The organism is Thermocatellispora tengchongensis (assembly GCF_014202315.1).
GTDB classification, from domain to species: Bacteria; Actinomycetota; Actinomycetes; order Streptosporangiales; family Streptosporangiaceae; genus Thermocatellispora; species Thermocatellispora tengchongensis.
The window spans coordinates 57,547-114,102 of the sequence record NZ_JACHGN010000028.1 but is presented as its reverse complement, the minus strand read 5'-3'; the positions used below and the strand labels follow the sequence as shown (position 1 = coordinate 114,102).

Annotated in this window: 49 protein-coding genes and 1 pseudogene (2 of these 50 cut by a window edge); 21 read left to right on the top strand and 29 right to left on the bottom strand. The window is 73.9% G+C overall.

The features are described from left to right. Positions 1 to 783 carry the 5' portion of a hypothetical protein gene (locus HNP84_RS44255; protein ID WP_185056099.1) on the bottom strand. The gene continues 297 nt to the left of window position 1, outside the view, so 783 of the gene's 1,080 nt are visible here — the first part of the coding sequence; its start codon is at positions 781 to 783; its stop codon lies off the left edge, out of view. Next, a complete protein-coding gene (locus HNP84_RS44250; RefSeq protein ID WP_185056098.1) occupies positions 780 to 1,319 on the bottom strand; it encodes a UGSC family (seleno)protein in 540 nt (179 codons plus the stop codon). The genes HNP84_RS44255 and HNP84_RS44250 overlap by 4 nt, the downstream gene beginning before the upstream one ends. Positions 1,320 to 1,592: 273 nt before the next feature. On the opposite strand from HNP84_RS44250, the gene HNP84_RS44245 reads away from it, so the two are divergent. Beyond that, positions 1,593 to 2,444 (top strand): IclR family transcriptional regulator, encoded by an 852-nt coding sequence (locus HNP84_RS44245; protein ID WP_185056097.1) that lies wholly within the window; start codon positions 1,593 to 1,595, stop codon positions 2,442 to 2,444. Here the strand turns inward: HNP84_RS44245 and HNP84_RS44240 are convergent. Together HNP84_RS44240 and HNP84_RS56540 are read right to left on the bottom strand one after the other, a co-directional pair. Next, positions 2,419 to 3,258, bottom strand: coding sequence for an SDR family NAD(P)-dependent oxidoreductase (locus HNP84_RS44240; protein WP_221337529.1), 840 nt, complete (start codon positions 3,256 to 3,258; stop codon positions 2,419 to 2,421). The genes HNP84_RS44245 and HNP84_RS44240 overlap by 26 nt on opposite strands. Positions 3,259 to 3,280: 22 nt before the next feature. Further along, positions 3,281 to 4,570: a phenylacetate--CoA ligase family protein gene (locus HNP84_RS56540; protein ID WP_185056096.1), complete on the bottom strand. Its 1,290-nt coding sequence runs from the start codon at positions 4,568 to 4,570 to the stop codon at positions 3,281 to 3,283. A gap of 335 nt (positions 4,571 to 4,905) precedes the next feature. On the opposite strand from HNP84_RS56540, the gene HNP84_RS44230 reads away from it, so the two are divergent. Genes HNP84_RS44230 through HNP84_RS44220 form a run of 3 tightly spaced genes read left to right on the top strand, consistent with a single transcriptional unit; the run spans position 4,906 to position 7,707 of the window. Beyond that, entirely contained in the window at positions 4,906 to 6,021 is a 1,116-nt protein-coding gene (locus tag HNP84_RS44230; protein WP_185056095.1) for a zinc-dependent alcohol dehydrogenase, read from the top strand. Between the two features lie 18 nt (positions 6,022 to 6,039). After that, on the top strand, positions 6,040 to 7,056 hold the full coding sequence (locus tag HNP84_RS44225; protein WP_185056094.1) for an amidohydrolase family protein: 1,017 nt from the start codon (positions 6,040 to 6,042) through the stop codon (positions 7,054 to 7,056). Between the two features lie 54 nt (positions 7,057 to 7,110). After that, entirely contained in the window at positions 7,111 to 7,707 is a 597-nt protein-coding gene (locus tag HNP84_RS44220) for a helix-turn-helix domain-containing protein (RefSeq protein WP_185056093.1), read from the top strand. A gap of 19 nt (positions 7,708 to 7,726) precedes the next feature. Here the strand turns inward: HNP84_RS44220 and HNP84_RS44215 are convergent, their stop codons facing one another. The 3 genes from HNP84_RS44215 to pgi all read right to left on the bottom strand — a co-directional run bounded on the left by HNP84_RS44215 (position 7,727) and on the right by pgi (position 10,790). Next, positions 7,727 to 7,930, bottom strand: a complete 204-nt coding sequence (locus HNP84_RS44215; RefSeq protein WP_185056092.1) for a hypothetical protein — start codon at positions 7,928 to 7,930, stop codon at positions 7,727 to 7,729. 37 nt (positions 7,931 to 7,967) lie between these two features. Further along, a complete protein-coding gene (locus HNP84_RS44210) occupies positions 7,968 to 9,020 on the bottom strand; it encodes a class I SAM-dependent methyltransferase (RefSeq protein ID WP_185056091.1) in 1,053 nt (350 codons plus the stop codon). 117 nt (positions 9,021 to 9,137) lie between these two features. Continuing rightward, positions 9,138 to 10,790, bottom strand: a complete 1,653-nt coding sequence (pgi, locus tag HNP84_RS44205; protein WP_185056090.1) for a glucose-6-phosphate isomerase — start codon at positions 10,788 to 10,790, stop codon at positions 9,138 to 9,140. 166 nt (positions 10,791 to 10,956) lie between these two features. On the opposite strand from pgi, the gene HNP84_RS44200 reads away from it, so the two are divergent. Next, positions 10,957 to 12,927, top strand: coding sequence for a glycosyltransferase family 39 protein (locus tag HNP84_RS44200; protein WP_312927062.1), 1,971 nt, complete (start codon positions 10,957 to 10,959; stop codon positions 12,925 to 12,927). Positions 12,928 to 12,946: 19 nt separating this feature from the next. Here the strand turns inward: HNP84_RS44200 and HNP84_RS44195 are convergent, their stop codons facing one another. From HNP84_RS44195 to HNP84_RS44180, 4 genes are all read right to left on the bottom strand, one after another. Continuing rightward, positions 12,947 to 16,180: a penicillin acylase family protein gene (locus HNP84_RS44195; protein ID WP_185056088.1), complete on the bottom strand. Its 3,234-nt coding sequence runs from the start codon at positions 16,178 to 16,180 to the stop codon at positions 12,947 to 12,949. 91 nt (positions 16,181 to 16,271) lie between these two features. Then, positions 16,272 to 17,228: an ABC transporter permease gene (locus tag HNP84_RS44190; RefSeq protein ID WP_185056087.1), complete on the bottom strand. Its 957-nt coding sequence runs from the start codon at positions 17,226 to 17,228 to the stop codon at positions 16,272 to 16,274. Further along, positions 17,212 to 18,144, bottom strand: coding sequence for an ABC transporter ATP-binding protein (locus tag HNP84_RS44185; RefSeq protein WP_185056086.1), 933 nt, complete (start codon positions 18,142 to 18,144; stop codon positions 17,212 to 17,214). Before HNP84_RS44185 ends, HNP84_RS44190 begins: the two co-directional genes overlap by 17 nt. A 12-nt stretch (positions 18,145 to 18,156) precedes the next feature. After that, positions 18,157 to 19,350: a COG1470 family protein gene (locus tag HNP84_RS44180; protein ID WP_185056085.1), complete on the bottom strand. Its 1,194-nt coding sequence runs from the start codon at positions 19,348 to 19,350 to the stop codon at positions 18,157 to 18,159. 286 nt (positions 19,351 to 19,636) lie between these two features. Between HNP84_RS44180 and groL the strand changes: the two genes are divergently transcribed. The 7 genes from groL to menC all read left to right on the top strand — a co-directional run bounded on the left by groL (position 19,637) and on the right by menC (position 25,588). Continuing rightward, entirely contained in the window at positions 19,637 to 21,253 is a 1,617-nt protein-coding gene (groL, locus tag HNP84_RS44175) for a chaperonin GroEL (RefSeq protein ID WP_185056084.1), read from the top strand. 840 nt (positions 21,254 to 22,093) lie between these two features. Further along, positions 22,094 to 22,522 carry an Hsp20/alpha crystallin family protein gene (locus tag HNP84_RS44170; RefSeq protein WP_185056083.1) on the top strand — a complete coding sequence of 143 codons (429 nt, stop codon included), beginning with the start codon at positions 22,094 to 22,096 and terminating at the stop codon, positions 22,520 to 22,522. Positions 22,523 to 22,586: 64 nt separating this feature from the next. Further along, positions 22,587 to 22,925: a MerR family transcriptional regulator gene (locus tag HNP84_RS44165; protein WP_221337528.1), complete on the top strand. Its 339-nt coding sequence runs from the start codon at positions 22,587 to 22,589 to the stop codon at positions 22,923 to 22,925. Positions 22,926 to 23,012: 87 nt separating this feature from the next. Further along, the gene (locus tag HNP84_RS44160; protein ID WP_185056081.1) at positions 23,013 to 23,369 is read left to right on the top strand and encodes an SPW repeat protein; all 357 of its coding nucleotides are present in this window, start codon (positions 23,013 to 23,015) and stop codon (positions 23,367 to 23,369) included. Positions 23,370 to 23,383: 14 nt separating this feature from the next. Continuing rightward, complete coding sequence (locus HNP84_RS44155) at positions 23,384 to 23,530, top strand: hypothetical protein (protein WP_185056080.1); 147 nt, start codon at positions 23,384 to 23,386, stop codon at positions 23,528 to 23,530. A gap of 175 nt (positions 23,531 to 23,705) precedes the next feature. After that, positions 23,706 to 24,485 carry a GNAT family N-acetyltransferase gene (locus HNP84_RS44150; RefSeq protein WP_221337527.1) on the top strand — a complete coding sequence of 260 codons (780 nt, stop codon included), beginning with the start codon at positions 23,706 to 23,708 and terminating at the stop codon, positions 24,483 to 24,485. 38 nt (positions 24,486 to 24,523) lie between these two features. After that, positions 24,524 to 25,588 (top strand): o-succinylbenzoate synthase, encoded by a 1,065-nt coding sequence (gene menC, locus HNP84_RS44145; RefSeq protein WP_185056145.1) that lies wholly within the window; start codon positions 24,524 to 24,526, stop codon positions 25,586 to 25,588. Here the strand turns inward: menC and HNP84_RS44140 are convergent. The 8 genes from HNP84_RS44140 to HNP84_RS44110 all read right to left on the bottom strand — a co-directional run bounded on the left by HNP84_RS44140 (position 25,585) and on the right by HNP84_RS44110 (position 37,170). Further along, entirely contained in the window at positions 25,585 to 26,280 is a 696-nt protein-coding gene (locus tag HNP84_RS44140; protein WP_185056078.1) for an ABC transporter ATP-binding protein, read from the bottom strand. The two genes, menC and HNP84_RS44140, sit on opposite strands and share 4 nt — an antisense overlap. After that, complete coding sequence (locus HNP84_RS44135; RefSeq protein WP_185056077.1) at positions 26,277 to 28,103, bottom strand: dipeptide/oligopeptide/nickel ABC transporter permease/ATP-binding protein; 1,827 nt, start codon at positions 28,101 to 28,103, stop codon at positions 26,277 to 26,279. Before HNP84_RS44135 ends, HNP84_RS44140 begins: the two co-directional genes overlap by 4 nt. Before the next feature lie 148 nt (positions 28,104 to 28,251). Next, positions 28,252 to 29,199: an ABC transporter permease gene (locus HNP84_RS44130; protein ID WP_185056144.1), complete on the bottom strand. Its 948-nt coding sequence runs from the start codon at positions 29,197 to 29,199 to the stop codon at positions 28,252 to 28,254. Positions 29,200 to 29,208: 9 nt separating this feature from the next. Then, positions 29,209 to 30,777 carry an ABC transporter substrate-binding protein gene (locus tag HNP84_RS44125; RefSeq protein WP_246519419.1) on the bottom strand — a complete coding sequence of 523 codons (1,569 nt, stop codon included), beginning with the start codon at positions 30,775 to 30,777 and terminating at the stop codon, positions 29,209 to 29,211. 152 nt (positions 30,778 to 30,929) lie between these two features. Continuing rightward, on the bottom strand, positions 30,930 to 32,555 hold the full coding sequence (locus HNP84_RS44120; protein WP_312927056.1) for a PucR family transcriptional regulator: 1,626 nt from the start codon (positions 32,553 to 32,555) through the stop codon (positions 30,930 to 30,932). Between the two features lie 64 nt (positions 32,556 to 32,619). After that, positions 32,620 to 33,939: a serine hydrolase domain-containing protein gene (locus HNP84_RS52200; RefSeq protein ID WP_312927054.1), complete on the bottom strand. Its 1,320-nt coding sequence runs from the start codon at positions 33,937 to 33,939 to the stop codon at positions 32,620 to 32,622. Next, positions 33,888 to 35,771, bottom strand: coding sequence for a S9 family peptidase (locus HNP84_RS52195; protein WP_221337526.1), 1,884 nt, complete (start codon positions 35,769 to 35,771; stop codon positions 33,888 to 33,890). Before HNP84_RS52195 ends, HNP84_RS52200 begins: the two co-directional genes overlap by 52 nt. Before the next feature lie 106 nt (positions 35,772 to 35,877). Beyond that, positions 35,878 to 37,170 (bottom strand): ArsB/NhaD family transporter, encoded by a 1,293-nt coding sequence (locus HNP84_RS44110; protein WP_185056074.1) that lies wholly within the window; start codon positions 37,168 to 37,170, stop codon positions 35,878 to 35,880. Between the two features lie 282 nt (positions 37,171 to 37,452). Here HNP84_RS44110 and HNP84_RS44105 point away from each other — a divergent pair, with 282 nt between their 5' ends. Beyond that, positions 37,453 to 38,025 (top strand): dihydrofolate reductase family protein, encoded by a 573-nt coding sequence (locus HNP84_RS44105; RefSeq protein WP_185056073.1) that lies wholly within the window; start codon positions 37,453 to 37,455, stop codon positions 38,023 to 38,025. Here HNP84_RS44105 and HNP84_RS44100 read toward each other — a convergent pair. Further along, positions 38,004 to 38,441, bottom strand: coding sequence for an ArsR/SmtB family transcription factor (locus HNP84_RS44100; protein ID WP_185056072.1), 438 nt, complete (start codon positions 38,439 to 38,441; stop codon positions 38,004 to 38,006). The genes HNP84_RS44105 and HNP84_RS44100 overlap by 22 nt on opposite strands. Before the next feature lie 76 nt (positions 38,442 to 38,517). Here HNP84_RS44100 and HNP84_RS44095 point away from each other — a divergent pair, with 76 nt between their 5' ends. Together HNP84_RS44095 and HNP84_RS44090 are read left to right on the top strand one after the other, a co-directional pair. Further along, a complete protein-coding gene (locus HNP84_RS44095) occupies positions 38,518 to 40,521 on the top strand; it encodes a heavy metal translocating P-type ATPase (RefSeq protein ID WP_185056071.1) in 2,004 nt (667 codons plus the stop codon). Between the two features lie 58 nt (positions 40,522 to 40,579). Next, the gene (locus HNP84_RS44090) at positions 40,580 to 41,041 is read left to right on the top strand and encodes a hypothetical protein (RefSeq protein ID WP_185056070.1); all 462 of its coding nucleotides are present in this window, start codon (positions 40,580 to 40,582) and stop codon (positions 41,039 to 41,041) included. A 4-nt stretch (positions 41,042 to 41,045) separates the two neighbouring features. On the opposite strand, the gene HNP84_RS56965 is transcribed toward HNP84_RS44090, so the two are convergent. The 3 genes and pseudogenes from HNP84_RS56965 to HNP84_RS44075 all read right to left on the bottom strand — a co-directional run bounded on the left by HNP84_RS56965 (position 41,046) and on the right by HNP84_RS44075 (position 42,567). Then, positions 41,046 to 41,561 (bottom strand): DUF6817 domain-containing protein, encoded by a 516-nt coding sequence (locus HNP84_RS56965; protein ID WP_185056143.1) that lies wholly within the window; start codon positions 41,559 to 41,561, stop codon positions 41,046 to 41,048. Between the two features lie 33 nt (positions 41,562 to 41,594). Then, a pseudogene (locus HNP84_RS44080) lies at positions 41,595 to 42,011 on the bottom strand (PaaI family thioesterase); the annotation flags it as partial. 76 nt (positions 42,012 to 42,087) lie between these two features. Then, entirely contained in the window at positions 42,088 to 42,567 is a 480-nt protein-coding gene (locus HNP84_RS44075) for a MarR family winged helix-turn-helix transcriptional regulator (protein ID WP_185056069.1), read from the bottom strand. A gap of 46 nt (positions 42,568 to 42,613) precedes the next feature. Between HNP84_RS44075 and HNP84_RS44070 the strand changes: the two genes are divergently transcribed. Then, positions 42,614 to 43,021 (top strand): nuclear transport factor 2 family protein, encoded by a 408-nt coding sequence (locus HNP84_RS44070; protein WP_246519418.1) that lies wholly within the window; start codon positions 42,614 to 42,616, stop codon positions 43,019 to 43,021. A 23-nt stretch (positions 43,022 to 43,044) separates the two neighbouring features. On the opposite strand, the gene HNP84_RS44065 is transcribed toward HNP84_RS44070, so the two are convergent. From HNP84_RS44065 to HNP84_RS44055, 3 genes are read right to left on the bottom strand one after another with little or no spacing between them, the layout of a single operon-like run. Further along, positions 43,045 to 44,178, bottom strand: a complete 1,134-nt coding sequence (locus tag HNP84_RS44065) for a glycosyltransferase family 4 protein (protein ID WP_185056067.1) — start codon at positions 44,176 to 44,178, stop codon at positions 43,045 to 43,047. Further along, entirely contained in the window at positions 44,175 to 45,053 is an 879-nt protein-coding gene (locus HNP84_RS44060) for an SGNH/GDSL hydrolase family protein (RefSeq protein WP_185056066.1), read from the bottom strand. Before HNP84_RS44060 ends, HNP84_RS44065 begins: the two co-directional genes overlap by 4 nt. After that, complete coding sequence (locus tag HNP84_RS44055) at positions 45,050 to 46,162, bottom strand: glycosyltransferase (RefSeq protein WP_185056065.1); 1,113 nt, start codon at positions 46,160 to 46,162, stop codon at positions 45,050 to 45,052. The genes HNP84_RS44060 and HNP84_RS44055 overlap by 4 nt, the downstream gene beginning before the upstream one ends. Before the next feature lie 322 nt (positions 46,163 to 46,484). Between HNP84_RS44055 and HNP84_RS44050 the strand changes: the two genes are divergently transcribed. Further along, a complete protein-coding gene (locus HNP84_RS44050) occupies positions 46,485 to 46,823 on the top strand; it encodes a luciferase family protein (protein ID WP_185056064.1) in 339 nt (112 codons plus the stop codon). A 70-nt stretch (positions 46,824 to 46,893) separates the two neighbouring features. Beyond that, the gene (locus HNP84_RS44045) at positions 46,894 to 48,915 is read left to right on the top strand and encodes a serine/threonine-protein kinase (protein WP_185056063.1); all 2,022 of its coding nucleotides are present in this window, start codon (positions 46,894 to 46,896) and stop codon (positions 48,913 to 48,915) included. 799 nt (positions 48,916 to 49,714) lie between these two features. On the opposite strand, the gene HNP84_RS44040 is transcribed toward HNP84_RS44045, so the two are convergent. Then, positions 49,715 to 50,545, bottom strand: coding sequence for a PIG-L family deacetylase (locus tag HNP84_RS44040; protein WP_185056062.1), 831 nt, complete (start codon positions 50,543 to 50,545; stop codon positions 49,715 to 49,717). Positions 50,546 to 50,657: 112 nt separating this feature from the next. On the opposite strand from HNP84_RS44040, the gene HNP84_RS54325 reads away from it, so the two are divergent. The 3 genes from HNP84_RS54325 (at position 50,658) to HNP84_RS44025 (ending at position 54,345) form a co-directional block, all read left to right on the top strand. Continuing rightward, positions 50,658 to 50,999 (top strand): DUF8836 family protein, encoded by a 342-nt coding sequence (locus HNP84_RS54325; RefSeq protein ID WP_246519417.1) that lies wholly within the window; start codon positions 50,658 to 50,660, stop codon positions 50,997 to 50,999. A gap of 199 nt (positions 51,000 to 51,198) precedes the next feature. Further along, the gene (locus HNP84_RS44030; RefSeq protein WP_185056061.1) at positions 51,199 to 53,295 is read left to right on the top strand and encodes an AfsR/SARP family transcriptional regulator; all 2,097 of its coding nucleotides are present in this window, start codon (positions 51,199 to 51,201) and stop codon (positions 53,293 to 53,295) included. Positions 53,296 to 53,391: 96 nt separating this feature from the next. Continuing rightward, positions 53,392 to 54,345, top strand: a complete 954-nt coding sequence (locus tag HNP84_RS44025) for a hypothetical protein (RefSeq protein ID WP_185056060.1) — start codon at positions 53,392 to 53,394, stop codon at positions 54,343 to 54,345. 10 nt (positions 54,346 to 54,355) lie between these two features. Here HNP84_RS44025 and HNP84_RS44020 read toward each other — a convergent pair whose 3' ends face one another. Next, the gene (locus HNP84_RS44020) at positions 54,356 to 55,309 is read right to left on the bottom strand and encodes a PDR/VanB family oxidoreductase (protein ID WP_185056059.1); all 954 of its coding nucleotides are present in this window, start codon (positions 55,307 to 55,309) and stop codon (positions 54,356 to 54,358) included. Next, positions 55,306 to 56,556: the 3' portion of an acetyl-CoA carboxylase biotin carboxylase subunit gene (gene accC / locus HNP84_RS44015; protein ID WP_221337525.1), read on the bottom strand. It continues 105 nt past the right edge of the window; only the last 1,251 of its 1,356 coding nucleotides appear in the window; the start codon falls outside the window, past its right edge — the gene reads right to left on this strand; its stop codon occupies positions 55,306 to 55,308. The genes HNP84_RS44020 and accC overlap by 4 nt, the downstream gene beginning before the upstream one ends.

Below are 56,556 nucleotides of genomic sequence, written 5' to 3'. Positions count from 1 at the left end.
GTGCTCGGGGCAGAACACCACGCCCGCGCTGGCGTGCCGGAAGATCCAGCTACCGGTGCGCGCGATGGTGTCGGCGAAGTCGCCCAGCAGCAGCTCGGGGTCGCCGGTGTGCCGGTTGTCCACGAACTCGCTGGTCCTGACCAGGGTGGTGGACACCGCGTCCACGCCGGCGGCGACCCCGCCGTCCACGGAGAAGGGCTCCCACGGGCTCTCCTCCTCGTTCTCGGCGACGCACATCGCCCACCGCCCGGGGACGCCCTGGGTGGCCTGCTCCAGCACGTGCGGCACCACGCCGAGCGGGTTGCGTACGATCAGGCCGATGGTCCGGGCCACGGTGGCGTTGGCGCGGAAGCCGGGGCCGAACACCCCGCCGGTGCTGTTGAAGCCGAGGCGCGCCCGCACCGGGCCGTTGACCACGATCAGCGGCGCGGGGCCGCTGGTGCTCTGCCAGCCGCCGCCCACGGTGGACCGCTCGGCCATCAGCGCGTCCCATGCGGCCAGCACCACCGGGAAGTACTCCGGGCGGCAGCCGGCCATCACCGCGTTGATCGCGGCCACCTCGACCGTCACCTGCCGCTTGAGGTGGTCCAGCCGGCCGATGACCTCCTCCGGGGACCGGGAGGTGGTGGCGAGGAACGCGTCCACGAGCTCGCGCGTCGCCGGCACCACAGGGAGGCCGTCGGTCCAGCCGCGCTCGTACATGTACTCGATGGACCTGTGCGCGGCGTCGAGGGGGTCGGGGGCGTCATCGGCGCGCACGGGCTCGGCGGCGTCGAGGGTCATCGCCCGGCCTCGCTCACCCGGGCCGCCACGTCGGCGGCCAGTTCGGCGGCGCGCGCGGCGACCTGCGCCGGGTCGAGCACCGCCACCGGGTGCGGGGTCAGCAGGATCTCGAAGTCCGGGTCGCCGTGTACCTCGGCCATCGCCCGCGCCGTCACCTCGAAGGCGTCGCTGCAGATCACCGCGGCCGGGATGCCCGCACGCTCGAACAGGATGCCGTCGGCCGCTGCCGAGGCGCTGCACGAGCCGCAGTCGCCGACGCCGGTGACCACCACGTCGCTGACCGCGGCGATCTCCTTCAGCAGGGGCTCCTCCACGGGGAGCGCGACATGCCCCTTGGTGCGCTGGATCGTCACCACCGCGCCGTACCGCTCCGTGAGCCGCTTGCCGATCTCGGCGAGCAACTGGGCGGCGTTCTGCTTGGTGTTGTTCAGCAGGCCGACGCGAGCGCCCTTCAGGCTGGGCACCCGTCTCGCGGCGACCGCCGCGCCGGTCGGCCGCGCCGACAGCCCGGTCGGGTCGAGGATGCGGTCGAACATCCCTGCACGCACCTTCTCTCATCACTCGTGATCGTGCCGCTCACGCAATGTAAATCCGCGGCGCCCGCGGCGGAATCACCGCTTTCATGACACGGAAGAACTTCTCCGAAATGGCCCCTCTACCTCGCCGGCCTCGGCGGAGAAAGGCGAATTCCGCATAGCGGAATCATTTTTTCCCGCGAATTCTGCCGCTACCGGGAGACTGTCCGTTTGTGTAGCCTGGTTAACGCATGCGTAACTCAGGTCGAGAAATACGTGCAGGCAGGTGAGTCGATGACTGTCCTGGCGCCCAAGTCTCCGCAACCCGATCGCCCGACATCGGCCCAGCGTCTGCTCGCGATCCTCGGCGTCTTCGACACCGAGAACATGGCGCTGTCCCTGAGCGAGATCAGCCGCAGGTCCGGCCTCACGCTCAGCACCACCCACCGGCTCATCAACGAGCTGCGCTGCTGGGGCGCGCTGTCCCGGCACAGCGACGGCAAGTACAGCATCGGCCTGCGCATCCTCGAACTCGGCACCCTGGCCCCCCAGGGCGGCCAGCTCCGCGAGATCGCGCTGCCGTTCCTGCACGATCTGCAGCACGCCACACGGGGCAACATCCACCTCGGGGTCCCCGAAGGCCACGACGTCATCTACGTCGAGTCGCTGCGCGCCCGCGACACCGTCCCGGTGCCGAGCAGGCTCGGCGGGCGCTGGCCCATGCACGCGACCGGCACCGGCCTGGTGCTGCTGGCCCACTCCGCCCAGGAGTTCCAGGAGGAGGTGCTGGCGTCCAAGCTGCGCCGGTACACCGCCAACACGCTCACCGACCCCGACGCGCTGCGGCACTTCCTGGCCGGGGTGCGCAAGTCGGGGGTCGCCATCGTGGAGGGCCAGCTCACCCTCGGCGCGATGGCCGTCGCGGTGCCGATCCGCGGCCCGCACAACCGGGTCGTGGCCGCGGTCGGCATCACCGTGCCGAGCGGATCGACCTCCCCGCACTCCCTGGTGCCGGCGCTGGCCGCGGCCTCCCGCAGCATCTCCCGCGCCCTCGGCGCCCCGTCGGCCGAGGGCGGGACGGCGCGCCCGCCGCTGCGGTGGCGGGCGCGGGCCGGCCTGGCTACTCGCCCATCGGGACCGAGGTGACCGGCTGCACCGGGAACCGGTGCGGCGGGCCGCCGTCCACGGCGAGGATCTGCCCCGACACCCAGCGGGCGCGGTCGCTGAGCAGGAACAGCGCCGTGTGGGCGATGTCCCATGAGGTGCCCTCGGTCTTCAGCGAGGTGCCCTCGCGGCGCTGCTCCCGCATCGACTCCGGCATGGAGCCCCGCGCGGCGAACGCACCCCAGATCGCGCCGACCTCGATGCAGTTCACCCGGATGCCCTGCGGGCCGAGCGTGGTCGCCGCGCCCTCGGTCAGGTTCTCCAGCCCGGCCTTGGCCACGCAGTAGATCAGGCCCGGCCCGCGCCTGCGCACCCCGACCGAGGAGATGTTCACGATCGAGCCGCCGCGCGGCAGCACCGGGGCGGCGTGCCGGGTGATCGACCACGCCGACTTGAGGTTGACGGTCATCAGCCGGTCGTAGTGTTCCGGGGTCGTGTCGAACAGCCCGCTCCGGTCGCCGGCCGCGACGTTGTTGACCAGCCCGTCCAGTGCGCCCAGGCGGTCCACCGTCTCGGCGACGGCGTCGGCGCAGGCCCGGTCGGAGGTCACGTCGGCGATCACGGAGATCGCCTCGCCGCCGTCCCGCTCGATCAGCTTGACGGTACGCTCGGCGGCCTCCGCGTCGCGGTCGAGCACGGCGACCCGGCCGCCGTGCGAGGCCACCACCTTGCAGATGGCATAGCCGACACCGGGGTACGCGGTGCTCTGTCCGCCCCCGGTGACGAGCACGGTGCGCCCGGCCATCCACAGCGGGCCCGCGTCGGCGAAGGGATCGATCATCGGGTCGTCGGGCATTGCCTGCTCCTATCGTGGGGTGTCAGCCGGAGACCCGGGTCAGCCGGGACTTCATCTCCGTACGCTCGATCGAGCCGGGCGGGACCAGGGTGACCGCGGCCCGGACCGTCAGCCGGCTTCGGATCAGATCCTCGATCTCGTGCCGCAGCCGCTCCCGGTCGCCGGGCTCCTCGCCGTACTCGACCTCCACCCGCAGCGGCGGCTCCACCCGCGGGCCGGGGCTCGGCAGGACGATCTGCACCACGCCGTTGGTGCGCGGATGCAGGGTCTGCACCAGATCGCGCACCGCGGTGGGGAACACGTTCACCCCCAGCACGATCAGCATGTCGTCGGTGCGGCCCACGCACCGGATGAGCGGCGCGCCGTCCTCGGCCAGCCCGGTGACCAGCACCCGGTCCCGGGTGCGGAACCGGATTAGGGGGCAGCACTCGCGGTCCACCGAGGTGTACACCAGCTCGCCGGACACGCCCGGCTCGGGATCGACCGGCTCGCCGCCGTCCGGGTCGATCAGCTCCACCAGCACGTGCCGGCCGCCCGTGAAGCGCATGCCGCCCGCGCCCGGCGGCTCGGCGAACAGCACCGGCGCCATGTCGGCGTTGCCCAGCCCCTCGGTGACCCGCGCGCCCCACTCCTGCTCGATGTGCCGGCGGAACGCGGGCTCTCCCCCGCCGGGCTCGCCCCCGACGAAGATCTTGCTGATGCCGAACTCCCTGGGATCGCGGCCCAGCCTGCGCAGGTACTCGGCCAGGTAGCGCACGTACGAGGGCGTGGCGTGCAGCGCGGTGACGCCCAGCGAGTCCAGCGCCTGCACCGCCTTCTCCGACGCCCCGGTGCCGATCGGGATCATGGTGCAGCCGATGCGCTCCAGCGCGTCCCGGATCGGCAGCCCGCCCACGAACAGCGTCAGCCCGGCGCCGTGCAGCACCACGTCCTCGCGCCGCGCGCCCATGGTCATGAAGGCCCTGGCCACCATCTCGGTCCACGCCTCGGCGTCGCGCCGGGTGACGCCCACCCAGCTCGGTTTGCCGGTGGTGCCGGTCGAGGCGTGCACGCGGATCACCTCGGCCATGTCCACCCCCGCGTGCAGGCCGAGCGGCGGCGCGGCCGCCTGGGAGTCGCGCAGCATCTGCTTGTCGGTGAAGGGCAGCTTGCGCATGTCGTCCAGGGACACCAGCGCCGCCGGATCCACCCCGTGCACGGCGAACAGGCCGGCGTAGAACGGAGAGCGCGCGGGCAGCCCGGCGAGCTGTGCGCGGAGCATCGCGGTGACGGCGTCCCGGTCCTCAGCCGCGACGAATCCGGGTGTGATCACGTATCGTCCTTCCGGGCGATGGATGATGACGCCGCGAACGCCGCCGGAATGGCACATCCCGGCGGCCGTGCACGCGACACGGGCCTCGTACGCCCGCGCGCAAACGGCGGCTACCAGCGGTGATCTCACTATGCCCAGCGGGCGGCCCGGCGATCGAGACGTCTTTCGCGTCACGGAAACCAATTACGCGCGGGCAGGCGGGGTCGCGATCCGGGTTTCCGCGACGTGAAATCCGCGTCGCTTTCGCCCGGCCCCGCCGACATTCTGACAGCGAAGCGAGAGGCGGATCGGCGCGGAATTCAGCGGCCGGTCACCAGGAGAGAGGCCCGCCTTCCATGGCAGACACGGTACGTGCGGCCGTGCAGGTCGCCCCCCGCACGATCGAGGTGCGCGAGTTCCCCCGGCCGAAGACAGGCCCGGACGACGGCCTGCTGCGCGTCGAGGCCAACGGCGTCTGCGGCAGCGACGTCGAGATCTACAAGGGGCGTCTGGGCTCGATGGCGCGGGAGAACCCCAGACCGTTCGTGCCCGGCCACGAGCCCATGGGCGTCATCGAGGAGGTCGGCGAGCGGGCCGCGGCCCGGTGGGGCGTCAAGCCGGGCGACCGGGTGGCCGTGGAGGTCGTCGTCCCGTGCCGCTCCTGCCACAGGTGCCTGACCGGCCGCTACCAGTCCTGCCCCAACCGGAAGTACGGCCACGGGGTGACGCCGACCGACACGGAGCCGGCGGTGTGGGGCGGCTTCGCGGAGTACATGTACCTGTCCCCGGGCTCGATCCTGCACCCCATCGACCCCACCCTGCCGGCCGAGGTCGCCGCGATGTTCAACCCGCTGGGCGCGGGCGTGCGCTGGGCCTGCCACCTGGGCGGCGTACGGCTCGGCGACACCGTGCTGATCCTGGGCGCCGGGCAGCGCGGCCTGGCCGCGGTCATCGCGGCACGGGCGGCCGGCGCGGGGACGATCATCGTCACCGGCCTGGAGGCGGACGCGCACAAGCTCGCCCTGGCCCGCGAGTTCGGCGCCGGCCACACCATCGTCGTGGACGGCGAGCACGCCGCCGACACGGTCGAGCGGGTCCGCGAGATCACCTCCGGCGAGCTGGCCGATGTCGTGCTGGAGCTGACCCCGACGGCCGCCGCGCCGGTCACCGACGCCCTGCTCGCCGCCCGGCACGGCGGCCGGGTGGTGCTGGCCGGGCTCAAGGGTCACCGCGAGATACCACTGCGCACCGACCTGATCATCAACCGGGCGCTGACGGTGGTGGGCGCGTTCGGCGTGGACGCCCGCGCGTACGCCGAGGCGATCGGCATCATCGAGTCGCGCCGCTACCCCCTGGAGAAGATGCACACCCATTCCTTCGGGCTGGACGACACCGCCCTCGCCATCGAAACCCTCGGCGGCGAGGTGCCGGGCGAGGCCGCCGTGCACATCTCCGTCCACCCCCACGCCTGAGGTCTCCCGAGGTCCGACATGCTGGTCGACGCCCACGCCCACCTGCTGCCCCGCGACTACCCGGCCGGCTCCCCCGCGTGCTTCCCGCGCATGGAGCCGATCGACGGCGACACCGCCCGCCTGCTGTTGTTCGGCAACACGCGCTTCCGCGCCCGGGAGGTCTTCTTCGACGCCGAGCGCCGCGTCGAGGCCATGGACGCCTCCGGCGTCACCGCCGAGGTGCTCACGCCCATGCCGCCACTGCTGCGCTACGACTTGCCGCCCGCCGACGGGCTGTCGCTGGCCCGGCACGTCAACGACTTCACCGCGACGCTGTGCGCCACCGCGCCCGACCGGCTCATCGGCTTCGGCCTGGTGCCGATGCAGGACCCGGACGCCGCGACCGCCGAACTGAAGGCGATGCGCGAGATGGGACTGATCGGCGTGGAGATCGCCTCCAACATCCTGGGCGCCTCCATCGGCGAGGAGCGTTTCCTGCCGTTCTTCGCCGAGGCCGAACGCCTGAACATGCCGATCTTCGTGCACGCCCTCCCCGCCCCGACCGGCCGCCTGCCCCGCGCGGCCACGGGCACCTACGTCGTCGGCCTGGAGGGCACCATCGCCGCCGCCTCCCTGATCACCGGCGGCACCGCCGCCAAGTGCCCCGGCCTGCGCGTCTCCTTCAGCCACGCGGCCGGCGGCTTCCCGCTCATCGTCCCCCGCGCCCAGTACTTCTGGTCCGGCACCTGGAACGAGGAGCCCCCGATCCCCGACCGCGCCCTCGCCTGGCACGACGGCCCGTCGCCGCTGGAGTACGCCCGCCGCTTCTACTACGACTCGATGGTCTTCGACCGGCGCGCCCTGCGCTTCCTCATCGACCTGCTCGGCCACGACCGCCTCCTGGTCGGCTCCGACTTCCCCGCCATGGAGCGCGAGCACCCGGCCGACCGCACCCTGCGCTCCCTCGGCCTCCCCGCCCCCGTCCTGGCCGACATCACCTGGCACAACGCCTACCGCTACCTCGGCATCGACCCTCCCGCCGCGCTCGGACCCTGACGCCCGCTGCTTCCCGGTTTGACAAAACGGCTTGCCGTGACGGCAAATGGAGGCATGGCCGACGACGAGTTGGAACACGTGCTGACCGCGGTGGGGCCGCGGCTGCGGGAGTTGCGGCGGGCGCGGGGCACCACGCTGGCGGCGTTGAGCGAGAAGACCGGGATCTCGGTCAGCACGCTCTCGCGGCTGGAGTCGGGGCAGCGCAAGCCGACGCTGGAGCTGCTGCTCCCCCTGGCCAAGGCGTACGCGGTGCCGCTGGACGAGCTGGTCGGCGCGCCCGACACCGGCGATCCGCGGATCACGCCGCGGCCGATCACCCGCGACGGCCGGACGTACGTGCCGCTGACCCGGCATCTGGGCGGGCTGCTGGCGTACAAGCACATCCTCCCGGTGGGCGACGGGCAGGGCCGCAGGCCGCGGCAGGCCACCCACGAGGGCTACGAGTGGCTGTACGTGCTGTCGGGGAAGCTGCGCCTGGCCCTGGGCGAGCACGACCTGGTGCTCGTGCCGGGCGAGGCGGCCGAGTTCGACACCCGGGTGCCGCACGGCTTCGGCAACGCGGGCGACCAGCCGGTGGAGTTCCTCGTCCTGTTCGGGCCGCAGGGCGAGCGCATCCACGTACGGGCCAGGCCGAAGAAGGCCGCGAGCTGAGCCCCGGTCGCGCCCGTCGTCAGCAGTCCCGGCCGCCGGGGGACAGGGAGCGGGCCAGGGCGAGGGCGCCGTGGTCGCCGAGGGCCGTGCCGTGGTGGACGGCGGCGGTGTAGCGGTCCTCGCCCAGGGTGGCGCGTAGGCGCTCGCGGGCCCGGTCCAGCCGCGCCACGTCCTCGCCGTAGACCGGGCCCGCGGTCGTGGAGGCGTCGTGCGCGGCGAGCACGGCGGCGCCGGTCCAGGCCCGTGGGCAGCCGTACGCCTCAGGCCCGCGCCTCCAGCACCAGGTTGTACGGGGTCTCCAGCGCGGTCCTGACCCTGCCGAACCCGGCCTCGCGGAGCACCGCGTGCAGCCGTTCCGGCCCGGCCTGCGCCCCCAGGGCGGCGCCGTGCTGCGCGACCGAGTTCGGCACGCACGCCATGGTGGAGGCGGTGTAGTACCCGAGCGCGACCGGGTCGCCGACGCTGTCCTCCAGCCGGTCGCGCGAGAACGGCTCGACCACCATCAGGGTGCCGCCGGGCGTCAGGGACGACCTGGCCCGCACCGCCGCCTCCACCGGGGCGCCCAGGTCGTGCAGGGCGTCGAAGAAGCAGATCAGGTCCCACGAGCCCGCCGGGTAGGACTCGGAGCCGGCGACCAGGAACTCCACCCGGTCCTCCACCCCCGCCTTGACCGCGGCGGCGCGGGCGGCCAGCACCGACTCCTCGTGGTAGTCCACGCCCAGGAAGTGCGAGCCCGGGAACGCCGTGGCCATCAGGATGGTGGAGGTGCCGTGCCCGCAGCCCACGTCCAGCACGTGCGCCCCGGCGCGCAGCCGGTCGGCCACGCCGTCCAGGGCGGGCAGCCACTGGTCCACCACCGACATCCGGTACAGCGGCTCGAAGAACCGGGCGACACCGGTGTGCAGGCGCGGGTCGTGCTCGTGCCAGCCGACCCCCGCGCCGGTGCGGAAGGCGCCGGCCACGCGGTCGGCCGAGAACCAGAACGCCGCCGCGCACTCCAGCGCGCCGCCCTGGAAGGCCGGCGAGGTCTCGTCGGCCAGGACGGCGGCGTGCTCGTCGGGCAGCTCGAACCGCCCGGTATCGGGGTGGTATCTGACGTGCCCGGCGACGGTCTGCGCCGCCAGCCACTCGCGCAGGTACCGCTCCGCCAGCCCGGTGCGCTCGGCCAGCTCCGCGCTGCCGAGCGGGCCCGCCCCGGCCATGGCCCGCCAGATCCCGAGCCGGTCGCCCAGGTAGCTGAGCAGGACCGCGCCCGTCGCCGCCCGCTTGCGGCCCAGCTCCCCGGCGAACTCCCGCACCCGCTCCACGTTCATGTCAACTGCCTCCTTCGTCGTCGGACTCAGCCAGCGTCGAAGGACGGCCTTTCATCCGCCTGTCGGCGGGATGTCACCCCGCGGGCGCCGCTTCCGGCGCCCGCGCGTGACACGGGGTCACCTGCCGCGCAGGGAGCGGTAGCGGGCCACCAGCGCGGTGGTGGACGAGTCGAGGCCGGGGACCTCGGCGCCCTCGGTCAGGGCGGGCTCGACCCGCTTGGCCAGGACCTTGCCCAGCTCCACGCCCCACTGGTCGAAGCTGTCGATGTCCCAGATCGCGCCCTGCACGAACACCTTGTGCTCGTACAGCGCGACGAGCTGGCCCAGGACCGACGGGTTCAGCTCGGGGGCCAGGATGGTGGTGGTGGGCCGGTTGCCGTGGAAGGTGCGGTGGGGCACCTGCTCGGCGGGCACGCCCTCGGCCCGGACCTCCTCGGCCGTCTTGCCGAAGGCCAGCGCCTGGCCCTGGGCGAACAGGTTGGCCATCAGCAGGTCGTGCTGGGCGGCAGGCTCGGGCGCCAGCTCGGCGTTGGGGCGGGCGAAGCCGATCAGGTCGGCCGGGACGAGCTTGGTGCCCTGGTGCAGGAGCTGGTAGTAGGCGTGCTGGCCGTTGGTGCCGGGCGTGCCCCACACGATCGGGCCGGTCTGCCACTCGACGGGCTCGCCCTGCCGGTCCACCGACTTGCCGTTGGACTCCATGTCGAGCTGCTGCAGGTACGCCGTGAACTTCGACAGGTAGTGCGAGTACGGCAGCACCGCGTGCGACTGGGCGTCGAAGAAGTTGTCGTACCAGATGCCGAGCAGGCCGAGCAGCAGCGGCGCGTTGGCCTCGGGCGGGGCGGTGCGGAAGTGGTCGTCCACGAGCCGGAACCCGGCCAGCATCTCGCGGAACCGCTCCGGGCCGATCGCGATCATCAACGACAGGCCGATCGCGGAGTCGTAGGAGTAGCGCCCGCCGACCCAGTCCCAGAACTCGAACATGTTCTCGGTGTCGATGCCGAACTTGGCGACCTCGGCGGCGTTGGTGGACAGCGCGACGAAGTGCTTGGCGACGGCCGTCTCGCCGGCGCCGAGGCCGGCCAGCAGCCAGGAGCGGGCCGAGGTGGCGTTGGTGACGGTCTCGATGGTGGTGAACGTCTTGGACGCCACGATGAACAGGGTCTCGGCCGGATCGAGGTCGCGCACGGCCTCGTGCAGGTCGGCGCCGTCAACGTTGGACACGAACCGGAAGGTCAGCTCGCGCGCGGTGTAGGGCCGCAGCGCCTCGTACGCCATCGCGGGCCCCAGGTCGGAGCCGCCGATGCCGATGTTGACGACGTTCCTGATCCTGCGGCCGGTCGCGCCGGTCCACGCGCCGGAGCGTACGGCGTCGGCGAACCGCGCCATCTTGTCCAGCACCGCGTGCACCTTGGGCACGACGTTCTCGCCGTCCACCTCGATCACCGCGTCGTACGAGGCGCGCAGCGCGACGTGCAGCACCGCCCGCCGCTCGGTGACATTGATCTTCTCGCCGCGGAACATGGAGTCCCGCAGCCCGGCCACGTCGCGGGCCCTGGCGAGGGCGCGCAGCAGCGCCAGCGTCTCGTCGGTCACCAGGTGCTTGGAGTAGTCCAGGTACAGGTCACCGCAGGTCACCGAGTATCGCTCGGCCCGGCCCGGGTCGTCGGCGAACAGCCGGCGCAGGTGCGTGTCGCCGAACTCCTCGCGGTGCTTGGCCAGCGCCGCCCATTCGGGAAGCCCGTGCAGACGGGTGGTCTCAGGCATGCTCATCCTCCGCCTCCTCGCTGCCGAGCTTAGGACGGCGGGCGCGGCGATGCGGCATCGACATCCCATGCCGTCCCCGGCTCCTCATCAGATCTTCATCTTGCTCTCAGCGCGGGCGAAAAACCCGCTCCTAGCGTCGGAGCCGGAAGTCGAGCGAGAGGGGAGGGCCGCCGTGACGGCTGTGCCGAACGACGCTCCGGCGAGGTCGGAGCCACAGGGGGCGCGCCGGGGCGGCCCGCGATGGGCGCGGCCCGCGCTGCCGGGACTGCTCGCGGCCACCGGGCTGCTCTACGTCTGGGGGCTGGGCGCCTCGGGCTGGGCCAACCCGTACTACTCGGCCGCGGTGCAGGCGGCCACGGAGAGCTGGACGGCGTTCTTCTTCGGCGCCTCGGACGCCGCGGGCGCGATCACCGTGGACAAGACGCCGGCCGCGCTGTGGCCGATGGCGCTCAGCGCGCGGATCTTCGGGCTGAGCTCGTGGAGCATCCTGGTGCCGCAGGCGCTGATGGGCGTGGCCACCGTCGCGGTGGTGTACGCGACCGTACGCCGCCGCTTCCCGGCCTGGGCGGCCCTGGTGGCGGGGGCGGCGATGGCGCTGACCCCGGTGGCGGTGCTGATGTTCCGGTTCAACAACCCGGACGCGCTGCTGGTGCTGCTGCTCACGGTGGCGGCGTACTGCGTGGTGCGGGCGCAGGAGCGCGGCGCGACCCGCTGGCTGGTGCTGGCGGGGGCCGCGCTCGGCTGGGCGTTCCTGGCCAAGATGCTCCAGGCGTTCCTGGTGCTGCCCGGGTTCGCGCTGGTCTACCTGCTCACCGCTCCGGTGACGCTGCGGCGGCGGCTGTGGCAGCTCATGCTCGCGGGGGCGGCGCTGGCGGCGTCGGCCGGGTGGTGGCTGCTGATCGTGGCGCTGGTGCCCGCCGGCTCGCGGCCGTACATCGGGGGGTCGCAGACCAACAGCGTGCTCGAACTGGCGCTGGGCTACAACGGGATCGGGCGGCTGAACGGCGCGAACTACGGCGGGCTGGGCAACACCGACCAGCAGGCGGGCTGGCTGCGGCTGTTCGACACCGAGCTGGGCGGGCAGGTCTCCTGGCTGCTGCCCGCGGCGCTGATCCTGCTCGCGGCCGGCCTCTGGGCGACGAGGAGGGCGCCGCGCACCGACCCCGCCCGCGCGGCGTTCGGGGTGTGGGGCACGTGGCTGCTGGTCACCGGGCTGATCTTCAGCCTGATGCGGGGCATCTTCCACGCGTACTACACGGTGGCGCTGGCCCCGGCCGTCGCCGCGCTGGTCGGCATGGGGGCGGCGGTGCTGTGGCGGCGCAGGCGCGAGCCGGCAGCGGCCGTCACACTGGCCGTGGCCGCGGCCGTCACCGGCTGGTGGGCCTGGGTCCTGCTGGGCCGGACTCCCGGCTGGAACGCGTGGCTGGGCCCGGTGGCACTGGCCGCCGCGCTGGTGCTCGCGGGGGCGATCCTGGCGGCCCGGGTGCTGCCCGCGCGGTTCCTTGCCCTGGCCGGCGCGCTCGCGGTCGTGGTGTCGCTGGCGGGGCCGGCGGCGTACGCGCTGGACACGGCGGCCTCTCCGCACACGGGCGCGATCCCCTCGGCCGGTCCCGCGATGGGCGGCGGGTTCGGCGGCATGCGCGCCGTCGGCCCACGGGACGGCTTCGGCGGCCCCCGGGACGGCCGCCCGGCCGGGCCGCCGCAGGGCATGGGCCGCGGTGGCGGGTTCGGCGGTATGGGGGGTGGGGGCGGGCTGCTGAACGCGACCACGCCGAGCGCCGAGCTGACCGCCCTGCTCCAGCGGGGGGCCGCGGGCCACACCTGGGCGGCGGCCACGGTGGGCTCCAACAACGCCGCGGGCTACCAGCTCGCCTCGGGCGAGCCGGTGATGGCGGTGGGCGGTTTCAACGGCACCGACCCCGCGCCGACGCTGGAGCGCTTCCAGCGGTACGTTGCCGCCGGCGAGATCCACTACTTCCTCGGCGGCGGCATGGGGATGGGCCGGGGCGGGGCCGTGGAGGGCGGCAGCGACGAGGCGGCCCGGATCGCCGAGTGGGTCCGGCAGAACTTCGCGGCGCGGACGGTCGGCGGCGTCACGGTCTACGACCTGAGCACCGGCGAGAGCCCCGCCGCCACGGCGTGAGCGGCGGGGCTCCCCGGTCTCAATGCGCGTACAACTCGAACTCGTACAGCGAGTAGCCGTACGAGGTGGCCCGTTTCACGCCCTGCATGCGCACGTACCTGGCCTGGACGGGGGCGAAGGAGACGTTGTCCACGCCCCCGTTGCCGGTGGTGGTCGAGTACACGGTGGTCCACGACGAGCCGTCGGCCGAGGCCCGGATCGCGTACGCCGACCCGTACGCCGCCTCCCAGCGCAGGATCGCCCGCGCCACGCTCTTGACCGACCCCAGGTCCACCTGGAGGTACTGGTCGTCGCCGGACGCGCTGGACCACCGGGTGCCCGGGTCGCCGTCGATGGCCCTGGCCGCCGGGTAGAGGAAGTTCTGCGTGCTCGACGCGGTGGCCGTGGCGCCGGCGGCCCGGCCGGCCAGGTTGGCCAGGTCGTCGCCGCGCCGCGCCGGGAACGAGACGACCTGCTGGTACGTCGGCCGGTTCTGCCAGCCGATCAGCGCCTGCCTGATCCCGCCCAGCGGCGCGTGGCGGATCGCGTCGGAGCACCACTGGTCGCCCGCCGCGCACACGTCGTCGGCGGGGTAGGTGGTGGCGGCGGGCTCGGCGAGCGCGGCCGACAGGCTCTCCAGCAGCACCGTACGGCAGCCGGCCACGGTGCCGTCGCCGCAGAACCTGCGGGGCAGCGGGCCCGCGACCGGATCGCCGAGCACCGCCCGCAGGTCCTTGTCCACATAGCCCCACCAGCCGTACTGGAAGGCCGAGCCCTTGTGCGGCTGGGCCTCGTTGGCCGAGGTGGGCAGGGACGACACGTCGCCCTGCTGCCGCCCGGACGGCGACTCGTTGATCTGCAGCGCGTCCACCAGGCTCTGGTACAGCCCCTCGCCCAGCCCGGGGCGGAACTGCGCCCGGACCAGCAGGGGCCACCAGGCGTCCAGGATGCGGATCGCGTCGGCGTGCGCGTACGTCCTGCTGCCCGGCGCGGTCTCGACCCGTTTGGCGCCTGCCGAGGCCCAGGCGGACAGCTTGGAGACGGCCGAGGCGAGCGCGGTGTCGGTGACCGGCGCGCTGCCGATCACGCGCAGCAGTTCGGGCAGGACCTCCTTGCCGCGCAGGTCCACGACCCCGGCCTCGGCGACGATCTTCAGGGTGCCGGCCCGGTCCAGCTTGCCCGGCCCGGCCAGGGCCGCCCGCACCGGGTCGTCGAGCAGGTCGCCGCGGTGCACGGCGCCGAAGCTGAAGTTGCCGTCGGCGGCGCCGTAGTCCTTGGCCTGCTTGTTGTTCCAGCTCACGTAGTAGTCCTGGTTCACGCTCTGCGGATGCGAGGACGCGGGCGCGTACGTCGCGGTGTTGGCGTCCGGGTCGAACCCGGCCCACTCGTGCGCCGCGTCGGCGACCATGGGCAGGCTCGGGTCGGACACCGCCGAGCGCACCGGGTTGGCGCCCGACATGAAGTACGCGGCCTCGTCGGCGTTGACGTAGAACCAGTTGAAGGCGAAGGAGATCTTGGAGGCGGAGTTCGTGAACGCCGCCGCGCCGCCCATCTCCGCCGGGTCGTTGAACATCTGGAACCCGATCGCCGAGTCGGCCTCGTGCCGGTAGGTCGAGCGCAGCGCGGTGAACGCGGTGGGCTTGCCGTTCACCATGCCGCGCCAGGTGACCAGGCCGTACTTCGTGCGCTTCATCACCAGGTCGTAGGAGCCGGCCGGGGTGGAGTCGGCCGTGGTCGGCTTCCAGGAGTTGGTCTTGCGCAGCGTCTCCATCGGAGTGCACACGCCGCGGTAGAGGTAGTGGCCGGAGTCCAGGGTGGGCGTGCCGCCGCCGGGGGCGCACAGCTCCACGGCGTAGGTGTCGGTGATGTCCTGGAGGCTGGAGGTGGCGCTCCAGGCGTAGTCGGTGCCCCGGCCGAGCAGCACGTACAGGTTGAGGCCGGCGAACGCCACGCCGCGCGACCGGATGCCGGGGCCCGACAGCTCCTGGAGCATCAGCAGTTGCGGGGCGAAGTAGCCGGTCTGCGGGCCGAAGACGGCGATGGGGTGGCCGGTGGCCGACTCCGCCGCCGAGATCACCACCGCGTTGGACATGCCGGGCTGCGCGCTGTCCACGACCACGCCGTCCAGCGCGCCCGCGGCGGCCGTGGTGGCGGAGGTGGCCGAGCCGGTCTCGTTCTCGGTGATGTCCACGGGGGCGGCGGTGCCCGCGTCGGGCAGCACCACGCCGGTGGCGCCGGACGCGTTCCCGAAGGGGAAGCTCTGCCCGTCGTGCAGGGTGAGCACGGTCTCGGGGTCGTTCTGGGCCCGGAAGGCCGCCCACACCTGGTCGCCCAGCGTCGCGCCGTACTTGGCGCGGGCGGCGACGCGGACGAGCGCGGAGCGCATCTCGGCGCCGCCACCGCCGCCGAACAGGCCGCCGATGACGCCCGCGATGGCGATCAGGTCGGTCATGGTGAAGTGCTTCGGCCCGCCCTGGTTGGTGATCGCGTCGAGATGGCCGGTCAGCACGTACTCGCCGGGGCAGTCGCGCCGGGCCATGCACCGGTCGATGTAGGCGTTGATGCCGTCCACGTACGCGCGGACGTCGTCGTAGAGGAGCCTGCCGCGCTCGCCCTGCTCGCGCAGCCGGTCCACCTGGGCCTCCAGGTCGGCCTCGGTGTACGGCGAGTTGCGCCACACGCTCTGTTCGAGCTCGCGGTTGCCCTGCGCGCCGCCGGCGAACGAGGTCAGCTCGCCCCGGCCGACGTGCCGCATCAGGTCCATCACCCACAGCCGGTCCTGGGCGCCGGCGTACCCGGCGCCGAACATCGTGCCCGCCCGGGTCGTGCCGGTGATGTGCGGGACGCCGGTGGCCCGGTCGCGGACGATGGTGACGTCCGAGCGGGGCGAGACGGTGCTCTCCACCTGCCCGGCCGGCACGCCGAAGGAGGCGTCGTTGAAGAAGGCGTTGATCTGGTCCTCGGTCAGGCCGGTGTAGCCCGACACGAGGGAGGCGTACTTGCCGAGCTGGTCGCCGGAGTGGGCGGGCATGGCGCCGAACGCCTGGTTGGCCAGGATCTCGACCAGCGTCGCGTTGCCGTTCTGGCCGGGCGGCAGCACGTCGGCGCACTGGCCGAGGCAGTGGTCGTCGGGTGGGTAGGCGGGCGCCGCGAGGGGGGCCGCGGAGGCGGGGGCGGCGGTGACGGTGAGGCCGGGCGCGAGGAGCGCGAACGCGGCCAGGGTGACGAGGGTACGGCGAAGACGGGTGCGCACAGGGGGACCCCCACTGAACATGAGGTGTGCTCAACTCTTGCGAGGACCATACGCCCCCACCCCCGGCAGAGCAATGATCGGTTCTCCGCTCCTCGCCCGGCGGCCACACCGTCTACACCCGGACCTCCTGGCGCAGGAAGGAGACGTACGCGACGGCGAACAGCACCACGGTCAGCGCGACGAGGCCGGCCATCTGCGGCCAGACCAGGAGCATGCTCTCGCCGAGCGGGAGCTGCGTCGGCACCGCGCGGAAGGTCTGCTCGGGCAGGATCACGCCCAGCGTGCGCAGCTCCGGGGTGAGCAGGGCGGCGGTGACCTCCTCATACACCAGGGCCGGGGACGCGCGGCCGAGCGCCTGCTGCAGTTCGGCCTCGGCCACCGAGCCCGGCTCGGCGAGCAGGCCCGCGGCGATCTGCACCAGCAGCCCGGCCAGGAGCGAGAGCACCAGCCACGCGCCGATGGCGGTCAGCGCCGCGGTGGCGGCGCGCTGGAGCAGGATCGACAACATCAGCGCGAAGGCCAGCCACACGCCGATGTAGACGATCGACACCAGCAGATAGACCAGCAGCCGTCCGATGTCCTCCGCGCGGGGCACCACCCCCAGGCGCACCATGCCGACCGCGGCGACGATCGCCATCAGCGCGGTGAGCAGCATGCCGATGACGGCGAGCCCGGCCACGAACTTGCCGTTGACCACGTCGTCACGGTGGATCGGCTGGGCCAGCAGGCGGGGCAGCGTGCGCTGGGCCCGCTCGGAGCTGATCGCGTCGAAGCCGAACGCGATGCCGAGCAGCGGGCCGATCAGCGCGACGAAGTTCACGAACGCGAACGGGGTGTTCTCGATCGCGACCGTGAACAGCTTCAGGAACAGCGAGGGGTCGTCGCTCGCCTGCGCGGCGACGTCGCGGATGCGGCCACCGGCGGCGTACACCGCGGCGATGCCGGTGAGGGCGAGCAGCGCCGCGACCACCAGCAGCCGCGCCGAGCGCAGGTGGTCGGCGATCTCCTTGCGCGCGACCGCGCGCCATCCGGCGGGCGGGCGCGCCGGGGCCTCAGTCAGTGCGTTCATGGAAGTACCGGTGGTAGATCTCGTCCAGATGGCTGCTGCGCTGCCGCAGGTGCAGCAGCGTGTGACCCGCGGTGGTCAGCGCGTCGGCGATCCGGCCGCGCATGTCCTGCTCGCACACGGCCAGCAGCAGATCGCCCTCGCGCTCCACCTCCTGTACGCCGTCGAGCTTGGCGACGCGCTGGGCGGCGGTGCCCGCGTCGTCGGCCACGCCGACCTCCACGACCGTGCGCCCGCCGGACAGGCGCCGGGACAGCTCCTCCACCGACCCGTCGGCCACCAACCGGCCCCGCACGAAGATGCCGACCCGGTCGCACACCTCCTGCACCTGGTGGAGCAGGTGCGAGGAGAGCAGGATCGTCATCCCGTGCTCGGCGCGCAGGGTGCGGATCAGGGCCAGCACGCGCTGCACGCCCTCGGGGTCGATGGCGATGGTCGGCTCGTCCAGGATCATCACCGAGGGCCGCTTGACCAGCGCGTCGGCGATGCCGAGCCGTTGCACCATGCCCCGCGAATACGCCCCCGCCCGGGTGTCGGCCGCGTCGGCCAGGCCGACCTGCTCCAGCGCGTCGGCGATGCGGTCCTCGGCGGAGCGGATGCCGTTCAGGCGGGCGGTGTAGCGCAGGTTCTCGCGGCCGGTGAGGGTGGGGTAGAACCCGACCGAGTCGGGCACGTACCCCACCTGCCGCTTGACCGCGACGGCCTCCCGCGCCGGGTCCAGCCCCAGCACCCGCACGCTGCCCGCCGTCGGCTCGCACAGGCCGAGCAGGGTGAGGATGGTGGTCGTCTTCCCGGCGCCGTTGGGCCCGAGCAGCCCGTAGACCTCGCCGCGCCGCACCTCCAGGTCCAGGTCGCGCACCGCGGTGACCTCGCCGTACCGCTTGGTCAGCCCCTGTATGGAGATGACAGGGCCGTCCATCTCCGCATCACCTCAGCGCCGGCCGTAGACCCGGAAGACGTACCACAGGCCGGCCGCGACCGCGACGATGACCAGCACCCCGGCCAGGCCCCACCACCGGGAGGTCTCCACCGTGTAGCGGATGTCGGCCGAGGACTGCTGGCCGTCCTTCTGCGCGGTGAGCGTGACCATGTAGTCGCCGGTCACGGCGTCGTCGGAGGGCGTGACCACGGCGGTGACCCGGGCGGTCTGCCGCGGCGCCAGGTTCACCGTCGCCGGCTCGAAGGTCACCTGCCACCCGCTGGGCGGCGAGGACGTCAGGCTCACCCCGGTCAGCGGCGCGGTGCCCTTGTTGGACAGCACCAGCGGGATGCGGGTGCGCTCGCCGGTGGAGCCGGAGGCGTTCAGCCGCTCGTCCGGGGTGCTGAGCGTCATCTCGGCGCTGCCGGTGATCTGCGCGGCCAGCTCGGCGGCGGCCTCACGCTCGCCCCCGCCCGCGGCGAGCCGGATCGGGTACGTGCCGGCGGTCACGGTGTCGGGCGGATCGGCGGTGACGTCGATGGTGGCGGTGCCGCCGGCGTCCACCTTGACGGTGCGGGCGCGGTCCTGGCCGGACGGATGCGCCGAGACCTCCCAGCCGGACGGGCCGGTGGCCGACAGCGCGAACTCGGTCTCCCTGGACGTGTCGTTGCGCAGCGTGACCGAGTAGCTGAAGGTGTCGGTGGCGGTGCCGGTGAGCTGGGCGAACTCGGCCTCCAGGCCGACCGAGCCGCCCTTGCCGCCGCGTACGGACAGCGAGACGGGCAGGCGGGAGCGCTCGCCGTCCTCGCCGGTGGCGATCACGGTCACCCTGCGGGTGCCGTCGGCGTCGGCGGGCACGGTCACGTCGAGGGTGACCTCGGTGTCGTCGGCCCGCACGCTGGAGACGACGAAGCCGCCGCCGCGCAGCGTCGTACGCCACCCCTTCGGCGCGTCCACGTCGAGATCGACGCGCTGGGGCGGCGAGGAGTCGATGGTCAGATCCAGGCTGACGTTGTCACCGGGTTCGACGACCACCGCGGGATACGGGGTGGACAGGGAGATGGCCGCGTGGGCGGCGGGTGCGGCGACCGTCTGCCAGCCGAGCAGGAGCGCCAGGGCGGCCAGGAGCGCGGCGGTCCTGCGGAAGGCCGGGGCGGAGGTCGCACGTCGGGGGCGTAAGGGATGCGCAAGGGCGAAGCGTGGCATCGGACCCAAACCTCCCTTGAGTGACCGGTCCGATCCTCCAAGTGAAGTTGGAGAGAATGTATAGCTGAAGGAGTAGCTCCTGGCAAGGGCGCCGAATCCGCCGACTTCAGGGCGCGGATGTTGCCGCCGCGGCCCGCTGGTGCTACACACATTGTTGGCACTCTAGGCATGAGAGTGCCAACACATCTTGGATCGGACGGCAAGGCCGCCCGCGCACGCGAGGCGGCCGTCCGTCGCGGGTGCCGTTCGGCCACCAGACATGCATCCTGCGAGTGGAGTGGAATCCATGGCAGCCAAGATGATCACCTACCAGGAGGACGCGCGGCGCGGCCTGGAGCGCGGCATGAACCAGCTCGCCGACGCCGTGAAGGTCACGCTCGGCCCCGGGGGCCGCAACGTCGTGCTGGAGAAGAAGTGGGGCGCCCCCACGATCACCAACGACGGCGTGTCCATCGCCAAGGAGATCGAGCTGGCCGACCCGTGGGAGCGGATCGGCGCCGAACTGGTCAAGGAAGTCGCCAAGAAGACCGACGACGTCGCGGGCGACGGCACCACCACCGCCACCGTGCTGGCCCAGGCACTGGTGCGCGAGGGCCTGCGCAACGTGGCGGCCGGCGCCAACCCGATGGAGATCAAGCGGGGCATCGAGGCCGCCGTCGAGCGGATGAGCGAGAAGCTCTCCGAGCTCTCCCGCGACCTGCGCGGCAAGGAGGAGATCGCGGCCACGGCGTCCATCTCGGCGGGCGGCGACACCGCCATCGGCGACATGATCGCCGAGGCGATGGACAAGGTCGGCAAGGACGGCGTCATCACCGTCGAGGAGAGCAACACCTTCGGCCTGGAGCTGGAGCTCACCGAGGGCATGCGCTTCGACAAGGGCTACATCTCGCACTACTTCGTCACCGACTCCGACCGCATGGAGGCGGTGCTCGAAGACCCGTACGTCCTGATCGTCAACAGCAAGCTGTCCGCCAACAAGGACCTGGTTCCGCTGCTGGACAAGGTCGTGCAGGCCGGCAAGCCGCTGCTGGTCATCGCCGAGGACGTCGAGGGCGAGGCCCTGGCCACCCTGGTCGTGAACAAGATCCGCGGCCTGCTGCGTACGGTGGCGGTCAAGGCGCCCGGCTTCGGCGACCGCCGCAAGGCCATGCTCGGCGACATCGCCACCCTCACCGGCGGCCAGGTCATCGCCGAGGAGCTGGGCCTGAAGGTCGAGACGGCGACGCTGGACCTCCTCGGCCGCGCCCGCAAGGTCGTCGTCACCAAGGACGAGACCACGATCGTGGACGGCGCGGGCGACGCGGAGCAGATCGCGGGCCGGGTGAACCAGATCCGCGCCGAGATCGACAAGACCGACTCCGACTACGACCGCGAGAAGCTCCAGGAGCGCCTGGCCAAGCTCTCGGGCGGCGTGGCGGTCATCAAGGCCGGCGCCGCGACCGAGGTCGAGCTGAAGGAGCGCAAGCACCGCATCGAGGACGCCGTCCGCAACGCCAAGGCGGCCGTCGAGGAGGGCATCGTCCCCGGCGGCGGCGTGGCCCTGGTCCTCGCCGCCCGCACGGCCTTCGACAAGCTCGACCTCACCGGCGACGAGCAGGTGGGCGCCGACATCGTCCGCCGCGCCGTGGCCGAGCCCCTGAAGCAGATCGCCGTCAACGCCGGCCTGGAAGGCGGCGTCGTGGTGGAGAAGGTCAAGACCCTCGAACCCGGCTGGGGCCTCAACGCCGCCACCGGCGAGTACGTCGACATGCTCGAAGCCGGCGTCATCGACCCCACCAAGGTCACCCGCTCCGCCCTCCAGAACGCCGCCTCCATCGCGGCCCTGTTCCTGACCACCGAAGCCGTGGTGGCCGAAAAGCCCGAGGAGAACAAGAAGGACACCTCCACCCCCGCCCTCGACTGACCCCGAGGCCCCGGCCCCTCCCACCGGGTCCTGGACGCGGCGTCCCGGACGCGCTGCCGCCGCAGGACCGCCCTGCCGCGCTCCAGGGGCCGACTGCGGTCGCGGCGCCGCCCCGGCACGGCCCAGGAGGCACGCCACGGGCAGCGCCGGCTGCCCTGGCGGGGCGTCGCCCCGCCCCACTCGCAGAGCCGACCTGCGGCGGTCACAGCGCACAGCTACTGCGGTGACGGCGCCAACCCGCCACCCGTACCCGGTCCCGCCGACCGGGGCGGGGCGGGACCTGCGTTGCAGCGCGGCCCCGTCACCGTGGCACCCGCACATGACCGCTGCGCGCAGGGGCAGGGCGCCCCCCTCCGAGCAGGGCGCTGCCGGGGTGGGGCCTCGCCGCCGGACTGCCCATGGCAGCGCCGGCCTGCCTCGGTCACGCACGCGCTGGGCCCGCGCACGGCCGGTTTGCCGAGCGGAGTGTCTCGCTGCCGACGGCTCGGGTGTAGGGCACCGGCCGGGAGGCACGCCACGGGCGGTGGTCGGGTCCGTCTGGGGTCGGCTGCCATCCCGTCTGTGGGTCGGGTCCGTCTGGGGTCGGGGCCCATCCCGTCTGGCCGGATGCCCGTCCCGGGTGGGGCGGGTGCGGAGGAGGTCTGTCGTCCGGAGCGCAAGTCCGGCTCGCTGTCGGCCCACAGCGGTGCCAGTGGGGCGGGTGGGGCGGGACCTTGTCAGTCGCGCTGGTCGGGGCGTTGACCAGGGGAAATATCCCAGGACTACAGGTTGCATCTACACACAGAGCGAGCTAACTTATAACTGAAGTTGGAGGTTCCAGTCCAGCGAGGGAGGTTGGACATGCTCTTGACTTCGATCGACCCGTTCATGCAGGAGTTCGAGCGTCAGTTCAGCCGGCTGGCCCGGCAGACCTTCGGCAACGGTCCGGTGATGCCGCTCGACGGGGTCCGGCGCGAGGGCGACGTGATGCTCAGGTTCGATCTGCCGGGGATCGACCCGGGTTCCATCGAGGTGACGGTGGACCGCGGCGTGCTGACGGTCAGCGCGCGTCGTGAGGAGGAGATCGGCGAGAACGAGCAGGTGTTCGTGCGCGAGCGGCCGATGGGCACCTTCACCAGGCGCGTCTACCTGTCCGAGCACCTCGACTCCGAGAAGATCGACGCCCGGTACGACAACGGCGTACTGGAGGTGCGCATCCCGGTTCTGGAGCGTGCCAGGCCGCGCAAGGTCGAGGTCCAGCGCGGCGAGACGAAGGCCATCAACGCCTGAACGGGCCGTACGGACGGCGCGGGCCGCGTCCCGGCCCGCGCGTCCGCGTACCAGGGAGGTCGTGATGTCCACACTGCCGTTCGACAACGAGCACGCGCCGCTCTACTCGCTGGGGCAGGTCGCCGAGATGCTCCAGGTGCAGCACGCCTACCTGCGCCGCCTGGACCAGCAGGAGATCGTCAGCCCGCGCCGCTCCAGCGGGGGCCAGCGCCGCTACTCGCGGCGCGACATCATGACCCTCCAGCACGTCACCCGGATGACCGGCCAGGGCATGACCCTGGTGGCCATCCGCCGCATCCTCGAACTCGAACGCGAGCTGGACGAGATCCGCAAGGAACTCGACGCCGCTCGCGCCAGGCTCAGGGAGCGGGAGCACCGGCCGGAACTCGCCGATACCGGCTGATCTCCCCGCAGCCCGGGTTCGAGGCGTGGCCGGAGGGCGGGGGACGCGCCGCTCCGGCCGCCGATCGATTCCCCTAGGAGGTGCTCGATGGACAGGAAGTGGGTGCGCTGGCAGGACTGGGTGGCGTTCGCCGCCGGTCTGGTGACCGCGCTGACCCCGATCTGGGCCGCCCCCGACGAGGCGCGCGGCACCTGGGCGCTGGTCGTCCTGGGTGTGCTGCTCGCCGCCGGGGCCCTGTGGTCGCTGGCCGTCCCCGAGGCCGTGCTCAGCGAGTGGACGCACGTCGTGCTCGGCGTGCTGCTGTTCGTCTCGCCGTGGGTGTTCGGCTTCCAGGACGTCGCGGTCGCCGCGTGGACGGCGTGGATCGCCGGCGTGCTCGCCGTGGCGGCCGGCCTCTGGGTCGCCCTGCCGCAGGTGCAGAGCAGGCGTTCCGCGCACGCGTGACCCGCGGGACGCCGATGGAGGCAGGACGTCTGCTGCGCTTCCTCGCCGAGGGCGGCATGGCCGGGCAGGGCCGTGCCGCCGGCGCCGCCCCGGCGGCGGGGGCGCGCTCCGAACCGGCCGAGCCGGCGCCCACGGCAGGGCCCGGACCGCGCCGGGGCTGAGCCCGGGGGCACGGATCGTGCCGGGGTTGAGGCCAAGGGCCCCGGCCGAGCGTACGAGACCGTCGAGCCCGTCCTCGTCGGCCCGCTGTTTTGGGCGGGCCGACGAGGACGGGCGTTTTCTTGGGAGTCCGGCACGAACCGCCCGCCTCGTGCCTGGCATACCGTCGCGGGGGACATGGCGACGGAAGGCGGGCAGGTGAGCGAACCGGTGGTGCGCGAGCTGCGGGACGTCGAGGACATGGAGGACGTCCGGCTGCTGTTCGACCGCATCTGGGGGCCGGACCCCGGTGGTGCGGCGGTGACGGTGGAGCTGTTGCGGGCTCTGGCGCACTCGGGCAACTATGTCGCGGGGGCGTACCAGGGCGGCACGCTGGTGGGGGCGTCGGTGGGGTTCCTGGGCCGGCCGGCGGGCGAGGTGCTGCACTCGCACATCACCGGCGCGGCGAGCGGGCGCGGGATCGGGCTGGCGCTGAAGCTGCACCAGCGCGAGTGGGCGCTGCGGCACGGACTGGCCCGGATCACCTGGACCTTCGACCCCCTGGTCCGGCGCAACGCGCACTTCAACCTGGCCAAGCTGGGCGCCCGGCCGGAGGAGTACCTGACCTCGTTCTACGGCCCGATGGACGACGCGATCAACGCCGGCGACGAGAGCGATCGGCTGCTGGCCGTGTGGCGGCTGGCGGAGGCGCACCCGGCCGTCGCGGTCCCCGCCGGTACGCCCATGGCGCTCGGCGTGCGGGACGGGCTGCCGGTGGCCGGGGCCGTGGACGGCGCGGGCACGGTGCTGGTCGCGCTGCCCGAGGACATCGAGGGGATGCGCCGGCGCGATCCGGGCGCCGCCAAGGCGTGGCGGCACGCGCTGCGCGAGGTGCTGGGCGGATTGATGGTTGCGGGCGGCCGGGTCACCGGTTTTCATGACAAGTCGTACTACGTGGTTGAGCGAGGTGCCCTGTGATCCCTCCCGTCACCGGAATCGAGCTGCGCCGGATCTCGATGCCCCTGGTCGCGCCGTTCCGTACCTCGTTCGGCACCGCCACCGTACGCGACGTGCTGCTGGTGCGCGCGGTCACGCCGGAGGCCGAGGGCTGGGGCGAGTGCGTGGCCATGGGCGAGCCGATGTACTCCGCCGAGTACGCCGAGGGCGCCGCCGACGTGCTGCGCCGTTTCCTCATCCCGGCCCTGCCGAAGGACGCCGACCCGTACGGCGTGTCGCGCGCGCTGTCGTCGGTCAAGGGCCACCGCATGGCCAAGGCGGCGCTGGAGACGGCCGTGCTGGACGCCCGGCTGCGCGCCTCGGGCGAGTCGTTCGCCGGGTTCCTCGGCGCGGCGCGCGACCGGGTGCCGTGCGGGGTCTCGGTCGGCATCATGGACTCGGTGCCCGAGCTGCTGGACGCGGTGCAGGGCTACGTGGACGAGGGCTACGTCCGGATCAAGCTGAAGATCGAGCCCGGCTGGGACCTCGCCCCGGTGCGGGCGGTGCGCGAACGGTTCGGCGACGACCTGCTGCTCCAGGTGGACGCCAACGCCGCCTACACCCTGGCCGACGCGCCCCACCTGGCCCGGCTCGACGCGTTCGGCCTGCTGCTGATCGAGCAGCCGCTCGCCGAGGACGACCTGGTGCAGCACGCGTCGCTGGCACGCACGGTGCGCACGCCGATCTGCCTGGACGAGTCCATCGAGTCGGCCGCGCACGCCGCGGCGGCCATCACGCTCGGCGCGTGCTCGGTGGTCAACATCAAGCCCGGCCGGGTCGGCGGCTACCTGGAGGCCCGGCGCATCCACGACCTGTGCCAGGCGCACGGCGTGCCGGTGTGGTGCGGCGGCATGCTGGAGACCGGCCTCGGCCGGGCCGCGAACGTCGCGCTGGCCGCGCTGCCCGGCTTCACCCTGCCCGGCGACACCTCCGCCTCGCGCCGCTACTTCGCCACCGACATCACCGCGCCGTTCACGCTGGAGGACGGCCACCTGGCCGTGCCCACGGGCCCCGGGCTGGGCGTGGAGCCGATCCCGGAGATCCTCAAGGAGGTCACCGTGGACACGGAGTGGATCCCGCTCTAGCCCCGCTCGCCCGTCAGGCGGGGGACCGCGGCGAGCAGCGCGCGGGTGTAGTCGTGCCGCGGCTCCGCCACGACCTCCTCCGCCGGACCGGTCTCCACCAGCCTGCCCTCCCGCATCACCGCGATCACGTCGCAGACGTACCGGACGACCGCCAGGTTGTGCGAGATGAACAGCATGGACAGGCCCAGCTCGGCGCGGAGCGTACGGACCAGGTTGAGCACCGCGCCCTGGACCGACACGTCCAGGGCGGAGGTGATCTCGTCGGCGATCAGCAGTTCGGGGCGGGCGCCCAGCGCACGGGCGATGGCCACCCGCTGGCGCTGCCCGCCGGACAGCTCGCGCGGGTAGCGGCCGGCCAGGTCGGCGGGGAGCGCCACCAGGTCCAGCAGCCGGGCCACCTCCCGCCGCCGGGCGTCCCGGCCGAGCCCGCGCAGGCCCTCGCCGATCGAGGCGCCGACGGTCATCCGGGGGTCGAGCGACGCGTACGGGTCCTGGAACACCATCTGCACCCGGCGGGCGCCCTCGATCCTCCCGGTGTACGGCACCAGCCCGGCCACCGCCCTGGCCAGGGTGGACTTGCCCGACCCCGACTCCCCCACCAGCCCGACGGCCGACCCCGGCGGGATCGGCAGCGTCACCCCGTCCACGGCCGTGAACGCGCCGAAGCGCACCGACAGGTCTTCGATGATCATGCGGCTGCCTCCCAGCAGGCGACCTTGTGGGCTGTGCTCGCGCCGGGCTCGGGCGCGTACGGGGCGAGGGGCGGGCGTTCGGCGGTGCAGCGGGAGGTGGCGACGGGGCAGCGGGGCGCGAACGCGCACCCCGGGCCGATGCCGCCGGGCGCGGGCGGACGGCCCGGGATGCCGGCCAGCGGCCGGGACCGGTCGGTGTCCATCCCGGGCACCGAGGCGACCAGGGCCCGCGTGTACGGGTGCGCCGCGCCCCCGGCCAGCTCCGCCACCGGCAGCTCCTCGACCACGCGCCCGGCGTACATGACCACGACCCGGTCGCACAGCTCGCCCACCACGGCGATGTCGTGCGAGATGAACAGCGTGGCCGCCCCGGTCTCGGCGGTGACCTCGCGCAGCAGCGTGAGGATCTGCCGCTGCACGGTGACGTCCAGCGCGGTGGTGGGCTCGTCGGCGACGATCAGCCGCGGCGTGCCCATCAGCCCCATGGCGATGACCGCGCGCTGCCGCATGCCGCCGGACAGTTCGTGCGGGTGCTGCCGGGCCCGCCGCTCCGGGTCGGGGATGCGCACGTGCCCGAGCCGGTCCACGGCCCGCCGCGCGGCCTCGGCGCGCGAGGCGCCCAGGTGCACGGTGGCCACCTCGGCGAGCTGCCCGCCGACCCGCAGCGCGGGGTTGAGCGAGGCCATCGGGTCCTGGAACACCATGGCGAGCGCGGTGCCCAGCTCCCGGTCCGGCATCGTACGGGCGTCGCGCCCGCACAGCCGCAGCGCCCCGGCCCGCACCACGCCGGGGTAGGGCACGAGCCCGCCGATGGCGGCGGCGGTGAGGCTCTTGCCGCTGCCCGACTCCCCCACCAGGCCCACGATCTCGCCCGGCCGCAGGGTCAGCGACACTCCGCGCACCGGGGTCAGGCCGCCGGGGAAGGCCACGGTCAGGTCGCGCACCTCCAGGACGGCGTCCGGATCGGGCTCGCCGGGGTCCGCGGGCGCGGGCGCGGCACCGGCGGGCGCCGCACCGGCCGCCCGGGTACGGGCGGCGGCGCGGGCCAGCGCGTCCCCGAGCAGGTTGAACCCGATCCCGGCCAGCGCGACCGCGACCGCCGGGCCGAGCGCCACGACCGGCGTGACGTAGATGCGGGAGAACCCGTCGAACAGCAGCCGGCCCCAGTCGTAGGCGGGCGGCTGGACGCCGAGCCCCAGGAAGGACATCCCGGCCAGGCCGAGCAGCGCGCCGCCCATGGCCTGGGCCAGGTTGAGGATCAGCGGCTCGGCGATGTTCGGCAGCACGTGCCGGACCAGGATGAGCGGCCGGGGCACGCCGAGCAGCCGGGCCGCCGCCACGTAGTCGCGCCCGGCGACCGAGGCGGCGAGGGTCTGGGTGAGCCGGGCGACGCCGGGGGCGACCGCGGCGGCGATGCCCAGCACCGCGCCGCGCGCCCCCAGCCCCGCGATCACGGCGATGAACATGGCCAGCAGCAGGCCGGGGAAGGCGACCAGGGTGTTCACCGTGGCGGTGACCAGCCGGGCGGCCCGGCGCGGCAGCACCGAGGGCAGCGCGCCGAGCACCACCCCGGCCAGCCCGCCCGCGAGCGTGGCCAGCAGCGCCAGCGCGAGCGAGAGCCGCCCGGCGACCAGCACCCGCGCCAGCAGGTCGCGGCCCAGGTTGTCGGTGCCGAGCGGGTGGGCGGCCGAGGCCCCCTGGAGCACCGCGCCCGGGTCGATCCTCTCGGCCGCCTCGCCCCAGATCGGCGGGCCGATCACGGCCAGGACCACCATCAGCGCGACCAGGCTGACCCCGATCCAGGCGGAGGGGGTGCGCATCATGATTGAACCCTTTTCAACCGCCCTGTTCCCGCATGCGGGAAGGTCGCCCGGTATCGACATGTGATCAGGGTGAACTGGAGCAACTCTCGCCATCCTTTAGGATCTTGACCCGCCTCCCTCGGGCAGGCGGGATGAGGTTGAAAAGGGTTCACTCCTTCAGCCGGGAGGTGGGGTCGAGCGCGCCGAGGGCCAGGTCGATCAGCAGGTTCACGGTGAGCACGATCACGCCGTAGACCAGGATCACGCCCTGGGCGACCGGATAGTCCTTCTGCGTGATCGACTCCACGATCCGCTGGCCCAGGCCCGGCCAGGCGAAGACGTACTCCACGATCACGCTGCCCGCGATCAGGGCGGTGAGCAGCAGGCCGCAGACGGTCAGGGTCGCGGTGAGGGTGCCGGGCAGGACGTGCCGGACGTACAGGCGGGCGGAGGGCAGGCGTTTGGCCCGCGCCAGCCGGACGTACTCGGTGCCGAGCACGCGCAGCGTCTCCACCCGGCACATGCGGGCGATCATCGCGGCGGGGCCGATCGCCAGGGCGACCACCGGCAGCACGTACGACTCCGGCCCGGCGCGCCCGGCGGGCGGGAACCAGCCGAGCCCGATCGCGAACACCGCGACCAGCGCGATCGAGTACAGGAACTCCGGCACCGCCACGGCCGTGCCGGTCACCGAGGTGAAGGCGGCCTCGGTGCCGCGGCGCCGGCCGTTCTCGGTGCGGACGCCCGCCCACATGCCGAGCGGCACCGCCACCAGCAGCGCGACGGCGGTGGCCGCCAGGGCCAGCGTGAGCGTGGTGGGCAGCCGGGCGGCGATGACGTCGCCGACCCGCTCCCCGGTCAGGAACGAGGTGCCGAACTCGCCGGTCAGCACGCCGCCCACGTAGCCGAGGAACTGGGCGGGCAGCGGCTGGTCCAGGCCAAGAGCCGCTCGCCTGGCCTCCACCAGCTCGTACGGCGCCGCCGGGCCGAGCGAGGCGCGTACGGGGTCGCCCGGGATGAGGTGGATCATCGCGAACGAGGCGACCATGAGCACGCCCAGCGCGACCGCGAACCGGACCAGCCGCCGCAGCGCGTACGCGCCGCGGCGGCGCGTCATGCCCGCCACTCAGCCTCCCCCGGTCATCCGGATGGTGAGGGGCAGGAACTGGCCGGGCAGGTAGCGGAACGTGGCGCCCTTCAAGGCGACCAGCGTGGTGTTCTCCACGACCGGCACCAGGTCGGCCGGCTCGAACAGCGCCGACTCGGCCTCCAGCCACAGCTTGCAGCCCTCCGGGCCGGGCGTGCCGGTGGCCTTGGCGGCCAGCTCGGCGTACCGCTTGTTGTCGAGGTGCGCGAAGTTGGCGCCCTTGGGCGCGCCCGGCCCGGTCAGGAAGCCGGTGAGCTGGGTGGGCAGCACGACGCTGATCGGCAGCCACACGACGTCCCAGTCCTGGGTGACGTTCAGCGACTCCGACAGCTTGGTGTCGATGGTGCCGTTCAGCTTCACGTCGGCGCCGGCCTTGCGCCACGCGGCGGCCAGGTACTCGGCCGCGGCCTGGACGCCGGCGCCCCGGGTCGTCCCGTACAGCAGGCGCAGGGTGAGCTTCTCGCCGTCCTTGACCCGGATGCCGTCGGGGCCGGGCTTCCAGCCCGCGGCGTCCAGCGCGGCGCTCGCGGCGGCCGGGTCGTACGCGGGGACCTTGCCGGTCACGCTGTCGCCGGGGCACGGCCGCGGCTCCAGGACCAGCCCGGTCGCCGGGCGTCCCGTGTTGCTGGAGGCGATCCCGGCCAGCTCGCTCAGGTTGACGGCCTGGGTGAGCGCCTTGCGGACGGCCGGGTCGGCGCCCGGGTGGCCCTCGCCCTGGTGGTAGAAGAACTGGCCGTTGCCGCCGGAGTGGATCTCCTTGGTGATGCGCGGGTCGGCCTCCAGCCGCGCCCGGTCCACGCCGAAGATGACCGCCGCGTTGAGCCCGCCCGAGATGAGCAGGTTCGCCGCGGTCTGCTCGTTCGGCACCACCTTGAGCACCACCGTGTCCGGCTGGCCCGGCTGCCCGGTGGTGCCGCCGGAGGGCCCCCAGGCGTAGCCCTCACGGACCTTGAACGTGTAGTGGTCGCCCGCCACGGCCTCGGTCAGCGTGTACGGCCCCGACCCGGACGTGGCGTGGGCCAGCAGCGAGCGGTCCTTGAGCCCCTTGCCGCAGACGATGAACATCGTCCTGGTGCTCTCCAGGATGAACCCGAACGGCTCGGGCGTGGACAGCGTGACCGTCCCCGCCGCGTCGTCCGCCTCCGCCTTCATCCCCTGCGGGACCAGCACCCCGTGGACCGGCGATTTGCTGGCCGGGTCGGTGATGTAGTTGACGTTCTCGGCGACCGTGGACGGGGTGAGCGGGCTGCCGTCGGCGCAGGTGACGCCCTTGCGCAGGGTGAACGTCACCGAGTCCGGTCCGACGTCCCACTTCTCGGCGAGCGCGGGGACGACCTCCCCCTTCTCGCCGGTGGACACCAGGGTGTCGTACGACAGCGACAGCACGGTGTTGGTGACCGACAGCACGGCGGTCGCGGGGTCGAGCGCCCCGGGATCGGCGGGGAGGGCGAAGGTGAACGTGCCGCCCTGCGCCGGCGTCGCGCCGCCGCCCGCCGCGCCTCCACCGCACGCCGCCGCCAGCAGGCCCAGGGCGCAGAGAACGGTCATCCCGCGAATAGTTCTCATGGAGACTCCAGAAGGTGGGGGTGATGCCCCACCTTCGCCGCTCGCCGCGGTTCCTGCTTCGTGGGCGCGGACGAAAAGCGCGGCCCGCCTCGTACGCCCGGCCAAAGCGCCTCACACCGGCGCGGGCCGCCGCGTCAGCCGCGCCGATCCCTGCCGAAGATGCGCAGTTGCAGCATCACGCCCAGGCGCACGTCCGGGTCGCTCAGGTCCAGGCCGCCGATCTCGGTGAGCCGCTTGAGGCGGTACCTGAAGGTGTTGGCGTGCACGTGCACCCGCGCCGCGGCGGCGTTGACGTCGCCGAAGGCGTCGAGATAGGCCCGCAGGGTGGCGACCAGCTCGGTGCCGTGCTCGGCGTCGTAGCGGAGCAGCCGCTCGTACGGGCCGGTGGGCCGCTGGTCCTCGGCGCGGGCCAGGTCGGAGAGCTGGAGCAGCAGCGACTCGAAGTGCACGGCGGTGTAGTCGGCCACCGCGCCCGAGGCGCCGCGGGCGCGCAGCACGCGCAGCGCCCGGTCGGCGTCGGCCCGCGACCGGGCCACTTCGGCGAGGCTGCCGGCGAACCTGCCCACCCCGATGTTGGCCGCGTGGCGGGGGCCGACCCGGGCCAGGAAGCTCTCGGCGACCCGTACGGCCCGCCGCTCGGCGTCTGCGCCGCCGCCCTCGCCGCGGCCGGCGGGCAGGGGCAGCACGGCGTACGCGACCGAGCCGATCAGCGCGGCGGCCGAGCGGGGGTGGATGGCCGCGACGTGCAGCGCGAGCGCGTCGCAGAAGCGCTGCCTGTCGCTTTCCACCCGGGCCGCGTCGTGCTCCGGCGTCCCCTGCTCGGCGAGCTGCGCGGCCAGCACGCACAGCCGCTCGCTTGCGACGCCGAGCCGCCCGGCGGCCTCGGCGGCCTCCGCGCCGCCCTCCAGCACGGTGGCCAGCAGGTCGGCGCGGAGCCTCCGCCGCGCGTCGGCCCCGGCCCGCTCGCGCAGCAACTGCAACGCGACGATCTTGGCGGCGTCGGCCAGCGCGGCCCGGCGCTGCTCGGTGAGCGGCTCGCGCACCGCCGCCCAGATCGAGCCCAGGATCTCGTCCCCCGACCGCACGGCCACCGCCACGCGGTCCAGCATGGTCCCATCGCCGATCTGGATGTGGATCGGCTCGTGGCTCTGGTACAGCTCCCGGAAGAAGCCGCGCTCCTCCAGCATGCGCGTCCAGCGCGCCGGCACCTGCCGGCCCAGCACCGTGGCCACCCGGCCCGGGTCGGCCTCGTCTTGCCTGCCGGAGTACGCCAGCACCCGGGAGGACCGGTCCTCGATCGTGACCGGCGCGTCCAGCAACGCGCAGACCGCGTTGGCCAGCGAGAACAGGTCGCCCGACGGGTCGTCCCGGTCCGGCTCGGCGAGCTGCCCCTCCGCCAGCAGCGAGCGCAGCAGCGCCGCCACCTGCGACCAGGACGCCGCCCTGGTCAGGCCGAGCAGCGCCACCCCGGTCTCCCGCACCGCGGCGAGCACGGCGGCGTCCACGTGCACCGGCTGCTTGACCACCAGGCCCGCGGCGGGCCGTGCCGCCGCGAGCAGGCCGGTGATCCGCTCGGCGCCCTCGACGCCGACGCCGAGCACGATCCCGCCCGCGGGCACCAGCATCTCGTCCAGCGGGTCGTAGATGTGCACGCCGGTGACCTCGGCGTCGAGGTCACCGGGCGAGGCCGCCACGTCCAGCACGGAGCTGCCCAGGTCCTCCACGATGCGCAGCAGGCTGGTGCGCGGCCGGGTCGTCACCTCCTCACGGTAACGGACATACAGCGACATCTCCGTACAGCGACATCTCCGTCAGGCCGGGTGGTCACCCGACCTTGGGGGTGGCTCGCGCGCCCATGTGGACGTACGGGGAGCCGTCGGCCAGCTCGTAGAAGACGGCCGAGATCCACTGCGGCTCGTTCTCCGGGCGGCCCACGAAGGTGGTCTCGTTCACCGGGATCAGCTCGAAGTCCATCGGCGGCTGGAGCCCGGCGAGCGCCCCGGTCGCCTCCATGTGCAGGTTCAGCCGGCCGTCGGCGGCGGCCAGGGTGATCCTGGCCCCGGCGCGCTCGTAGACGCCGGCGTACCGCTCGACGTCCACCTCGACCGGGGTCTGCGGCGGGCCGAGCACCGGCGGCGGGGTGACGCCCAGCAGCTCGCCGAACAGCTCGGACGCCACCGCGTGCTGGAACGCGGCGGTGTGCCCGCCGTTGGCGGTCACGCAGGCGACGGTGTCGTCCACCACCCACAGCATGGCGGCCTGGCCGATGGTGTTGCCGCCGTGGGAGAAGACCCGGTGCCCGTCCCACTCGTCCAGGATCCAGCCGATCCCCCACTGCCGGCCCAGGGTGTGCGGGTTGGGGATGTCCACCTGCGGCACCCGCATCGCCTCGGGGTCGCGCAGCAGGCCCGGTGCGAGGTGGGCGCGGGCGAAGGCCACCACGTCGGCGGGGCGGGCGCAGATCAGCCCGGCCGGGCCTGCCGAGCGCATCAGGCCCCACGCCGGGACGACCTTGCCGTCCATGTGCCCGACCGCGGCGCTGAAGCGCAGCACGTCCTCCGGCAGGGTCCAGGTGTGGGTCAGGCCCAGCGGCTCGACGATCTGCTCGCGCAGGGCGGCGTCCCACCCCTTGCCGGTCAGCCACTCCACGATCCGCCCGGCGACGGTGAAGCCGGAGTTGCAGTAGGACTGGGTGGCGCCGAGCGGGTGGTTCTGCCGCAGGTCCGCGCACGCCTGGACGTACTTCTCCAGGCAGTCGTCACCGCGTCCGGTGTCGAGGAACAGGTCGCCGTCGATGCCGGAGGTGTGGGTGAGCAGGTGCCTGACCGTCACCGCCTTGGTCACCTCGGCGTCGGCCACGCGGAACTCCGGCAGCACCTCGTGCACCGGGGTGTCCAGGGTGAGCGCGCCCTGCTCGGCGAGCATCATGAGCTGGGTCGCGGTCCACACCTTGGTCACCGAGCCGATCTGGAACAGCGAGTCGGTCAGGACCGGCGCGCCGGTGTCGGCGTTGACGACGCCCGCCGCCGCGGTGTGCACCTCTCCCTCGTACAGGAAGGCCAGGCTCGCGCCCGGCACCTCGTGCTCGGCGATCAGCTCGGCGAGCCGTCCGGTCCAGCGTCCGGGATCCACTGTTCCAGCCACGCGATGATCCTTTCGTTGTAGTCCAGCCGATGCGACGGCCGTCCGTTGAGGATGAACAGGTGGGACGCGCCCGGGTAGAGCACCAGCCGGGCCGGCACGCCCCGCTCGCGCAGCCCGGCGAACCAGCGCTCGGCCTGGCCGGGCGGGCAGCGCACGTCGTCCAGGCCGTGCAGCAGCAGCGTCGGCGTGCGCACCTCGTCCAGATACGACACCGGCGACTGCCGCTCGGGCGCCCCGCCGCACTCGTGCTCGACCAGGAAGTGCCCCAGGTCGGAGGTTCCGGCCATCCCGGCCAGGTCGCTGACGCACCCGCCGGCGACGGCCGCCCGGAACCTCCCGGTCATGGCGGGCAGCATGCACGCCATGTAGCCGCCGTAGCTGTAGCCGGTCACGGCCAGGCGCTCCGGGTCGGCCACGCCCTCGGCGACCAGCTCCTCGACCGGCGCGAGCAGGTCGCCCGCGTCGGCCAGGCCCCACGCGCCGCGCGCGGCGGTGTAGAACTCCTCGCCGTAGCCGTCGCTGCCGCGCGGGTTGACGGTGAGCACGGTCCAGCCCTTGGCGGCGAGCGCCTGGTGGTAGAGGTGCGCGGCGTCGAACACCGGCGCCCACGCGTTGTGCGGGCCGCCGTGCACGTCCAGCAGCAGCGGCCCCGGCCCGGGGATCGACTCGTCCCGGAGCACGAAGCCCTCCACCTGACGGCCGTCGGGCGCGGTGAAGACGCGGGCCCGCGGCAGGTACGGCTCGGCCCCCTCCAGCGCGTACGACGCCAGCCGCGTCTCCTCGCCGGTGGCGTCGCGCAGGATCAGGTCGCCCACGCTGTACGGGGTGGTGGCCAGGTAGGCGATCCGGCCCGCCGCCGCGGTCATGCCGCAGACCACCCGGTCGCCGCCCACGAGCTTCTTCCCGTCCAGGTACAGGTGGGTGCAGCCGCCGTCGCGGGCGCAGAACAGCAGCCCGCCGTCCAGCGGCTGCGGCGCCGCCCCGGGGTAGCCGGGGGCGCCGGTCATCACGTTGCGGTCCAGCTCGGGCGCGATCTCCTCCAGCCCGCCGGCCTCCAGCCGGAACAGCCGGGTGTGGCTCACCAGGTCGCCGCCGGCCCATCCGGCCACGACCAGCCGCCCGTCCAGCCACCACGCCGCGGCGCACACCACGTCCTCGCCGGTCAGCCGTACGGGCCCGCCTCCGGCGGCGGCCACCTCGTACACGGCCGCGCCGGGCTTGAGGTCCCGGTCGGGCCGCATGTCGGCCACGAAGGCGAGCCGCCGCCCGTCCGCCGACCACGAGGGCTCTCCGGCGTGGAAGTCGCCCTCGGTGAGCCGGGTGGTCTCGCCGGTGGCCACGTCGCAGGAGAACAGGTGGGTGCGCAGCCCGCGCAGCAGCCCGGCGCCGTCGGCCTTGTAGTCCAGGGCGTCGGCGACCACCGGCGCGTGCGGATCGACCTCGCCGCACGGCGCGGCGTACGCGATGGTGCGGCCGTCAGGCGACCAGACCGGCACGCCCGCGCCCAGCGGCGCCGAGGTCAGCGCCCACGGCTCGCCGCCGTCCATGCCGCCGTCCATGGGCAGCAGGTGCACCTGCGGCCTGCCGTCCACCTCGCGCAGGAACGCCAGCGTGCGCCCGTCGGGCGCCCAGCGCGGCGCGGCGTCCCGCGGCCCCGTGGTGAGCCGCCGGGGCTCGGCGCCCGGCGCGGCGAGCCAGATCTCCGAGCGGTTCTCGTCGGCCTCGCGGTCGGCGGTGGTGAGGACGTACGCGACCGCGCCGCCGTCGGGGCGCAGCCGCGGGTCCCCGGGCACGGCGAGCCGGTAGAGGTCGCCGGGAGAGAGTCGAGGCATACCCGAACGCTAGGCACCCGGTCGCGGCCCCGCTTCGGCCGATCGCACGAACCGGCCCCGGGATCGTTGTCCGAAGGTCCAACGAAAGGCGGCTCCGCCGCCGGGCTCAGCCCAGGTAGCGCAGCCAGAAGTACGGCACCGAGACCGCGACCGTGACCACGGTGACGATCAGGCCGACCCGGGTGAACTGCCAGAAGGTGATCGGGGTGCGGTTGCGCGCCGCGATGCCCAGCACCACCACGTTGGCGGCGGCCCCGACGGCGGTGGCGTTGCCGCCCAGGTCGGCGCCGACGGCCAGGGCCCACCACAGCACCTGGCCGGGGCCGTCGCCGCCGTTGGCCTGCACCAGCTCGGCCACGATGGGGCTCATGGTCGCGACGTAGGGGATGTTGTCCACGATCGCCGACACCGCCGCCGAGCCCCACAGCAGCAGCATCGTCGTCAGCGCCAGCCGGCCCTGCGTGGCCTCGACCACGGCCTCGGAGACGGCCCCGATGACCCCGGTCTCCACCAGGGCGCCGACCATGACGAACAGCCCGGCGAAGAACACCAGCGTGGGCCACTCCACCTCGGAGATGGCCTCCTCGGTGGTCACCCTGGTCGCGGCCACCAGGATGCCCGCGCCCAGCACCGCCACCACGGACGGCTCGTAGTGCAGCACGGGGTGCAGCACGAACGCGGCCAGCACCAGGGCGAGCACCGCCAGGCTCTGCCACAGCAGGCGGCGGTCGGCGATGGCCTCCCGCTGGTTCAGCTCCATGATCTCCGCCGCCCGCTCCGGGTCGTACCGGAACGCCGAGCGGAACAGCAGCCGGCACAGCCCGAGGAAGACCGCCAGGACCACCACGATCAGCGGCGCCATGTGCACCAGGAAGTCGTTGAACGTCAGCCCGCCCCGGCTGGCGATGATGATGTTCGGCGGGTCGCCGACCAGCGTGGCCGCGCCGCCGATGTTGGAGGCCATGGCCTCGGCGATCAGGTACGGCGCCACGGGCAGCGCCAGCCGCTCGCACACCAGGAAGGTCACCGGCGCGATCAGCAGCACGGTGGTCACGTTGTCCAGCAGCGCCGAGGCCCCCGCCGTGATCACCAGCAGCAGGACCATGAGCCGGAACGGCCGGCCCCTGGCCCGTTTGGCCGCCCAGATCGCGAGGTACTCGAACACCCCGGTCTGCCGCAGCACGCCCACGATGATCATCATGCCGAGCAGCAGGAAGATGACGTTCCAGTCGATCCCCGCGTGCTCGGAGAAGAACGCCGCCTCGGCGTCGGTCGCGTGGATCAGCAGCATGATCCCCGCCCCGCCGAGCGCCGCCGCGACCCGGTTGATCTTCTCCGTGGCGATCAGGGTGTAGGCGCCGAGGAAGACGGCCACCGACACCCAGGCGAGCACGCTCACGAGGGCGACGCCCCGATGGCCGGCAAGAGGTCATCAGCACGCATGGCCCACCGCTCCCATCCCTCCGCGTCCCATCCCCCGGCGTCCCAATCCCCGGCGTCCCATCCTCGCGTGACGTCGCCGCCAACCTACCAAGACCCGACAGACCGGACATAGGTGGCATATACCGCGTGCAACCACAGCAGATTTTCTCCGCGCGGGATGTAGAGGACCCGTCGGCGGCTCCGACCAACGGGCGAAGGACCCGGAACGGGACGGAACCGAACGAACGGAGTGCAGGCCATGAGCAACAAGGTCATCCTGTGGATGCAGCAGTCGGTGGACGGGTTCATCTGCGGGCCGCAGGGGGAGTTCGACTGGCCGGTCTTCGAGGCGGAGATGACCCGCTACGCCGATGAGCAGACCGGCACGCTCGGCATGTTCCTGTACGGCCGCAAGGTCTACGAGGGCATGGCCTCCTACTGGCCGACCGCCGACCGGCAGCCCGGCGCCCACCCCCACGACCTGGCCTTCGCCCGGGTGTGGCGGGAGAAGCCGAAGGCGGTGTTCTCCTCCACGCTGGAGCACGCCGGCTGGAACACCACGATCGTCTCCACCGACCTGCCCAAGGCCGTGGCCGAGCTGAAGGAGCGCTCAGAGGGCGACCTGGGGCTGTTCGGCGGGGCGGAGATCACGGCGGAGTTCATACGCCTGGGGCTGATCGACGAGTACCGGATCTTCGTGCACCCGGTGGTCCTGGGCGGGGGCATCCCGCTGTTCGCGCCGGGCCTGGAGCGTACGCCGCTGCGGCTGGTCGAGGCGCGCACGCTCGACTCGGCCGTGGTGCTGCACCGCTACGCGTCGGCGGCGAGCTGAGCGTGCGCTGCGTGCCCAGGGTGCCCGGCATGCCCAGGGTGCCCGGGGTGCCCGGCGTGCTGGGGGTGGCCGGGACGATCGGGGTGGTCGGGCAGGTCGCGGTCGGTGTGGTCGGCGTGGAACAGCGCCTCCTCCAGGAGCCTGCGCACGTGCACGTCGGCCGCCGAGTAGTAGACGAACGTGCCCTCGCGCCGGCCGCGCACCAGGCCGGCCAGGCGCAGCTTGGCGAGATGCTGGCTCACCGCCGCCGGGGCCGCGCCCACCAGGTCGGCCAGGCACGCCACCGACGACTCGCCCTGGAGCAGCGCCCAGAGGATCTTCATCCGGGTGGGGTCGGCCAGCAGCCGCAGCGACTCGGCCGCCAGATGCACCTGCTCCTCGGTCGGCATCCGGAAGTCCGGCAGGGAGTCATGCATGTCTGGAGGATACCTCCGGGGCCGACGAAGTCGCCTGTCTGCGTATCTGCGTGATTGCGCATATATGCTGCTGCGCATGACTACCGACGTCGAAGCCCTCCCCGCGGCGCCCGCGCCGCCGCGCGCGTCCGGACGCGCCGGGCTGCTCTCCCTGCCGGAGGCGCGCTGGGCGCTGGCCGCGACGGCGCTGTTCGCGGCCGGCGGCCTCGCGCAGCTCGCCGGGGCGCCGCCGTGGCTGTGGTGGACGCTCTACCTGGCCTGCTACGCGGCGGGAGGCTGGGAGCCCGGCCTGGCCGGGCTGCGGGCGCTGCGCGAGCGCACGCTGGACGTGGACCTGCTCATGGTGCTCGCGGCCATCGGCGCGGCGGCCATCGGGCAGGTCCTGGACGGCGCCCTGCTGATCGTGATCTTCGCTACCTCCGGCGCCCTGGAGGCGTACGCGACCCGCCGCACCCGCGACGCCGTACGCGGCCTGCTCGACCTGACCCCCGGCACCGCGACCCGGCTGACCGGCCGGGGCGCGGACGAGACCGAGGAGGTCGTGGACGCCGAGCTGCTGGCGGTGGGTGACCTGATCCTGGTCCGTCCGGGCGAACGCGTCGCCGCCGACGGCCACGTGCTCGACGGCACCAGCGAGGTGGACCAGGCCACGATCACCGGCGAGGGGCTGCCCGCCCCGAAGGCCCCCGGCGACGAGGTCTTCGCCGGCACCCTGAACGGCACCGGAGCGCTGCGGGTACGGGTCTCCCGTCCCGCCGGCGAGACCGTCATGGCGCGCATCGTCGCCATGGTGGAGCAGGCGAGCGCGACCAAGGCGCGTACGCAGTTGTTCGTGGAGCGCATCGAGCAGCGCTACTCGGTGGCCGTGGTCGTGGCCACCCTCGCCCTGTTCGCGATCCCGCTCGCCTTCGGCGCCGACCTGCGCGAGACCCTGCTGCGTGCGATGACCTTCATGATCGTGGCCTCGCCGTGCGCGGTCGTGCTGGCCACCATGCCGCCGCTGCTGGCCGCCATCGCCAACGCCGGGCGGCACGGCGTGCTGGTGAAGTCGGCCGTGGCCATGGAGCGGATCGGCGCCGCCACCGTGGTGGCCTTCGACAAGACCGGCACCCTCACCGAGGGCGCGCCGCACCTGGCCGAGGTGCGGCCCCTGCCCGGCTCCGGCCTGTCCGAACAGGACCTGCTCGCCCTGGCCGCCGCCGCGGAGCGGTCCTCGGAGCACCCGCTGGCCCGCGCGGTGGTCGCCGCCGCCCGCGAGGCGGGCCTGCCCCTGGCCGAGGCGACCGAGTTCGCCTCCTTCCCCGGCCGGGGGGTGCGGGCCCGGGTGGCCGGCCGCCTGGTCGAGGTCGGCCGGCCCGCCGCAGATGACCGGACGGGCGTCCCAGCCGGTGCCCCAGGCGCTACCCCAGCCGGTGCCCCCTCCGCCGACTCGGCCGGCGCCGTCGCCGGCGAGCTGGAGGAGCACGGCATGACGGCGGTGGTCGTACGCGTGGACGGGCGTCCGGCCGGGGTGCTCGGGCTGTCCGACCGGCTGCGCCCCGAGGCGGCGCGGGCCACGCGGCGGCTCGCCGGGCTCACCGGAACGCCGCCCGTACTGCTCACCGGCGACAACCCCCGCGCCGCCGCCAGGACCGCCGCCCAGGCGGGCATCGCCGACGTACGGGCGGGGCTGCTGCCCGAGGACAAGGTGGCGGCGGTGCGCGCGCTGGAGGAGTCCGGGCACAAGGTGCTGGTGGTCGGCGACGGCGTGAACGACGCCCCGGCCCTGGCCGCCGCGCACGCCGGCCTCGCCATGGGCCGGGCCGGCTCCGACCTGGCCCTGGAGACCGCCGACGCCGTGATCGTCCGGGACGACCTGGCCACGGTGCCCGCCGTGGTCGCCCTCTCGCGCCGGGCGCGCAGGCTGGTGACCGCGAACCTGGCGCTGGCCGCGTCCTGCATCGCGATCCTGGTGGCCTGGGACCTGTTCGGCGACCTCCCGCTGCCCCTGGGTGTGGCCGGGCACGAGGGCTCCACGATCCTGGTCGCGCTCAACGGCCTGCGCCTGCTCCGCGCCTCCGCGTGGGACCGTCCGGTTTGACGCCCGGCCGTTCTGGTAGGCGTACGCGGGAGACGCGAAGGGCAGGAGGTGCGGGACCGTGGCAGAGCAGGGCGGGCCGGGAGCCGCGGAGGCGGCGCTGAGGGCGGCGGCGCGGGGCGTCATCGGGGCGATGGCGATGTCGGGACTGCGCCAGGCGGCCACGGCGCTGGACCTGGTGCACAAGACCCCGCCGGAGTCGGTGCTGGAGCGGACGACGCCGCGGCTGTTCCACCGGGTGCCGAAGGAGCGCCGGGCCGCGCTGGTCGAGCTGGTCCACTGGCTGTACGGCGCGGGCGGCGGCGCCCTGTTCGGCGTGCTCCCGCGCTCCGTCCGCCGCCGCCCCTGGGCCGGCCCGGCGTACGGGGTGGCGGTCTGGGGCGCGTTCGAGGCCGGCATCGCCCCGCTGCTCGGCCTGCCGCGCAAGCCGGACAACACACCGGTCGAGCGGCTGACGTTCCTCGCCGACCACGTGCTGTACGGCGTGGTGGTGGCCAGCTCCCCCTGGCCGCACCGCGACTGAGGCTCTAGCCCGGCCCGAGCTCCCGCGCCACGGCCCGTGCCGCGGGCTCGCTCAGCAGGTGGCGCCAGGAGCCGAACAGGGCGCGCAGCTCCGCGCCGTGCCGCTCGCGCAGCCCGGCGTCGGCGCGGAGCACGTCCAGCTCGTTGGCCACGGTCAGCTCGGCGAAGTCGCGCAGCAGGGCGGGCGGCGGCGCGGACAGCACGCCCGTGAACCGGTCGCGGAACGCCCCCTCCCCGCCCTCCGCGAGCCGGGGATAGGAGTGGGCCCGGTCACAGCTCGCGTAGAAGTAGACCAGCTCCTCCGCCTCCGCGCCCACCGCCTCGGCCAGCTCGTGCCTGCGGCGCACGTCGCCCAGCGCCGTACGGAAGCCGTCGGTGCCGTAGTAGGCGTGGCACAGCCCCGCGAGCCGCAGCGCCGGCCGCGCGCCCCAGGACTCCAGCAGGTCGTGCACCCGCTGAAGGTGGGCCAGCAGGGTCCCACCCGGATGCGGCGTCTCCGCCGCGCCCCGCTCCCGGAGCAACCGGACGACCGTCGCCGTCTCCCGCGCGGAGGACGGCCGGTCGCGCAGGAACGAGGTGACGCGCGCGGTGCACACGCGGCGGCCCTCGTCGTCGCTGATCACCACGTCGTACGTCGCGAGCGTGCGGCCCGCGTGCGCCCGGGTCGCGACGCCGGTGACGTGCCCGGAGCTCACGGATCGATGATGGGTGGCGTTGATCTCGACGCCCACCGCCATCCGGCCGGGCCCGGCGTGCGCCGCGGCCCCGCAGGATCCGATGGTCTCGGCCAGCACGCAGGACGCGCCCCCGTGCAGCGCGCCGTACACCTGGGTGTTGCCGGTCACCGGCATCCGGGCGACCACCCGGTCCGGCCCCGCCTCCAGGAACTCGATGCCCATCCGGTCGTCCAGCCCGCCGCCCTCGGCCCCCAGCGCCCGCCCGAGTTCGGCCGGTTCCCGTGGATCGCTCATGGTCATGCGCTCATCGTGAGCGGCCCTTATAACTCAGTCAATCCTTGGATTTCGTCGAAGAACCCCAAGCGATTGCTTAGCGCGGGGGCCGGACCTCGCGGCGGCGGACGGCGGCGGTGCCGCCGAGGGCGTCCAGCATCTCGGCGAGCAGGGCGCGGGCGTCGGCGAGGCGGCCGGGGCCGAACCGGCGGCGCATGCGCTCCTCCAGCGCGGCCCGCGCCTCCCGCGCCGCGCGCACGGCGTCCTCGCCGCGCGCGGTGAGGCGCACCCGGCGTACGCGGGCGTCGTCCGCGTCGGCCACCCGCTCGACGTAGCCCAGGCGCTCCAGCTCGGCCACGGCCTTGGACGCGCCCTGCTGGGTCATGCCGAGCCCGGCCGCCAGCTCGGTCACCGTCGGGGCGGCGCCCACCAGCCGCTGGAACACGTAGCCGTGGGAGAAGCGCAGGTCGGCGAAGCCGCGGGCGGCCAGCTCGGCCTCGACGGCGGCCGAGGCCGCGAAGCCGGTGAACAGGGCGAGCGAGCCGGTGTCGAGCCGCTCCGGGTCCACCGCGTCCATCGAGCCTCCAATTGACAACCATGGTTGTACAACTATGGTTGTGATTATGACACAGACGCACCCCAACATCGACACCGCGATCCGCTACCACGAGGCCGTGTCGCAGTGGGCGACCGGCGACCGGCTGGCCGAGTTCCTGCACCAGGACGTGATCCACCGTGAGCTGCCCAACGCGCTGTTCCCCCAGGGGGCGGTGCGCGACCTGGCCGCGATGCGGGCCGCCGCCGAGAGCGGGCGGGCCAAGCTCGCCGCCCAGCGGTACGAGGTGCTCAACGCGGTCGCGTCGGGCGAGCAGGTGGCGCTGGAGGTCCTGTGGACGGGCACGCTGGCCGTGCCCATGGGCGATCTGCCCGCCGGGCACGTGCTGCGCGCCCACATCGCGACGTTCCTGGAGTTCCGCGACGGCAAGATCGCCGCCCAGCGCAACTACGACTGCTACGAACCGCTCCGCTAGCCCCGCATGGACGCCAGGCGCGGTCAGAGCCGCGTCATGCGGCGCGCGGAGGACTCCGGCGACCGGAAGCAGTCCTCGTAGTGCCCGAGCAGTTCGCCGCAGACCGCCGCCCAGTCGCGGCCGAGCACCGAGCGGCGGGCGTACGCGCCCATCGCGGCCCGCGTGTCCGGGTCGGCGGCCAGGGCGGCCACGGCGGCGCGCAGCGCCGACGCGTCGTCCGCCGGGAAGAGCAGCCCGTTGCGGCCGGGGCGGACCAGGTCCAGCGGGCCGCCCGCCGCCGCGGCCACCACCGGCACCCCGGAGGCCAGCGCCTCCTGCACCGCCTGGCAGAACGTCTCGTTCTTGCCCGTGTTGACGAACACGTCGAAGGAGGCGACCAGGGCCGACAGCTCCGCGCCGGTGCGCATGCCGCAGAACACCGCCTCGGGGAGCGCCCGGCGCAGGCGCGGGGCGGCCGGGCCATCGCCCACGATCACGACTCGCACACCCGGCAGCCCGGCCAGCCCGCCGAGCAGGTGCACGCGCTTCTCGGTGGCGAGCCGGCCGACGTACCCGACGATGACCTCGCCGTCCGGGGCCAGTTCGCGGCGCAGCGGCTCGGAGCGGTGCCCGGGGTGGAAACGGTCCAGGTCCACGCCCCGGCGCCACAGGCTGAGCCGGGGGATGCCGCGCCGCGCCAGCTCGTCCAGGGTGGCGGTGGACGGCGCCAGCGTGCGGGCCGTGTGCCGGTGCACGTGCCGCAGCCAGGACCAGATCAGCCGATCCGCGCCGCGCAGCCCGTAGCGGCGGGCGAACCCGGCCAGGTCGGTCTGGAAGACCGCGACGGACGGCACGCCCAGCCGCCGGGCCGCCGCCGCTCCCGCCGCGCCGAGCACCGCCGGGGAGGCGAGATGCACGACGTCCGGGCCGAACTCGCGCAGCGCCGCCGTGACCGCCCGGCCGGCCGCGGTCCCGATCCGCAGCGAGCGGTAGAACGGCGGCGAGAACGAGCGCACCAGCCGCACCGGGAACCCCGCGTACGTCTCCGGCCCCGGTCCCGGCGCCACCACCGCCGCCTCGTGGCCGCGCTCGGCGAGATGGTCCAGCACCCGGCACACCGAGTTGGTCACGCCGTTCACGCTGGGCAGGAACGACTCGGCGACGACCGCGACCCTCATGGCTCCACGACCCCCAACCCCTGGCGTGCCGCGCACGCGGCGCACAGCAGCGCGGCCAGTTCCCGGCGCAGCCCGCCATCCGGAGCCGGGCCGCCGGGCCGTACGCGGTGGCGCCACTCGGCCAGCACCAGCCGGGCCAGGTCGGGCAGCAGGTCGCGGGAGCGCCGCCACAGCCAGCCCGTGCCCTTCGTGGCCATCCAGCGGGCCCCGGCCCACGCGCCGGCGGGCGGCCGATCGGGCTCCGGGTCCGGCAGCGCGCGCAACGGCACCCCGTGCTCGGCGAACGCGGTCGCGAACAGCCGGGCCAGCAGCCGGTGCCCGCGCTCGCCGGGGTGCAGCCGGTCCACGCCCCACATGCTCCGGTCGTACAGGGCGGGGTGCCGGGCCAGGTCCACGTGCACCGTGCCGTGGCGCAGCGCCAGGCACTCCAGCACGCCGTTCAGCGCGCGCATCCGGTGCGCGAGCGGCCGGCGCACCACCTCCGGCACGCCGAGCATCAGGCCGGGGTCGGGCAGCGTGCAGGTCAGCACCAGCGCCCCCGCCTCCCGCAGCCCGACGATCACCCGGTCCAGCCCGTCCGCCGCGCCCGCCAGGTCGAACCGGCCGCGCAGCGTGTCGTTCACCCCGACCAGCACGGTGGCCAGCGCCGGGCGCAGCCCCACGGCCCGCGGCAACTGCACGCCGAGCACGTCCCGGACCAGGGCGCCGGACACGGCCAGGTTGTGCAGCTCCACCGCGCCGCCGCCGGGGGCCGCCAGCGCGCCCGCGAGCATGGGCGCCCACCCCCGCCAGCCGCCGCCCGGCTCCGGGTCGCCGATCCCGAGCGTCACCGAGTCCCCGAGCGTGACCAGCACCGGGGCCGCCGCGGCGCTCATGTGGCGGCGCCGTGGGCGCGGAGGAAGGCGTGCACCGCCCGCGACCAGCCGAAGCACTCGGCGCGGGCGCGGGCGGCGGCGCGGCGGGCGGGCTCCGGGAGCGCGAGCACCCGCTCGGCCGCGTCGGCGTAGGCGGCGGGGTCGTCGGGCACCGCCAGGCCGGCATCGCCCAGGACCTCGGGCAGCGCGCTGTCCCGGCAGGCCACGACGGGGGTGCCGCAGGCCAGGGCCTCCAGCGCGGCCAGCCCGAACGTCTCCACCGGGCCGGGCGCGAAGGCGAGGTCCGCGCCGGCCAGCAGCCGCGCCAGCTCGGCGCGGTCGGCGATGTGGCCCAGGAACCGCACCGGCAGGCCGGCCGCGCGGGCCTCCAGGGCGGGGCGCAGCGGGCCGTCGCCCGCCACGGCGAGCACGGCCGGCACGCCTCTGCGGCGCAGCTCGGCCAGCGCCTCGACGGAGCGGGCGGGCCGCTTCTCCACCGACAACCGGCCGCAGTGGACCAGCAGCGCCACGCCGGGGCCGGCGTCCAGCTCGGCGCGGAGCGCGGGGTCGTACCGGGAGAGGGAGAACACCTCCAGGTCCACGCCCAGGGGCAGGCGGACCAGGTTGGGCGCCTTCAGCCGGCGGAACTCGGCCGCGGCCCACTCCGTGGTACAGGCCACCACGTCGTACGACGCCGCCGTGGCCCGGTTGAGCCGGTCGGCCAGGTGCCGCGTGGGCAGCACGCGCGGCCGGACCAGGCGCAGCAGGCCCGCCAGGCTCTCGTGCGAGACCATCATCGTGCCGACGCCGCGCCGCCGGGCCCAGGCGCCCGTCCAGCGCAGCGTGGTGCGGTCGGAGACCTCCAGCCGGTCGGGCTCCAGCCGGTCGAGCAGCCGGGCGAGCGAGCGGCGCCCGGTCATCACCCGGTAGCCGCCGGTCCAGGGCACCACCGGCCCCGGCACCGTGATCACCCGGCCCTGCGGGGTGTCCTCGTCCGCGGGGGCGGGGCCGGGCACGACCAGCACGGGCTCGTGCCCGGCCGCGGCGTACCCCTCGCCCAGGTGCCGCAGGGCGGTGCGCAACCCGCCCGAACGCGGCGCGACGAAGTTGGCCAGCCGTACGATCCTCATTCGCCGCCCCGAACCAGTGCCGTGTGCCGCTGAACCCCTGTCAACCTCATCCGCCCGCTCAGAGGTGGGAAGCGGGCCGAGATCCGAGGCACCGGCAAGGGTCGTGCCAGGTCACCGGGATCACGCGCCGGGCGACCTTCCCACCTGTGGGAAGAGGGCGGTTGAAGAAGGTTCACTTCTCCCCCCGATCGTCCGGCGGCCGGTTTCCCACCCCGGGAACGCGACGTGACCGAGACGCGAACCCTTCCGGACGCGCACGGCGGCGGATAACAGTTGCGGAACATCGTGCGTACGCAGTGGAACCGTTCGGCAGCATGCAGGTGTGGCCCCGCCACCGAGCGCCCTGCGCGAGCACGAGGCGCACTATCCGATGCGGGTCGCGGCCGAGCTGAGCTCCTGGCCCGACCTGACCTTCCGGCGTACCCGCCGCATGATCGTCTTTTCCAGCCGGGGCGGGCCGGTCCTGCGTCTGACCGGCCGCGGCGTGGCGTACCTGCGGCTGTCCGGCCCGGTGCTCGACCGCCTCGTCCCGCTCCTGCCGCCCTCCTGGCTCACCGCTTCCTCGCCCGAGCCCGGCTGGGTGCCGATCCGGCTCGACGGCCAGGCCGACGCCGAGCTGCTGCTCTCGCTCGTCAGCGTGGCGATCATGGTCAACTCCTAGCCGGCGCGGCGCGCGGCTTATCATCGAAGAGCCGCCGACGCAGTTCTCAGGCCGTCGAAGAAGGTGGACCTTGCCGACGCTTCGCCCGCTCAACGCGGCAGATCCCCGCCAGGTGGGCGGCTACGAGGTGACCGGGGTCCTCGGCGTGGGCGGGCAGGGCGTGGTCTACCTCGGCCGCTCCCCCTCGGGCGAGGACGTCGCGATCAAGCTGCTGCACGCCCGCTTCACCGGCGACCCCACCGCGCGCAGGCGGTTCATGCGCGAGGCCGAGGTCGCCCGCCAGGTCGCGATCTTCTGTACGGCCCGGGTGCTCGACATGGGCGCCTACGACGACCGGCCGTACATCGTCAGCGAGTACGTCCGGGGCGCGTCGCTGGAGGAGGTGGTGCGCGCCGAGGGCCCGCGCACGGGCGGCTCCCTGGCCCGCCTGGCGGTGACGACCGCCACCGCCCTGGCCGCCATCCACCGCGCCGGCATCGTGCACCGCGACTTCAAGCCCGGCAACGTCATCATCGGCCCCGAAGGCCCGGTCGTGATCGACTTCGGCCTGTCGCGCCCCGCCGAGCTGACCGCGACCAGCACGGGCACGGTCGGCACGCCGGCGTACATGGCCCCCGAGCAGTTCAGCGGCGACCCCGGCGGCCCCGCCGCCGACGTCTTCAGCTGGGCCGGCACCATCGTCTACGCCGCCACCGGCCACCGCGCCTTCCACGGCGACACCCTGCCCGCCCTGCTGCACGCCGTCGCCACCCGCGACCCCGACCTGTCCGGCGTGCCCGGCGCGTTACGCCCGATCCTGGCCCGCTGCCTGGCCAAGGACCCGGCCTCCCGCCCGCCGATCACCACCGTCCTGGACACCCTCACCGCCGCCACCCCGCCCCCGAGCACACCCCCCGCCCCGCCCCCGCAGCCGCCGAGCACACCCCCGCAGCCGCCCACGACCCCACCGCCCACCGCGAGCACGCTCCCCGTGACCGGTGCGGGCGCGCGGCGCGGACGGCGGCGCGGCCTGGTGGCGGCCGGGCTGGCCGTGGCGGTCGCGGCGGTCGTGACGGCGGTGGCCCTGTGGCCCTCGCCGCCCGGAGGGCGCGGCGGCGGGGCGACGGCCACCTCGCCGGCGTCCGCCCCGCCGTACGGGAGCCTGGTGTACGACCCGCTGCTCGCGCACTCCAACGACGTGCGGGCCATCGCCACCGGCACCGTGGACGGCATGGCCGTCATGGTGACCGGCGCCGACGACGAGACCGCGCGCGTGTGGGACCTGGCCACGGGGCGCGAGCGGCTGGTGCCGCTGACCGGCCACACCGAGTGGGTGCGCGGGGTGGCGGTCACCGACCTGGACGGCACGCCGGTCGCGGTCACCGCGTCCGACGACGACACGGCCCGGATCTGGAACCTGCGCACGCTGGAGACGCTGGGCGCGCCGCTGACCGGGCACCGCGCGGATGTGAAGGCGGTGGCGACCGGGGTGGTGGACGGCACGCCGGTGGCGGTCACCGGGGGCGCCGACGGCACGGCCCGGGTGTGGGACCTGCGCACCCGCAGGCAGTCGGGCGCGCCGCTGAGCGGGCACGAGGGCACGGTGTGGGCGGTGGCGGCCGGCTCGCTGGACGGCGTGCCGATCGCGGTCACCACCGGCGACGACGCCACCGTACGCGTGTGGGACCTGCGCACGCGCGAGCAGCTCGGCGCCCCCATGACCGGGCACCGAGGCTGGGTCAGGTCAGTCGCCCTGGGCGAGCTGGACGGCGCCCCGGTCGCCGTCACCGGCGGCGAGGACGGCACCGCGCGGGTGTGGGACCTGCGCACGCGCAAGCAGGCCGGCGCCCCGCTGACCGGCCACACCGGGCCGGTATGGTCGGTCGCGTTCGGCGACCTGGAGGGCGTCCCGGTCGCCCTGACCGGCGACGAGGGCGGCGCGGGCCGGGTGTGGAACCTGCGCACCGCCCGCCGGATCGGCGAGCCCCTGTCCGGCCACTCCGACTGCCTGTGGTCGGTCGCGCTCGCCGACCTCGCCGGCACCTCCGTCGCCATCACCGGCAGCCGTGACGAGACGGTCCGGGTGTGGAGCCTGCGCGCCCCGCCCGGCTGAGGCCGGGCAGGCGTCCAGCCACCACCAGCCGCCGCCGAGGCGGATGCGCGGGCAGATGATCAGCCCGAACCCGTCGTAGATCCCGCCCGGGGGCGGCTCGCCGGGGAACTGCGCGTAGCCGATCGCGTCGTCGGGCCAGCCCATCCAGTCCACCAGGAACAGCACCGGCCCCTGCCGGGCGTGGCCGATCACGGAGATCCGGCAGTCCGCCGCGACGAAGCACAGGTGGCCCGGCAGCCTGGCGCCGGCGTAGTCGTGCAGGCCGGGCAGGGCGCCTTCCCGGGCGAGGCGGGCGGCGGCGGCGAAGGCGGGGTGCTCCACCGCGAACCTGGCCCGCACCCGGATGTCCAGGGAGTACTGCAGGGTGATCGTGCCGCCGATGCCCGTGACCACCAGGGCGAAGGCCAGCAGCGTGGCCACGACCCGCCGCTCCAGCACCACCGCCAGCAGCGCGGGCAGGTACAGCAGCAGCGCCACGCCGTACGCGACCACGTCCAGGACCAGGGTGAAGACCGCGAAGGTGGAGGCGAACCAGCCGCGGTGCATGCCCATGACCAGCAGGGGCGGCGTGACCATGAGCATGAACAGCAGCGCGAACCACGACCGGATCCGCCGCGCCGTGCGGTCCTCCTCACGCAGCGCCTCTTCCAGGAAGGCCGTCACGAAGGCGACGATAGGCAGCGCCCGTGCAGAACCCCGGACGATCGTGTGCGGATCCGGTGAAGATTCACGGCCACGCCGCGGCCGGTCCCCCCACGACGGTCAGCGCGCCCGCCTCAAGCGCCTCAGCCGTGCGCCATCAGGCGCGCAGGCCCGCGAACAGGTCGTCCTCGGGGGTGGGGGCGTCGATGCGGCTCCAGTGGCGGATGAAGACCTCGTGGGAGAAGGCGGCGTGCTGCACGTCGTCGGGGAGGCGCAGGAGGAAGATGTTCTCGCCCTGGCTCTCGTGGGCGCGCAGGGCCTTGATCTTGGCCTCGACGTGGGGTGAGACGTCCACGACCGTGGTGATCAGCTCGTCGGGGGTGCCGAAGTCGTCGGGCAGCTCGCCGCCCACGTCGATGCCCATCTCGCGCATCTGGCGGAACATCTCCCGGACCCGGCTGCGGGGCACGGCGGTGTAGTAGAGCTTGTCCGGGATGCCGGTGGCCTCGGTCGCGGCCTTGGCGATGCGGTGGGCCTGGATGTGGTCGGGGTGGCCGTAGCCGCCGTTCTCGTCGTAGGTGACCACGACCTGCGGGCGGTAGCGCTCCATGAGGGCGGCCAGGCGGGCGGTGGCCTGGTCGAGCGGCACGTTCCAGAACGCGGCCTCGTGCTGGTTGGTGTCCCAGCCGTCCATGCCGGAGTCGCGGTAGCCGAGCAGTTCGAGGTGGGTGATGCCCAGGTGGGCGACCGACTCGCGCAGTTCGCCGAGGCGGCGCTCGGCCACCTGCTCGGCGTCGTGGCCCTCGTCGCCGGGCTTGACTCCGCCCGGGCCGTCGCCCTGCTCGCCGTTGGTGCAGGTCACCAGGACGGTGCGGATTCCCTCGGCGGCGTAGCGGGCGAGGATGCCGCCCGTGCCGATCACCTCGTCGTCGGGATGGGCGTGCACGGCCATGATCGTCAGCGGTGCGTCCGTCGCCTCTGCGTCCATCTGTGGGTCCCCCGTAGGTTCTTCGGCCACTTCTCCCCGCATTCAACCGCAAACCACCGCGAGTAGCGCACGGACAATCGGGGCATTCGTCAAGTGAGGAGGCGAACACCTCATGAAGGGCGACAGGGTCGAGATCGTCGTGGACGCGGGCGACACCACCCGTACGTACGAGGTGGTCGCCACCAGGGCCGGGCGGCGGGTCGAGGTGACGATCGGCCGCGGCGTGGTGGAGGTCGCCGAGGTGACCCGCAGCGGCACGCCGGTGCGCACGGCCCGGTTCATGTCCAGCCGCCTGCTCGCGCTCGTCGAGCACCCCGCCCCGCGGCCCCCGACGGAGGACGAGCGGGCCGACGAGGCGCGCGAACGCGCGCGGAACATGAGCCGGGCTCGCATGACCGAGCACCGAGAGCTGCCGGAACGCGACGGCACGGAGAATGACCACGTCGCGGGGTAATGGACGCCGCAAACCACGCAAGGTCCGGCCTCCGTTCAGCGACGGAAACCCGCCTTTTATCGCGTCTGACCAGGTCGCATAACCCTGTACCGGTATTTTTACCTACACAGACGGGCATAACCGTCTTTACTACTCCTGTAGCGGCGACGGGGGAAGGACGCCTGTGCTTTCGGGACTACGGTTCGCGATTCTCGGCCCTGTGCGCGCCTGGCGCGACGGGCTGGAACTGGACACCGGCTCACCACAACAACGGGCGACTCTGGCGCTGCTGTTGTTGCGGGAAGGCCGGCCGGTATCGCTGGATGAGATCATCGACGCGCTGTGGGGGGAGGCGACACCCAAGGGGGCGCAGGCCACGGCGCGTACGTACATCTACCGGATACGCCGGGCGCTCGCGCACCCCAAGGCGGGCGGTGAGGTGGTGGTGTCGTCCGGCGGCGGCTACGCGCTGCCCGCCGAGAACGTCACCGTTGACCTGTGGTCCTCGCGCCGGCACGTCGCGCTGGCCCGCGAGGCCCGCGAGCGCGGCGACACCGGGCACCTCGCCAAGCTGCTCGGCGAGGCGCTGGCCTGCTGGACCGGCCGCCCCCTGGCCGGCGCGCACGGCTGGTACGTGGACCAGCAGCGCGCCGAGCTGGACCGGTTCAAGCTCACCATCCTTGAGGAGCGGCTGGCCGCGGACCTCGACCTGGGCCGGCACTCGGAGGTGATCGGGGAGCTGACCGACGCGGTCTCCGCCGACCCGCTGCGCGAGAGCCTGCGCGAGCTGCTGATGCTCGCCTTGTATCGTTCCGGGCGGCAGGCCGAGGCGCTTGCGGCCTTCGACGACGTACGCCGCAAGCTGGGCGACGAGCTGGGCATCGACCCCGGCCCCGGCCTGCGCACGCTGCACGAGCGCATCCTGCGCGCCGACCCCGAGCTGCTCGGCCCGCCGCAGGCCGCCGCCCGGCCGCAGTCGCCCGCGGACGCCGTGCTCACGCCCGCCTCGATCCCCGCCGCGTCCGCGCACTTCGTGGGCCGCACCGCGGAGCTGGGCTCGATCATCGACCGGCTCGGCGGCACCGGCCGGGCCGCGATCGTCGGGGTGACCGGGCTGAGCGGCATGGGCAAGACCGCCATCGCGATCCAGGCGGCGCACTCCGTACGGAGCATGTTCCCCGACGGCCAGGTGTACGCCGACATGCGCGGCTCGCACAGCGAGCCCGTGGACGCGTACGACGTGCTGGGCGCGTTCCTGAGCAGCTACGGCGTGACCGGCGACCGCCTGCCCACCACCCTGCACGAGCGGGCGGCCTGCTGGCGCTCGGTGCTGTCCGGGCGCAAGGTGCTCGTCTTCCTCGACGACGCCGGCGACCCCGAGCAGGTGCGCCACCTGCTGCCCGCGACACAGGGGAGCGCGGCGATCCTGACCAGCAACCGCCGCATGGTGGAGCTGCCCAGCGTCCAGTGGGTCAACCTGACGCCGCTGTCGCCGGAGGAGTCGCTGGAGCTGCTGGCCATCGAGGCGGGCCGCGAGCGCGTGCTGCGCGAGCGCGACGCCGCGATCCGGCTCGCCGCCCTGTGCTCGCACCACCCGCTGGCGCTGCGCCTCGCGGCGGCCCGGATGACCACGCGCCCGCTGTGGACGGTCGCCCAGATCGAGGCCGTGAGCCGGGAGGAGCTGCGCGGGCTGACCCACCTGGGCCCCGACTGCACCGTGCTGGCGCGCACGTTCCGCCGGGCGATGCGGTCGCTGACCGAGGAGCAGGCCCTGGCGTTCCGGCTCGCGGCGGTGCCCGACTGGACCTACCTCACGGTGCCGGCCGTCGCGGCCCTGCTCAACGTGACCCCTCCGCGGGCCCGCGCCCTGCTGGAGGCCCTGACCGACGCGCACCTGCTGGAGGCCGCCCCCTCGGGCAGATACTTCTACCTGGGCATCGTCAAGGTCTACGCCCGCTGCACCGCCTGGGCCGACGACGGTCCCGACGCCTGCCACGCGGCCTTGCAGCGCCTGGTCCGGTTCTACCTGACCAACGCCGAGGCCGCCGTACGCTCGGCCCTTCCGCTGCAGGGCCCGACACCGGGCGGCCCCACCCCCGGCGGCGCGCTCCCCGCCACCATGACCTACACGCCGGCGCGCGGCACCCGCCCGTGGCCCGCCGACTCCCGCTCCGACATCCTGGCCGTGCTCGACCAGGTGGACGACCTGCCTGAGGCGACCGCACGCCGCCTGCGCGGCCTCATCCTGCGCGAATGGCGCCCCGCCAAGACCCACGGGCCCTCCCCCGAGCCCGAGGTGACGCCGGCGACCGGCTGATCCGCCGCCGATCCGCCGCCGATCCGACGCACTGCACCGGCCATACAGCAACGGTGTCAACAGCGCGTCGACGTGACCTCGCTACGCTCGCCGCCCATGAGTCAGGAGACATTGCCGGAGCGGCCTGCCGCTCCGGCTGCCGATACCCCCGATACCCCGGACACCCCGGACACTCCGGACACCCCCAATGTCCCCGGCACCCCCGCGGCCGAGGCCGCACCGGCCGGCGAGGACATCGGCGTCGTGGGCATGCTCGAACGCATCGGCTCGGTCGTGGTGCCGATCGCCGTCGGACTGTACGCGGTGCTGTACCTGGCCGTGGGAGAGCTCTACTGGACGTTCGGCATCAACCCCCAGCAGGCCGGCATCGATCAGGCGGTGCTCCTGGGCCGGCTCATGGGCACACTGATCCTGCTCCTGCTGGCGCTCGTGCCGGTCCTCGGCATCCTGGTCGGCCTGGGCTGGCTGATCGACAAGGCGACCCTCGGCGCGGCCGGGCGGCTGGTGCAGTGGATACGCGCCCGGCCCTGGGTGGCCGCCGCCCTGGCCGCGCTGTGGTGCGGCGCGACGTACTGGGGCCTGGTCAGCATCGTCACCGACCTGACCGTGGGGCTGATGACCTCCATCGCGGTCGGCCTGGGCGTGCTGGCCTTCCTGGTGCCGTTCCGGCTGATGCGCCGCAAGCCGGTCGGCCGCGCCGGAATCAAGGTGCTCACCGGCGCCCTGACCGGCATCGGACTCGGCTTCGTGCTGATGCTGTCCCTGACCCAGCACGCCATCGAGGTGCGCGACACCGGTCAGGCCAGCCTGCTGCTCAATCTCGTCGGCTTCCAGGACCAGTGGACGATCGTGAAGAACGCCGAGGACGACAAGCCGCTGTACGACGGGCGCTGGATGATGCTGCTCGGCGAGAGCGACGGCACGTACATCCTGTACGACTGCGACAAGCGGGAGACCTTCCGCCGTCCGATAGAGACCACGAACCTCGGCGACATCCGGCTCGACCCGGACCGCGAGTCCGGCTTCCGCTGCGGCGCGCTCGCCGAGTAGTCACGAGTGGTCACAGGTCCAGCACCAGGCGGTCGCCCCGCGCCCGTGAGACGCAGATCATCAGGGTCCGGCCGGAGGCTCGCTCACGCTCGCTGAGCACGCTGTCGCGGTGATCCGGCTCCCCCGCGAGCACGGCCGTCTCGCAGGTGCCGCAGGTGCCCTCCTCGCAGGAGGACATCACCGCCACCCCGGCCTCGCCCAGGACGTCCAGGATCGAACGGTCCGCCGGGACGCGCAGCGTCCGGCCGGTGGCGGCCAGCTCCACATCGAAGGCGGTACGCGGCGCGCCGGCGTCCGGCCGGGGCGCGAACCGCTCGACGCGGAGCGCGTCCGGCGGCCAGCCCGCCGCCGCGCAGACCCGCTCGGCTGCGGCGAGCAGCGGCTCCGGCCCGCAGCAGTACACCGCGGTGCCCGGCCGCGGCACGCCCAGCTCGGCCTCCAGGTCGAGCAGGCCGGTCTCGTCCTGCGGGCACACCACCACCCTGTCCCCGTAGCGGTCTACCAGCTCCGGCAGGAACGCCATGGACCTGCGCGTACGCCCGCCGTACACCAGCCGCCAGGGCGCGCCGCGCTCGGTGACGGCGGCGAGCATCGGGACCAGCGGCGTGATCCCGATGCCGCCCGCCAGGAACAGGTAGCGCTCGGCCGGCACCAGCGGGAAGTGGTTGCGCGGGCCGCGCACCGGCACGGCCTGCCCCGGCGCCATCCGGTCGTGCACGTACGCCGACCCGCCGCGCCCCGCCGGCTCGCGCAGCACGGCGACCAGGTACCGGTCACGGTCGGCCGGGTCGCCGCACAACGAGTACTGCCGCACCAGCCCGCCGCCCAGCACCAGATCGACGTGCGCGCCCGGCTCCCACGGCGGCAGCGTCCCGCCGCCCGGCGCGCGCAGGTCCAGCAGCGCCACCCCGTCGGCGACCGCCTCGCGCCGGTGCAGGAACAGCTTCAGCTCCGCCTCGCTCACGCCGCATCACCGCCGAGCATCTCGCCGACCAGCCTGGTGTCATGCGTCGCGGCCCGGAACCGGGGGTGGTCCAGCACCTCGCCCAGGAAGCCGGCCGTGCTCGCCATGCCGGGCCCGCGCACCACGGTCTCGCCCAGCGCCGTACGCATCCGGCCGATGGCCGCCTCCCGATCCGGCGCCCAGACCACCACCTTGGCCAGCAGCGAGTCGTACGCGGCCGGCACCCGGTAGCCGGAGTGGGCGTGCGTGTCCACCCGCACGAACGGCCCGCCCGGCGGCACGAACTCGGCCAGCTCGCCGGGCGTGGGGGTGAACCCGCGCGCCGGGTCCTCGGCGTTGATCCGGCACTCGATCGCCCACCCCCGCGTGACCACGTCGTCCTGGCCGTACCCCAGCGGCTCCCCGGCCGCGACGCGCAACTGCTCGGCCACCAGGTCCAGTCCGGTCACCATCTCGGTCACCGGGTGCTCCACCTGGAGCCGGCAGTTCACCTCCATGAAGGAGAACCGCCCCTCCGGGTCCACCAGGAACTCGAAGGTGCCCGCGCCGACGTACCCGGCCGCGAGCGCGGCCCGTACGGCGGCGTCGCCCATGTCCGCGACGATCTTCGGGTCGAGCGCCGGCGCGGGCGACTCCTCCACCAGCTTCTGGTGCCGCCGCTGCACCGAGCAGTCGCGCGCGCCCAGGTGCACGGCCGTGCCGTGCCGGTCGGCGAGCACCTGGATCTCCACGTGCCGCGCCGACTCCAGGTAGCGCTCCACGTAGACCCGCCCGTCGCCGAAGACGGCCTGCGCGTTCGCCCGCGTCTCGCGGTACGCCGCCGCCAGCTCCTCCGGCTCGCGCACGATCCGCATGCCGCGCCCGCCGCCGCCCGCCACCGCCTTGATGATGACCGGGTAGCCGATCGAGGCGGCCAGCTCGCGGGCCGCGCCCTCGTGCTCCACCGCGCTGGTGCTGCCCGGCAGCAGCGGCAGCCCGGCCTCGACCATCATGGACCGGGCCACCGCCTTGTCACCGAGCCGGTGCATCACCTCGGCGGGCGGCCCGACGAACACGATCCCCTCGTCCTCGCACACCTCGGCGAAGTCGGGGTTCTCCGAAAGGAAGCCGTACCCGGGGTGGATCGCGTCGGCCCCGGTACGCCGCGCCGCCTCGATGATCGCCGGGATGTTCAGGTAGCTGCCCTTGGCCGGCGCGGGCCCGATGTGCACGGCCTCGTCGGCGAACCGCACCACGGCGGAGTCGCG

Excerpts from the sequence above, each read along its gene's own strand:
- HNP84_RS44225 (WP_185056094.1), top strand. The coding sequence starts at position 6,040 with ATGCTGGTCGACGCCCACGCCCACCTGCTGCCCCGCGACTACCCGGCC.
- HNP84_RS44150 (WP_221337527.1), top strand. The coding sequence starts at position 23,706 with ATGGCGACGGAAGGCGGGCAGGTGAGCGAACCGGTGGTGCGCGAGCTG.
- HNP84_RS44100 (WP_185056072.1), bottom strand. The coding sequence starts at position 38,441 with ATGCATGACTCCCTGCCGGACTTCCGGATGCCGACCGAGGAGCAGGTG.
- HNP84_RS44095 (WP_185056071.1), top strand. The coding sequence starts at position 38,518 with ATGACTACCGACGTCGAAGCCCTCCCCGCGGCGCCCGCGCCGCCGCGC.
- HNP84_RS44180 (WP_185056085.1), bottom strand. The coding sequence starts at position 19,350 with ATGCCACGCTTCGCCCTTGCGCATCCCTTACGCCCCCGACGTGCGACC.
- HNP84_RS44240 (WP_221337529.1), bottom strand. The coding sequence starts at position 3,258 with ATGCCCGACGACCCGATGATCGATCCCTTCGCCGACGCGGGCCCGCTG.
- HNP84_RS44060 (WP_185056066.1), bottom strand. The coding sequence starts at position 45,053 with ATGAGCGCCGCGGCGGCCCCGGTGCTGGTCACGCTCGGGGACTCGGTG.
- HNP84_RS44230 (WP_185056095.1), top strand. The coding sequence starts at position 4,906 with ATGGCAGACACGGTACGTGCGGCCGTGCAGGTCGCCCCCCGCACGATC.
- HNP84_RS44155 (WP_185056080.1), top strand. The coding sequence starts at position 23,384 with ATGGAGGCAGGACGTCTGCTGCGCTTCCTCGCCGAGGGCGGCATGGCC.
- HNP84_RS44250 (WP_185056098.1), bottom strand. The coding sequence starts at position 1,319 with ATGTTCGACCGCATCCTCGACCCGACCGGGCTGTCGGCGCGGCCGACC.
- HNP84_RS44135 (WP_185056077.1), bottom strand. The coding sequence starts at position 28,103 with ATGATGCGCACCCCCTCCGCCTGGATCGGGGTCAGCCTGGTCGCGCTG.
- HNP84_RS44105 (WP_185056073.1), top strand. The coding sequence starts at position 37,453 with ATGAGCAACAAGGTCATCCTGTGGATGCAGCAGTCGGTGGACGGGTTC.
- HNP84_RS44165 (WP_221337528.1), top strand. The coding sequence starts at position 22,587 with ATGTCCACACTGCCGTTCGACAACGAGCACGCGCCGCTCTACTCGCTG.
- groL (WP_185056084.1), top strand. The coding sequence starts at position 19,637 with ATGGCAGCCAAGATGATCACCTACCAGGAGGACGCGCGGCGCGGCCTG.
- HNP84_RS44190 (WP_185056087.1), bottom strand. The coding sequence starts at position 17,228 with ATGAACGCACTGACTGAGGCCCCGGCGCGCCCGCCCGCCGGATGGCGC.
- HNP84_RS44170 (WP_185056083.1), top strand. The coding sequence starts at position 22,094 with ATGCTCTTGACTTCGATCGACCCGTTCATGCAGGAGTTCGAGCGTCAG.
- HNP84_RS44210 (WP_185056091.1), bottom strand. The coding sequence starts at position 9,020 with ATGAACGTGGAGCGGGTGCGGGAGTTCGCCGGGGAGCTGGGCCGCAAG.
- HNP84_RS44065 (WP_185056067.1), bottom strand. The coding sequence starts at position 44,178 with ATGAGGGTCGCGGTCGTCGCCGAGTCGTTCCTGCCCAGCGTGAACGGC.
- HNP84_RS44220 (WP_185056093.1), top strand. The coding sequence starts at position 7,111 with ATGGCCGACGACGAGTTGGAACACGTGCTGACCGCGGTGGGGCCGCGG.
- HNP84_RS52195 (WP_221337526.1), bottom strand. The coding sequence starts at position 35,771 with ATGCCTCGACTCTCTCCCGGCGACCTCTACCGGCTCGCCGTGCCCGGG.
- HNP84_RS44195 (WP_185056088.1), bottom strand. The coding sequence starts at position 16,180 with ATGTTCAGTGGGGGTCCCCCTGTGCGCACCCGTCTTCGCCGTACCCTC.
- HNP84_RS44055 (WP_185056065.1), bottom strand. The coding sequence starts at position 46,162 with ATGAGGATCGTACGGCTGGCCAACTTCGTCGCGCCGCGTTCGGGCGGG.
- HNP84_RS44125 (WP_246519419.1), bottom strand. The coding sequence starts at position 30,777 with ATGACCGTTCTCTGCGCCCTGGGCCTGCTGGCGGCGGCGTGCGGTGGA.
- HNP84_RS44185 (WP_185056086.1), bottom strand. The coding sequence starts at position 18,144 with ATGGACGGCCCTGTCATCTCCATACAGGGGCTGACCAAGCGGTACGGC.
- pgi (WP_185056090.1), bottom strand. The coding sequence starts at position 10,790 with ATGAGCATGCCTGAGACCACCCGTCTGCACGGGCTTCCCGAATGGGCG.
- HNP84_RS44160 (WP_185056081.1), top strand. The coding sequence starts at position 23,013 with ATGGACAGGAAGTGGGTGCGCTGGCAGGACTGGGTGGCGTTCGCCGCC.
- menC (WP_185056145.1), top strand. The coding sequence starts at position 24,524 with ATGCCCCTGGTCGCGCCGTTCCGTACCTCGTTCGGCACCGCCACCGTA.
- HNP84_RS44025 (WP_185056060.1), top strand. The coding sequence starts at position 53,392 with ATGAGTCAGGAGACATTGCCGGAGCGGCCTGCCGCTCCGGCTGCCGAT.
- HNP84_RS44040 (WP_185056062.1), bottom strand. The coding sequence starts at position 50,545 with ATGGACGCAGAGGCGACGGACGCACCGCTGACGATCATGGCCGTGCAC.
- HNP84_RS44075 (WP_185056069.1), bottom strand. The coding sequence starts at position 42,567 with ATGGACGCGGTGGACCCGGAGCGGCTCGACACCGGCTCGCTCGCCCTG.
- HNP84_RS54325 (WP_246519417.1), top strand. The coding sequence starts at position 50,658 with ATGAAGGGCGACAGGGTCGAGATCGTCGTGGACGCGGGCGACACCACC.
- HNP84_RS44245 (WP_185056097.1), top strand. The coding sequence starts at position 1,593 with ATGACTGTCCTGGCGCCCAAGTCTCCGCAACCCGATCGCCCGACATCG.
- HNP84_RS44130 (WP_185056144.1), bottom strand. The coding sequence starts at position 29,199 with ATGACGCGCCGCCGCGGCGCGTACGCGCTGCGGCGGCTGGTCCGGTTC.
- HNP84_RS44070 (WP_246519418.1), top strand. The coding sequence starts at position 42,614 with ATGACACAGACGCACCCCAACATCGACACCGCGATCCGCTACCACGAG.
- HNP84_RS44140 (WP_185056078.1), bottom strand. The coding sequence starts at position 26,280 with ATGATCATCGAAGACCTGTCGGTGCGCTTCGGCGCGTTCACGGCCGTG.